55 protein-coding genes and 1 pseudogene (1 of these 56 cut by a window edge) are annotated in these 55,804 nt (G+C 64.1%); 29 read left to right on the forward strand and 27 right to left on the reverse strand.

The genetic code is table 11. The features are described 5' to 3' along the window. A pseudogene (locus FMM79_RS17640) lies at positions 1–163 on the forward strand (IS630 family transposase); the annotation flags it as partial. A 579-nt stretch (positions 164–742) separates the two neighbouring features. Here FMM79_RS17640 and FMM79_RS17645 read toward each other — a convergent pair. Next, the gene (locus FMM79_RS17645) at positions 743–2,212 is read right to left on the reverse strand and encodes a carotenoid oxygenase family protein (protein ID WP_148628761.1); all 1,470 of its coding nucleotides are present in this window, start codon (positions 2,210–2,212) and stop codon (positions 743–745) included. 121 nt (positions 2,213–2,333) lie between these two features. On the opposite strand from FMM79_RS17645, the gene FMM79_RS17650 reads away from it, so the two are divergent. After that, on the forward strand, positions 2,334–2,801 hold the full coding sequence (locus tag FMM79_RS17650; RefSeq protein ID WP_148628762.1) for a MarR family winged helix-turn-helix transcriptional regulator: 468 nt from the start codon (positions 2,334–2,336) through the stop codon (positions 2,799–2,801). A 33-nt stretch (positions 2,802–2,834) separates the two neighbouring features. On the opposite strand, the gene FMM79_RS17655 is transcribed toward FMM79_RS17650, so the two are convergent. The 3 genes from FMM79_RS17655 to FMM79_RS17665 form a co-directional block, all read right to left on the reverse strand. After that, positions 2,835–4,541 (reverse strand): acyl-CoA dehydrogenase, encoded by a 1,707-nt coding sequence (locus tag FMM79_RS17655; protein ID WP_148628763.1) that lies wholly within the window; start codon positions 4,539–4,541, stop codon positions 2,835–2,837. Positions 4,542–4,631: 90 nt separating this feature from the next. Beyond that, complete coding sequence (locus FMM79_RS17660) at positions 4,632–5,897, reverse strand: MFS transporter (RefSeq protein WP_148628991.1); 1,266 nt, start codon at positions 5,895–5,897, stop codon at positions 4,632–4,634. A gap of 177 nt (positions 5,898–6,074) precedes the next feature. Beyond that, on the reverse strand, positions 6,075–6,788 hold the full coding sequence (locus FMM79_RS17665) for a nuclear transport factor 2 family protein (protein ID WP_148628764.1): 714 nt from the start codon (positions 6,786–6,788) through the stop codon (positions 6,075–6,077). Positions 6,789–6,876: 88 nt separating this feature from the next. On the opposite strand from FMM79_RS17665, the gene FMM79_RS17670 reads away from it, so the two are divergent. Then, positions 6,877–7,806, forward strand: coding sequence for an SDR family oxidoreductase (locus tag FMM79_RS17670; RefSeq protein ID WP_148628765.1), 930 nt, complete (start codon positions 6,877–6,879; stop codon positions 7,804–7,806). 90 nt (positions 7,807–7,896) lie between these two features. Here FMM79_RS17670 and FMM79_RS17675 read toward each other — a convergent pair whose 3' ends face one another. The 4 genes from FMM79_RS17675 to FMM79_RS17690 are packed head-to-tail and all read right to left on the reverse strand — an operon-like array spanning position 7,897 to position 11,841. Beyond that, the gene (locus tag FMM79_RS17675) at positions 7,897–9,333 is read right to left on the reverse strand and encodes an aldehyde dehydrogenase family protein (RefSeq protein ID WP_148628766.1); all 1,437 of its coding nucleotides are present in this window, start codon (positions 9,331–9,333) and stop codon (positions 7,897–7,899) included. Positions 9,334–9,383: 50 nt separating this feature from the next. After that, positions 9,384–10,235, reverse strand: coding sequence for a glutathione S-transferase family protein (locus tag FMM79_RS17680; protein WP_240339290.1), 852 nt, complete (start codon positions 10,233–10,235; stop codon positions 9,384–9,386). Between the two features lie 12 nt (positions 10,236–10,247). Next, positions 10,248–11,066 (reverse strand): beta-etherase, encoded by an 819-nt coding sequence (locus FMM79_RS17685; protein ID WP_148628767.1) that lies wholly within the window; start codon positions 11,064–11,066, stop codon positions 10,248–10,250. A 10-nt stretch (positions 11,067–11,076) separates the two neighbouring features. Further along, positions 11,077–11,841 carry a glutathione S-transferase family protein gene (locus FMM79_RS17690; RefSeq protein ID WP_148628768.1) on the reverse strand — a complete coding sequence of 255 codons (765 nt, stop codon included), beginning with the start codon at positions 11,839–11,841 and terminating at the stop codon, positions 11,077–11,079. A 267-nt stretch (positions 11,842–12,108) separates the two neighbouring features. Between FMM79_RS17690 and FMM79_RS17695 the strand changes: the two genes are divergently transcribed. From FMM79_RS17695 to FMM79_RS17715, 5 genes are all read left to right on the forward strand, one after another. Then, a complete protein-coding gene (locus tag FMM79_RS17695; RefSeq protein WP_148628769.1) occupies positions 12,109–12,789 on the forward strand; it encodes a glutathione S-transferase family protein in 681 nt (226 codons plus the stop codon). Positions 12,790–12,792: 3 nt separating this feature from the next. Next, complete coding sequence (locus FMM79_RS17700; protein WP_148628770.1) at positions 12,793–13,230, forward strand: thioesterase family protein; 438 nt, start codon at positions 12,793–12,795, stop codon at positions 13,228–13,230. Between the two features lie 98 nt (positions 13,231–13,328). Further along, the gene (locus FMM79_RS17705; protein WP_148628771.1) at positions 13,329–14,198 is read left to right on the forward strand and encodes a CmcJ/NvfI family oxidoreductase; all 870 of its coding nucleotides are present in this window, start codon (positions 13,329–13,331) and stop codon (positions 14,196–14,198) included. 54 nt (positions 14,199–14,252) lie between these two features. Continuing rightward, positions 14,253–14,462: a multidrug efflux MFS transporter gene (locus FMM79_RS17710; protein ID WP_148628772.1), complete on the forward strand. Its 210-nt coding sequence runs from the start codon at positions 14,253–14,255 to the stop codon at positions 14,460–14,462. Further along, positions 14,462–15,715, forward strand: a complete 1,254-nt coding sequence (locus FMM79_RS17715) for an MFS transporter (protein WP_148628773.1) — start codon at positions 14,462–14,464, stop codon at positions 15,713–15,715. The genes FMM79_RS17710 and FMM79_RS17715 overlap by 1 nt, the downstream gene beginning before the upstream one ends. Here the strand turns inward: FMM79_RS17715 and FMM79_RS17720 are convergent. Beyond that, on the reverse strand, positions 15,690–16,526 hold the full coding sequence (locus tag FMM79_RS17720) for a helix-turn-helix transcriptional regulator (protein WP_148628774.1): 837 nt from the start codon (positions 16,524–16,526) through the stop codon (positions 15,690–15,692). The genes FMM79_RS17715 and FMM79_RS17720 overlap by 26 nt on opposite strands. Before the next feature lie 154 nt (positions 16,527–16,680). On the opposite strand from FMM79_RS17720, the gene FMM79_RS17725 reads away from it, so the two are divergent. Genes FMM79_RS17725 through FMM79_RS17735 form a run of 3 tightly spaced genes read left to right on the forward strand, consistent with a single transcriptional unit; the run spans position 16,681 to position 18,962 of the window. Beyond that, positions 16,681–17,568, forward strand: coding sequence for a 3-keto-5-aminohexanoate cleavage protein (locus FMM79_RS17725; RefSeq protein WP_148628775.1), 888 nt, complete (start codon positions 16,681–16,683; stop codon positions 17,566–17,568). Between the two features lie 48 nt (positions 17,569–17,616). Beyond that, entirely contained in the window at positions 17,617–18,528 is a 912-nt protein-coding gene (locus FMM79_RS17730; protein ID WP_148628776.1) for an SDR family oxidoreductase, read from the forward strand. Further along, a complete protein-coding gene (locus FMM79_RS17735) occupies positions 18,525–18,962 on the forward strand; it encodes a VOC family protein (RefSeq protein WP_148628777.1) in 438 nt (145 codons plus the stop codon). The genes FMM79_RS17730 and FMM79_RS17735 overlap by 4 nt, the downstream gene beginning before the upstream one ends. A 152-nt stretch (positions 18,963–19,114) precedes the next feature. Here FMM79_RS17735 and FMM79_RS17740 read toward each other — a convergent pair whose 3' ends face one another. From FMM79_RS17740 to FMM79_RS17765, 6 genes are all read right to left on the reverse strand, one after another. Beyond that, on the reverse strand, positions 19,115–19,861 hold the full coding sequence (locus FMM79_RS17740) for an SDR family NAD(P)-dependent oxidoreductase (RefSeq protein WP_148628778.1): 747 nt from the start codon (positions 19,859–19,861) through the stop codon (positions 19,115–19,117). 21 nt (positions 19,862–19,882) lie between these two features. After that, positions 19,883–20,758, reverse strand: a complete 876-nt coding sequence (locus tag FMM79_RS17745) for an amidohydrolase family protein (RefSeq protein WP_148628779.1) — start codon at positions 20,756–20,758, stop codon at positions 19,883–19,885. After that, positions 20,755–22,974, reverse strand: coding sequence for a PQQ-dependent dehydrogenase, methanol/ethanol family (locus FMM79_RS17750; RefSeq protein ID WP_148628993.1), 2,220 nt, complete (start codon positions 22,972–22,974; stop codon positions 20,755–20,757). Before FMM79_RS17750 ends, FMM79_RS17745 begins: the two co-directional genes overlap by 4 nt. A 140-nt stretch (positions 22,975–23,114) precedes the next feature. Continuing rightward, the gene (locus FMM79_RS17755) at positions 23,115–23,912 is read right to left on the reverse strand and encodes a glutathione S-transferase family protein (protein WP_148628780.1); all 798 of its coding nucleotides are present in this window, start codon (positions 23,910–23,912) and stop codon (positions 23,115–23,117) included. Then, positions 23,912–24,679 carry a glutathione S-transferase family protein gene (locus tag FMM79_RS17760; protein WP_148628781.1) on the reverse strand — a complete coding sequence of 256 codons (768 nt, stop codon included), beginning with the start codon at positions 24,677–24,679 and terminating at the stop codon, positions 23,912–23,914. Before FMM79_RS17760 ends, FMM79_RS17755 begins: the two co-directional genes overlap by 1 nt. 88 nt (positions 24,680–24,767) lie before the next feature. Continuing rightward, positions 24,768–27,158, reverse strand: a complete 2,391-nt coding sequence (locus FMM79_RS17765) for a TonB-dependent receptor (protein WP_148628782.1) — start codon at positions 27,156–27,158, stop codon at positions 24,768–24,770. A 243-nt stretch (positions 27,159–27,401) separates the two neighbouring features. Here FMM79_RS17765 and FMM79_RS17770 point away from each other — a divergent pair, with 243 nt between their 5' ends. Beyond that, on the forward strand, positions 27,402–28,190 hold the full coding sequence (locus tag FMM79_RS17770; RefSeq protein WP_148628783.1) for a CmcJ/NvfI family oxidoreductase: 789 nt from the start codon (positions 27,402–27,404) through the stop codon (positions 28,188–28,190). 36 nt (positions 28,191–28,226) lie between these two features. Next, positions 28,227–28,715, forward strand: a complete 489-nt coding sequence (locus FMM79_RS17775; RefSeq protein ID WP_148628784.1) for a cation diffusion facilitator family transporter — start codon at positions 28,227–28,229, stop codon at positions 28,713–28,715. 87 nt (positions 28,716–28,802) lie between these two features. Here the strand turns inward: FMM79_RS17775 and FMM79_RS17780 are convergent, their stop codons facing one another. Continuing rightward, entirely contained in the window at positions 28,803–30,209 is a 1,407-nt protein-coding gene (locus tag FMM79_RS17780; protein WP_148628785.1) for an aminomethyltransferase family protein, read from the reverse strand. 189 nt (positions 30,210–30,398) lie between these two features. Here FMM79_RS17780 and FMM79_RS17785 point away from each other — a divergent pair, with 189 nt between their 5' ends. From FMM79_RS17785 to FMM79_RS17800, 4 genes are all read left to right on the forward strand, one after another. Further along, a complete protein-coding gene (locus FMM79_RS17785; protein ID WP_148628786.1) occupies positions 30,399–30,884 on the forward strand; it encodes a MarR family winged helix-turn-helix transcriptional regulator in 486 nt (161 codons plus the stop codon). A gap of 131 nt (positions 30,885–31,015) precedes the next feature. Then, positions 31,016–32,572 carry an FAD-binding oxidoreductase gene (locus FMM79_RS17790; protein ID WP_148628787.1) on the forward strand — a complete coding sequence of 519 codons (1,557 nt, stop codon included), beginning with the start codon at positions 31,016–31,018 and terminating at the stop codon, positions 32,570–32,572. Further along, complete coding sequence (locus FMM79_RS17795) at positions 32,569–33,015, forward strand: cytochrome c (protein ID WP_148628788.1); 447 nt, start codon at positions 32,569–32,571, stop codon at positions 33,013–33,015. The genes FMM79_RS17790 and FMM79_RS17795 overlap by 4 nt, the downstream gene beginning before the upstream one ends. After that, positions 33,012–33,551: a hypothetical protein gene (locus FMM79_RS17800; RefSeq protein WP_148628789.1), complete on the forward strand. Its 540-nt coding sequence runs from the start codon at positions 33,012–33,014 to the stop codon at positions 33,549–33,551. Before FMM79_RS17795 ends, FMM79_RS17800 begins: the two co-directional genes overlap by 4 nt. 113 nt (positions 33,552–33,664) lie before the next feature. On the opposite strand, the gene FMM79_RS17805 is transcribed toward FMM79_RS17800, so the two are convergent. After that, complete coding sequence (locus FMM79_RS17805; protein ID WP_148628790.1) at positions 33,665–34,162, reverse strand: nuclear transport factor 2 family protein; 498 nt, start codon at positions 34,160–34,162, stop codon at positions 33,665–33,667. Positions 34,163–34,308: 146 nt separating this feature from the next. Between FMM79_RS17805 and FMM79_RS17810 the strand changes: the two genes are divergently transcribed. From FMM79_RS17810 to FMM79_RS17835, 6 genes are all read left to right on the forward strand, one after another. After that, on the forward strand, positions 34,309–35,223 hold the full coding sequence (locus tag FMM79_RS17810; protein WP_148628791.1) for an NAD(P)H-binding protein: 915 nt from the start codon (positions 34,309–34,311) through the stop codon (positions 35,221–35,223). Beyond that, complete coding sequence (locus tag FMM79_RS17815; RefSeq protein WP_148628792.1) at positions 35,220–37,418, forward strand: PQQ-dependent dehydrogenase, methanol/ethanol family; 2,199 nt, start codon at positions 35,220–35,222, stop codon at positions 37,416–37,418. Before FMM79_RS17810 ends, FMM79_RS17815 begins: the two co-directional genes overlap by 4 nt. A gap of 17 nt (positions 37,419–37,435) precedes the next feature. Further along, a complete protein-coding gene (locus FMM79_RS17820) occupies positions 37,436–39,046 on the forward strand; it encodes a GMC family oxidoreductase (RefSeq protein WP_148628793.1) in 1,611 nt (536 codons plus the stop codon). Positions 39,047–39,131: 85 nt separating this feature from the next. Next, positions 39,132–40,619, forward strand: a complete 1,488-nt coding sequence (locus tag FMM79_RS17825; protein WP_148628794.1) for a carotenoid oxygenase family protein — start codon at positions 39,132–39,134, stop codon at positions 40,617–40,619. A gap of 330 nt (positions 40,620–40,949) precedes the next feature. Then, positions 40,950–43,334 (forward strand): TonB-dependent receptor, encoded by a 2,385-nt coding sequence (locus tag FMM79_RS17830; protein WP_148628795.1) that lies wholly within the window; start codon positions 40,950–40,952, stop codon positions 43,332–43,334. A 49-nt stretch (positions 43,335–43,383) separates the two neighbouring features. After that, on the forward strand, positions 43,384–43,800 hold the full coding sequence (locus tag FMM79_RS17835) for a hypothetical protein (RefSeq protein ID WP_205466724.1): 417 nt from the start codon (positions 43,384–43,386) through the stop codon (positions 43,798–43,800). Here FMM79_RS17835 and FMM79_RS17840 read toward each other — a convergent pair. From FMM79_RS17840 to FMM79_RS17850, 4 genes are read right to left on the reverse strand one after another with little or no spacing between them, the layout of a single operon-like run. Continuing rightward, on the reverse strand, positions 43,740–45,035 hold the full coding sequence (locus tag FMM79_RS17840; RefSeq protein ID WP_148628796.1) for an MFS transporter: 1,296 nt from the start codon (positions 45,033–45,035) through the stop codon (positions 43,740–43,742). The two genes, FMM79_RS17835 and FMM79_RS17840, sit on opposite strands and share 61 nt — an antisense overlap. Next, positions 45,032–45,700 carry a hypothetical protein gene (locus tag FMM79_RS17845; RefSeq protein WP_240339292.1) on the reverse strand — a complete coding sequence of 223 codons (669 nt, stop codon included), beginning with the start codon at positions 45,698–45,700 and terminating at the stop codon, positions 45,032–45,034. The genes FMM79_RS17840 and FMM79_RS17845 overlap by 4 nt, the downstream gene beginning before the upstream one ends. Further along, positions 45,685–45,939, reverse strand: a complete 255-nt coding sequence (locus FMM79_RS21985) for a hypothetical protein (protein WP_240339293.1) — start codon at positions 45,937–45,939, stop codon at positions 45,685–45,687. Before FMM79_RS21985 ends, FMM79_RS17845 begins: the two co-directional genes overlap by 16 nt. Further along, entirely contained in the window at positions 45,936–46,553 is a 618-nt protein-coding gene (locus FMM79_RS17850) for a nuclear transport factor 2 family protein (protein ID WP_148628797.1), read from the reverse strand. The genes FMM79_RS21985 and FMM79_RS17850 overlap by 4 nt, the downstream gene beginning before the upstream one ends. A 182-nt stretch (positions 46,554–46,735) precedes the next feature. Here FMM79_RS17850 and FMM79_RS17855 point away from each other — a divergent pair, with 182 nt between their 5' ends. The 4 genes from FMM79_RS17855 to FMM79_RS17870 all read left to right on the forward strand — a co-directional run bounded on the left by FMM79_RS17855 (position 46,736) and on the right by FMM79_RS17870 (position 50,690). Next, positions 46,736–48,208, forward strand: coding sequence for an aldehyde dehydrogenase (locus tag FMM79_RS17855; RefSeq protein ID WP_148628798.1), 1,473 nt, complete (start codon positions 46,736–46,738; stop codon positions 48,206–48,208). A 17-nt stretch (positions 48,209–48,225) separates the two neighbouring features. Continuing rightward, entirely contained in the window at positions 48,226–48,642 is a 417-nt protein-coding gene (locus FMM79_RS17860) for a nuclear transport factor 2 family protein (protein ID WP_148628799.1), read from the forward strand. A 155-nt stretch (positions 48,643–48,797) separates the two neighbouring features. Then, on the forward strand, positions 48,798–49,565 hold the full coding sequence (locus tag FMM79_RS17865) for an SDR family NAD(P)-dependent oxidoreductase (protein ID WP_148628800.1): 768 nt from the start codon (positions 48,798–48,800) through the stop codon (positions 49,563–49,565). Between the two features lie 138 nt (positions 49,566–49,703). After that, entirely contained in the window at positions 49,704–50,690 is a 987-nt protein-coding gene (locus FMM79_RS17870; RefSeq protein WP_148628801.1) for a GGDEF domain-containing protein, read from the forward strand. On the opposite strand, the gene FMM79_RS17875 is transcribed toward FMM79_RS17870, so the two are convergent. From FMM79_RS17875 to FMM79_RS17895, 5 genes are read right to left on the reverse strand one after another with little or no spacing between them, the layout of a single operon-like run. Beyond that, on the reverse strand, positions 50,656–51,162 hold the full coding sequence (locus FMM79_RS17875) for a nuclear transport factor 2 family protein (protein WP_148628802.1): 507 nt from the start codon (positions 51,160–51,162) through the stop codon (positions 50,656–50,658). The two genes, FMM79_RS17870 and FMM79_RS17875, sit on opposite strands and share 35 nt — an antisense overlap. Beyond that, a complete protein-coding gene (locus FMM79_RS17880; RefSeq protein ID WP_162528540.1) occupies positions 51,159–51,584 on the reverse strand; it encodes a nuclear transport factor 2 family protein in 426 nt (141 codons plus the stop codon). Before FMM79_RS17880 ends, FMM79_RS17875 begins: the two co-directional genes overlap by 4 nt. Before the next feature lie 8 nt (positions 51,585–51,592). Further along, a complete protein-coding gene (locus tag FMM79_RS17885) occupies positions 51,593–52,120 on the reverse strand; it encodes a DUF3237 domain-containing protein (RefSeq protein WP_148628994.1) in 528 nt (175 codons plus the stop codon). Positions 52,121–52,127: 7 nt separating this feature from the next. Beyond that, positions 52,128–52,889 carry an SDR family oxidoreductase gene (locus FMM79_RS17890; protein ID WP_148628804.1) on the reverse strand — a complete coding sequence of 254 codons (762 nt, stop codon included), beginning with the start codon at positions 52,887–52,889 and terminating at the stop codon, positions 52,128–52,130. Between the two features lies 1 nt (position 52,890). Then, positions 52,891–53,307 (reverse strand): nuclear transport factor 2 family protein, encoded by a 417-nt coding sequence (locus FMM79_RS17895; RefSeq protein WP_240339294.1) that lies wholly within the window; start codon positions 53,305–53,307, stop codon positions 52,891–52,893. 112 nt (positions 53,308–53,419) lie between these two features. On the opposite strand from FMM79_RS17895, the gene FMM79_RS17900 reads away from it, so the two are divergent. Together FMM79_RS17900 and FMM79_RS17905 are read left to right on the forward strand one after the other, a co-directional pair. Then, positions 53,420–53,815: a nuclear transport factor 2 family protein gene (locus FMM79_RS17900; RefSeq protein WP_148628805.1), complete on the forward strand. Its 396-nt coding sequence runs from the start codon at positions 53,420–53,422 to the stop codon at positions 53,813–53,815. A 191-nt stretch (positions 53,816–54,006) separates the two neighbouring features. Beyond that, a complete protein-coding gene (locus tag FMM79_RS17905; protein WP_162528541.1) occupies positions 54,007–55,353 on the forward strand; it encodes a S41 family peptidase in 1,347 nt (448 codons plus the stop codon). Here FMM79_RS17905 and FMM79_RS17910 read toward each other — a convergent pair. Continuing rightward, positions 55,341–55,804, reverse strand: the 3' portion of a protein-coding gene (locus FMM79_RS17910; protein WP_162528542.1) for an FAD-binding oxidoreductase. 1,081 nt of this gene lie beyond the right edge of the window; 464 of the gene's 1,545 nt are visible here — the last part of the coding sequence; its start codon lies beyond the right edge, outside the window — the gene reads right to left on this strand; it ends in the stop codon at positions 55,341–55,343. The two genes, FMM79_RS17905 and FMM79_RS17910, sit on opposite strands and share 13 nt — an antisense overlap.

A 55,804-nucleotide genomic window follows, 5' to 3' on the forward strand; every position in this document is an offset into this window, starting at 1 on the left:
GAAAAACGGCGTATTCCATTCCGTTGTAGACCTGCAGGCAGCCATCAACCGCTTCATCAAAGAGCACAACGAGGATCCGCGTCCCTTCGTCTGGAAAGCCGACCCCCACGACATCATCGCCGCTGTCCGGCGCGGGCACCAAACGTTGGAATCAATCCACTAGGCGCAGCAGATTTTGTACCTTGACACCCCAAGTCGTAAAAGCCTCATGGTCAATATATTCCGCTGAGCCATACGTCGCCGATTTGTCGGTATGCTTTGTCATCTCCAGCTTTGCAGCCTCCTCCAAGAGCTGTGCAAAGCGGCTAGAAATTTTGAATCTGCTTGTCATCTTAGGCCAAATCTCTTCGATTGCTCCAGGCCCTATCTAAACTAAATGTCCGGCCTGAGGCGCGCTAAAAACTCGCTCGAATGGCTTAGATGGGCGCGTAGCCGCCGCAACACCTTCGCAGGAGCGATACGCGGAACCGAGGGCTGCGACATGGAACAGCCATGGCATAGGCGCTGCCCTCGCCGATTCCGGGAGCGCGAGGGCGATGGCCCTCGCATCGGCCTTTTCTTGCCCCCCAACGCCGGGCGTTTCCACTTTCCTACAGGCGCCCGCTCGTGCGAAACCGAGGGAATGCTCGCTATTGCCATCTCCTTGGAACCCGGCGCATTGGGAAGGTGACACGGGGGCCGGGTGACACCTTCTGGACTGTGTCACCTGTGTCAACCTGGGTGTCACCCTGCCCCGGTGCGGCTAGGCGGCGAGGCCGATGTCCTCAGCATCGACCCAGTTGCCGTGGAGGCCGAAGCGCAGGCGGATCGGGATGTGGACGGTCGCGACGGGGCCCTTGGCGATATCGAGCGCGTCGAAGATCAGGAGGTCACTGGTGTGCTCTTCCAGGCGGTTGCAGACCTGGACGATCCAGCCGTCGCCTTCCTCGCCCTCGGCGCTGCGGGGCACGAAGCAGGGTTCCTGCAGGCTGGAGACCGGGCCGCACCACCAGTGCTGCTCCTCGCCGGTTTGGAAATCCTTGAGGAAGAGGCAGTTCATCAGGAGCCCCCCCGCGCTGCCGCCGCGCAGTTCGACGGGGCGCTTCATGTCCATTTCAAGGAACCAGCCGTAGCGGGTCTGCTGGCCGGTAAAGCGATCATCGATGCGCGGGAATTCGCAGGCCGTCTCGCTCAGCTTCGTGACCGCCTCGAAGGCCTCCTCGTTGCTGGCCATGTCGACCGTCCAGTCGGTCGGGTAGCTCATCGCCTCCATGCCGTTGAAGGGCTCGCCGTGGATGTCAGGGAAGAAGGGGAACATGTTGTTCTTCGCCTCGCAGGTCAGGAAGTGGATCTTCGATCCCTCCTGCCAGGCGTTGAGGACGTGGCTGGCAAAGCAGTTGTCTCGCGTGAACCAGCGGATCTCGTCACCCGAGACGCCCTCGCGGCGGGGGAGGACGCCCAGGTGCACCGGCTTGGTCGTGTCGAAACCGAAGTGCGGCAGGCCCTTCTCGAGCCGCTCCCAGCTGCCGATCGAGGGCACGATGTGGATGACGAGGTAGTCCTCGGTAATCGCGAAGTCATGCATCATGCAGTAGTAGGGAACCTTGAACCAGACCTCGCGGACCAGCTCTCCTTGCGGATTGACCTCGTAGTAGGCGACATCGTCGGTGCACAGCCCCGAAGCGGCGTAGCCGATGGCGACCATGTTTCCGGTGACGGGATCAATCTTGGGGTGCGCGGTAAAGGTCTCGCCCTTCATCGTCCCGCCGAAGGTTTCAAAACCCGTAGTCTCCATCGTCACCGGGTCCATCAGGAGCGCGGGGCTATCCTCCTTCATCGCCCAGAGTTTGCCCGCGTAGATCCACGCGTTGGTGTTGGCGGTGGAGCGGTACTCTCCCTTGACGGACGGGTCGTCGGTGAGGGGATTGCGGTACGCGCCAAAGAGGGCCTTGCCCGCTTCGTGTTCCAAGTTCCACTTGTCGGTCTTCGCCCAGCGCTGGCGAAAATCGCACTGCCCGTCGTGGATGTGGAAGCGGGTGACCATGCCATCGCCGTTGAAGGCGATGTCATCACCCAGTCGCGGCGGGAACTGCGGATCGGGCTGGACGCGGTAGAACGCGCCGCGCAAGGCTTCGGGTATCGTTCCTTCGTGGGCAAGGTCGGCAATGTCGGCCTCGATGCGCGACGGCGTGTTGAACCCGGTGAAACTCGGGCTGTCGGGGAAGTGGGACATATCCTCTCCTGGATCGGCGAATCTCGTACCTGGATTCGCCCTTGCGATATTGTATGCCTCACTCACAAATTTATCCAAGTCGCCGCTTGACGCAATGCAGAAATGATCGCAACTAGGGCCTATGAACGCCCCCGTCCCTCTGACTGAAGTGCCCACTGCGGCGAGCATCGATCATGTGCTCGACCTACATCTCCGTCTGGCGCAGGGCGCGGTGCAACGGCGGTTTTCCGACATTTTCAGCGATCTGGGGATCACCCAGACCCAGCTCACCACGATGATCCTGATCCAGGAGAACACGGGAACCTCGCAGAGCGATATTGGCCGCACGCTCCAGATGGACCGCGCCACGGTGATGGGCATCATCAACCGCCTTGAAGGGCGTGGACTTATCCAACGTGGCCAGTCGCCAACCGACAAGCGCCGCCAGACGCTCGCCATCACCGAGGCGGGCACGGCCATGCTCTCGATCGCACGCGAACGCAGCACTGAGCTTGGCAACTGGCTCAAGGAGCGCTTTTCGGATGCCGAGTTCCACATGCTCGCCGCCCTCCTGAAGCGCATTCACGAAGTCGACATCAAGGCTTTCTGAGGCGCACGGCCTGTCCCGCGCACCTGCCCCATCTCAATCTTCAACGAACGCCGCGAAGCCTTTGAGGCGACGTTCGCCCAGCGTTGCAAGTCGGCCCAGCGCCTCTGTGCGCGCCGGAAGTTCGGCAAGGTAGAAACGCGCGGCAGCCTTGAGGCGTGCCCCTGCCGGATCTTCCCCTGCGTCGCGCACCAGACGCCCCGCAATCCAGCCGCCGACACAGGCCCCGCACAGATCGAGGAAGGCCAGCGCCCCGGCATCGCCATCGCGGCCTGATCCTTCCATCTGCGTCATCTGTGCCGCAACAGCTTCGAGCGTATCGAGGCCTGCGCCCAGTTGCGCGGCCACGTCCGTATCGCCCAAGTCGCCCTCGCCGCGTGCGATTGCGAGGAAGTGCCCCAGCCCCTCCCCCTTCTCGCGCCAGAGGCGGCGGTGGACCATGTCGATGGCCTGAATGCCGCTGGTGCCTTCAAAGACGGCAAACACGCGTGCATCGCGCAAGGTCTGCTCGACCGGCCATTCGCGGGTGTAGCCTGCTCCGCCGAAGACCTGCACCGCCTCGCTCGCACAATCGAAGGCGAGCCTGGCCGCCATGTCCTTGGCAATCGGTAAGAGGAACTGGGTGAGCGAAGCCCAACGCACCTTTTCGGCCGGATCCTTCGCCCGCTCGCTCAATTGCAGGATGTTACCGCAAGCTACCGAGACACCGCGTGCGGCTTCAATACGCCCGGCCATGCCCAGCAGCATGCGCTGAACGTCGGCGTGCTCGCGGATGAGAACCGGCTTGTCGGCTGACGCCCCGCCCTGCCGGCGCTCCCCGGCATAGCGCAGCGCACGGTCGAACGCGTTGGCCGCTACGCCGATGCCTTGCGGACTGCATGAGAGGCGCATGCGCAGCATCATGTGAAACAGCGTCTGCAGACCGCGCCCCTCCGGCCCGATCAGGGTCCCTTGCGCATCCTCGTAGCCCATCACGCAGGTCGGCGAGCCGTGCAGCCCCAGCTTTTCCTCAATCCGGCGCACGAAGGCACCGTTGCGCGTGCCGTCCTCAAGGCGGTCAGGGACTAAAAACAGGCTGAGGCCACGCACGCCGGGCTCCTCGTTCGAGCGCGCGAGCATGCAGTGGCCGATGCGCTGGGTCAGGTCATGGTCGCCAAAGGAGATCCAGCATTTCTCACCGGTGATACGCCATCCGTCCGCGCCATCGGAGACCGCCCGCGTCCGGATCCGCCCGACATCGGAGCCTGCATCGGGCTCGGAAATACAGATCGTCGCGCCCCATTCGCCGCTGACGAGACGCGGAACCCATTCGCCCGCGATTTCCGAAGGCGCGCTGGCCACCAGCATCTCGGCCGCCGTGCGCCCAGGAGTTCCCAGCATTGAGAAGGCAGGAGAGGCCCGGTTAAACAGCTCTTCACAGGCGTTCTGCAAGACAAGTGGCAGGGCCATCCCCCCCATTTCCTCAGGAAGCGGCAGGCCGATCCAGCCGCCTTGCGCGAATTGGTCCCAGGCCTCCTTGTGGCCGGGCACGCACTTCACACGACCATCGACAACCTTGGCGCCGATCTCGTCCATTACCCGGTCCACCGGCGCGATGACGCCTTCAGCCAGCTTCGCGGCCTCCAGCAGGATCTGCTGCCATGTATCCTGGTCAACCTCGATTCCCGTGGCCGCCAGTTCCTTCAGAAACGGCGTGATCTCCAGGTGACGGGTAAGGGCTTCGCAATGCGGCTGGTAGTCCAAGTTCGCTCTCCAAACGTATCGTTCTCTGGAAATCGATATAGCTATGTCTGATTGCTATTTCGAGAGCAAAAGTGGAGGCTCCCTTTCCTTTCAGTCACGCGGCTGAAAACGCAGGGCGAGAAGTGCGAAGGCCGCCGTGAGTGAGCCCAGAGCGATGGTGGTCGCGACCAGGGCAAGCGAAAGCCCCCACTCGAACAGCGCACCGGCGAGGATCGGTGAAAGTGCCGCCCCGCCGCGCCCGATACCGATGGCAAAGCCGGTGCCGGTCGCGCGCACATGAGTAGGGAAGACCCGTGCAAAGAGCGTGTAGAGACCCGAGACCGCGCTATTGGTGAAAAGCCCCGAGGCAAAGGCCAGCGCGGAAAGGCCGAAGAGCGTGTTCGCCCCCGCCGCACCGAACAGCGCGACCATGATCGAGGCGCCAAACAGCATGGTGACGGTCGCGCCTTTCAGCGGCAGGCGCTGCACGGCAAAGCCGAAGATCGCGCCGCCCAGCACGCCACCCATGTTGGCCCAGACAAGCACGCTCGCAGCCTCGGGCGGCGGGAAACCGAGATCGACCACGATCTTGGGCGTCCACTTCAGAATGAAGTAGAAACTGACGATGTGGGCGAAGTAGGCAAAGGTGACGAGAAGCGTCGTCGCCATCAACCCCGGACGCAGGATGTCGGCAATGGACGCCTTCTCCTCCTCCTCACGCACCGGCGGCAGAACCGAAACCGATTCGTGCCCGAAGCGGGCAAGCAGGGCGTTGATCCGCACCAGCGTTTCGGAGTTTCGGTGGACAAGAGTGTAGTGGACGCTCTCGGGTACAAAGATCCAGACCAGCGGGATGAAGACAGCGGTGAGGATCGCGCCGAACCAGAAGATCGCGCGCCAATCGAACATTACGAGGAGCTGGGCAGAGATAAGCCCGCCGATAACCGCACCCATCGGGTAGCCGATGACCATGATGCCCATGGCCAGCGTACGGCGCCGGGTGCTGGCAAATTCAGCCGTGACCGCATTGATCGAGGCGAGCATCCCGCCGATGCCGAGCCCTGTGAGGACACGCCAGATCGAGAGCACGGTCACGCTGGTGGTTTGCGTGACCATAGCCATGCCCAGCGCCATGACGACCAGGCAGCCCAGGATCGTGCGGCGCCGACCGATCCGGTCAGCGACGCCGCCCAGCACCACCGATCCCACGGCCATGCCGATGAGCTCCATCGAGAGCACCGCGCCCAGCGCCACCCGGTCGATCCCCCACTCGGTCGCGATGCCTGGCGAGGCAAAACTGATCGAGAGCACATCGAACCCGTCGAGCGCGTTGAGCCCGACCATGATCGCCACGGCAATGATCTGGCCCCGCGACATGGGGGCCTCGGAAATGATATCGCGCGGATCGCGCTGGCTGGCATCGACCGAGTTCACGGCGCCGTCTCTCCCAAGGCTTGCAGACAAACGGGCCGCCTTTTACGGCTCCGCTCCGCCTCTGATTGTTTCGTTAGCATACAATAAGAGGCGGAACCAACGCGAAAATCGCGAGAAGAATCAGGAAGCGTACTGACCCGCCAGCACGGCCCCGAAACGTGGGTGCGCGAAGTGCATCGGCACGTCGCGGCGGAACGGCCAGGTCGGACGATGCTCGCTTTCGGGAAGCAGGCGATCAGGGCCCAGCGGATCCTTGGGGAAGACCTCGCCGGCGGGCTGAAGGTGCGAAGTCGTGTGCGCCCAGCCATCTTCGTAGTTCGACTGCCACTGCATCATGTAATCGAGGCGCTTGATCTTCCACACGCCGTTCTCGCGCACGTAGTCGTTCTCGTAGATGCCCGCCTCCATGAACTGCTGAGGCATCATCTCCTCGCGCGTGTCCTGGAAATCGTCATGCCAACCACCAAACAGCATGCCCCGGAAACGGCCCTTGGCACTCTGGCGGTCGGGCGCGACGGTGATGATGTCCTGCATCTGGAAGTGGTCGAGGAGAAGGCCGTCCACCGGCCCCTGACGCCCGCCGGTGAAGCGGCCCGCGATCCAGTCCCCGTAGAGACGCTTCACACCCGCGTGCCCGACATATTCGCCCGAAAGGAAGACGACCACCCCGTCTTCGGCGAAGAGTTGCGCCACTTCCTCGGGCTGGTTGAAGTCGATGTAATAGCCGTAGGCCCAGTGAAGGCGACGGATGGCGTTGATGTCCTCCAGTTCGCCCACGCGGTGTTCCAGCGCATCGAGGCGCGCGATCGCGGCCTTGTCGAGCACGTCGGTCATGTGAATCTCTCCCGTTGCATGATTTTGCTCGCTATAGTTTGCTACACAAACATTAATCGAAATCAAGGCGAGAGGAGAAGAGTGCGCCATGGGAGAGACGAGCAAACACCACGAAGGACGAGTGGCCTTCATTACAGGCGGCGTGTCGGGGCTTGGCTTCGGGATTGCCCGCGCGCTGTCGAATGCAGGCTTTCGCCTCGCCCTCAGCTACCGCAACGAGGACTACAAGGCGCAGGCCGAAAACTGGTTTAAAAAGGAAAATCGGGAAATTCCGCTCTTCGTGAAGCTCGATGTCACCGACCGCGCGCGCTACGCCGAAGTGGCCGACGAAATTGATGTGAAATTCGGTCGGCTCGATGTGTTGGTCAACAACGCAGGCGTCTCGGTGTTCGGCCCGACCGACACCGCGACGCACGCCGATTACGACTGGATCATGGGGGTCAACTTTGGAGGTGTTGCAAATGGTCTGGTCGCCCTGCTTCCGCTGCTGAAGCGCACCGGCAAGGGCGGCCACGTAGTCAACGTCGCCTCAATGGCCGCCTATCTCTCCGGACCACAGGCCGGGATCTACACCGCCAGCAAGTTCGCCGTGCGCGGGCTCACCGAAAGCCTGCGCTACAACCTTGCCCCCGAAGGCATCGGCGTCTCGCTGCTATGCCCCGGACTTACCCGCACCAACGCCTGGGACAGCGCGTTTCGCCGCCCCGAAGCCTTTTCCCAAAGCGGCTTCGAGGACATCGACCCCGAGGCGCTGACCGAATTTGGCAAGGCCTTCGAGCTTGGCATGGACCCGCTCGAAGTGGGCGAGAAGACCTTGAAGGGTATCGAGGAAAACCGCGGACTGATCTTCTCACACCCCGAGTACGCCGAAGACTTTGAGGAGATTTACCACACCTCGCTCGCCGCGCTCCCCGACGAACAGGCCCCGCCCGAGCGCCTCGAGATCGAACGACTGCGCCGCGAGGCCAACCACGCCTCGGCCGCAGGGCAGGCGATCTCACTTGCGGACCTCACCTGAGCAGGCCCAGAGCCTGCATGAAAAATCCCCCGGATGCGCGAGGCATCCGGGGCGAAGTCACCTTCGGGAGGTGTCGAAGATCAGAAAGGATCAGGCGTTCTCGGACACATAGGTGCCGATCACCGCCTTCACCTCAAGGAATTCCTCAAGCCCGAACTTGCCGAATTCACGGCCATTGCCCGACTGCTTGTAGCCACCGAAGGGCATGTCCATGACGAGGCCACCTGCGTTGACGAAGACCGCACCGGCGCGCAGCTTGCCGACCAGCTTGCTGGCCTTGGCCGGGTCGCCCGCGATGTAGGCGCCAAGACCGTAAGGCGTGTCGTTGGCGATGCGCACCGCATCCTCCTCGTCCTTGTAGGGCATGATCACCAGGACCGGACCGAAGATCTCTTCCTGCGCGATGGCCATGTCGGGCGTTACATTGGAGAACACAGTGGGCTTCACGTAGAAGCCGTGCTCGAAGCCTTCGGGACGGCCGGTGCCGCCTGTGACCAGCGTCGCACCTTCGTCGATGCCCTTCTGGATCAGGCCCTGGATTTTTTCCCACTGCGCCTTGTTGACGACCGGACCGATGTGCGGGCCTTCGCTCATCGGATCGCCCACCGGCTTCTCGGCGAACATCTTGCCGACTTCGGCCGCGGCCTCGTCATGCTGTGAGACATGGACGAGCATGCGCGTCGGCGCCACGCACGACTGGCCCGAGTTCAGGAGCACACCGCCAACGCCGCCGGGCAGCGCCTTGTCGAGCGGGGTGCCCTCAAGGATGATGTTGGGCGACTTTCCGCCCAATTCCTGCGCCACGCGCTTGACCGTGTCGGCCGCGTTCTTGGCCACCATGATGCCCGCGCGGGTGGAGCCGGTGAAGCTGATCATGTCGATGCCCGGATGCGCGGCAAGAGCGGTCCCAACGCCCGGGCCATCGCCCTGAACGAGGTTGAATACACCAGCAGGAACGCCAGCGGCTTCCAGCACCTCTGCGAAGATCGCGGCCGAGCTCGGCGCTTCCTCGGAAGGCTTGAGGATCATCGTGCAGCCCGCGGCAAGGCACGGACCGACCTTGGCGACGATCTGGTTCATCGGCCAGTTCCAAGGGGTGATGAGACCGACTACACCGATCGGCTCACGCACCACGACGTTGTCGCCCACCTGCTCGGAGAACTCGAACTTCTCAAGCGCGGCAAGAGCCTGTGCGAGATGCCCCAGACCCGAGCCTGCCTGCGCGGTCGAGGCGGTCGAGATCGGGCAGCCCATTTCCACCGCTATCGCTTCGGCAATATCGGGAATGCGGGTCTTGTAGGCCTCGATCACCTTGCCGAGCAGTTCGATGCGCTCCTCGCGCGTGGTCTGGCTGAAGGTCTCGAAGGCTGTGCGTGCGGCGGTGACCGCCGCATCGACATCCGCGCTGGTACCCAGCACGATCTCGCTCGCCGGGCCTTCGGTCGCGGGGTTGATGACGGTGTGCTTCACGCCCCCGGTGCTGTCGACCCACTTTCCATCGATGTAGTTCTGGAGATAGCTCTTCATTGTCGGCTTCCTGCTCTCACAAATTGGTGTTCGGTGTCCGGCCAGTGCGCTCAGGCGGACACTGTGTCCGAACGGAGGGTAATGCCCGGGATTAGCCCGAGCGCGGCATCGCTGGCGCCCTGCCCCCACTTGTCACGCGGCGGCATCGGCCGCGCGCGCCAGGGCGGCTCGAGGGTGAAGCTGGAGACGCTGCGCCCTTCGGGCAGACGTCCGTTTCCACCGCCCTGAGTGTAGTCGTAGTAGAGCGTCATCAACTCGCGGTGGCCATGGCGCGCCTGCACGACGGGTTCGGCCAGTGTCGCCTCGCGCCACAGAAGCACCCGCGTCAGGTGCTGCGGCACCTCGTAGTCCTCATAGTATTCGAGGAACCACAGCCGCTTGAACATCGGCGCAAAGGCCACTTCGGCCCAGCCGAAGCGATCAAACAGATAGACCCCATCCGGACTATAGTGCCTCAGGAAATCCTCGAGCCGGGCGTACTGCGCGTCGACTTCGGCCTTCAATTCCTCGCGCTTGGCCTTGTCCCGGTTCAGGATCATGCGATAGCCGGCCCCGGTGTAGGCACCGTCGGTTGCGCACAGCATCGCCTCGACAGCGTGCTCGTAGGGATCCTGGCGCGCGACCGGCAGTTCGGGAAAGCGGTCCTCGATGTAGCGCATGATGACCATGCTCTCTTTCAAGGTCTCCCCGTTCTCCAGCTCCAGCGCGGGAAGCGAGGTCGTCCCCCGCGTCTTCTTCAGGAGCCAGTCCGGGCGCGGCTTGGAAATGTCGATCTCGTGGTCGACGAGGACAGCGCCCAGCCCCTTGAGATCAAGCAGCAGCTCTACCCGTTCCGAGAACGGGCAACCCGGGATCTGGTACATGCGCAAGGCGCCGCCTTCGGGTTCATCGTCCCATGCCATGAGCCCCTCCCCTCAGCTCGCCGTGGCCGGCTCGGCCGAGCCCTGGTTGACCGGCGCTGGCTCGATGCCAAGGCCCGTACGATCGAAGGGTTGGGGATCGCCTTCGCGCAGCTTCAGGCCGAACAGCGTGTGCATGCCCGGATGACGCCCCAGCCCGCCGTAAAGGTCGAAGCCGCGGTCGAGCCAGTCGCGCAAGGGGTCATCCTCGGTGAGCGGCGGCGTGGTGCACACAGAGCCGGTCCACAGGAAGATGGCCAGCGCGGTGTAGTCCGAGTAGTTGGGTGTCTCACCGCCCAGCCAGGGTGTTTCGCGCAGTAGCTGGCGCAGCGGCTCCAGCAACGGCGGCACATGCGGCAGACGATCCTCGCGGCCTGCCTGGACATCCTCCAGCTTCTGCCCGCCCAGGAAAATCGTTTCGCGTGATTCGCGCACGTAGGCATGGTCCTGCGGGAGCGACAGGTCATGGTAGTCGAGGATGTAGCAGCGGAACCACGGCGCAATGATCGTCTTCCAGAGCCAGGCGTCGAGGAACTTGGTGAGCACCTTCATGGAAGGGCCCTCGAACAGCATCGGGCGATCGGGATAGGTCTCGTCGAGGTATTCGGCGATCTTCCAGCTATCGAGTACCCACTTGCCATCATCGACGATCACCGGCGCGCGTTCGGACCGTCCCCCCGTGCGCTCGGCGATGCCGGTAAAGCCGCCCGGCACGATGTCCATATCGAAGCCCTTGTGCGCCAGCGCGTACTTGGTGCGCCACACGAAGGGGCTGATCGTGCAGCCCGAAGCGAGCTGCAGATCGTAAAGCGTAATGCGGTTGTCCTTGGCCATGGTGCGCTCCTCAGGCCTGCGCTTCGCTCTTGGCGAAGGGCTTGCGGTTCGCGAATTCGTTCTGCGACTTGGCGAACATCTCGAGGCAGGCCGGGCGTGCATTGATGCGCTCGATCCAGGCGACGAGGTTAGGCGTGGCGGTCGTGTTGACGATGTCGTCAAAGCCCTTCTCCATGCCGTTAGCGATGGCAAAGTTGCAGATGTCGGCGAGCGTGTAGTCCTCACCGGCCAGCCAGGTGCTTTCGGAAAGACGCGTTTCCAGACGATCGATGGACACGCGGATCTTGCGCATTTCCTCGTCGAGCACTTCCTTGGGGAAGCCCGCACGCGCGCTGCGCCACTTGGCCCGCTGCTCGGGGATCGGAATGCGGCTCACCTTCGCCTCGAACTCCTCGTCCGAAAGCGCACGCGCCATCGGGCCGATTCCGCGCTCCCAGCCGATGGTGGAGACGCACCAGCAGAAGTATTCGTCCACCCACTTGGTCCACACGCGCATCTCGGCGATCTGCACAGGATCGGTCGGGCGCAGCCGGGGCGCATCGGCGAAGACGTCTTCGAGGTATTCGCAGATCACGGTCGATTCAGTGATGACGTTGCCATCGTGATCAAGCGCGGGAACCTGTCCGCGCGGGTTGATCTTCTTGAACCATTCCTCGTGATGCTCGAACTTGGTCGGATCGACGAAGCGCGGCGTAAAATCGAGGCCTTTCTCGTAAAGGGCCAGCAGGGGCTTAAGCGAATTGGCTCCGGGGCCAAAGCTGTACAGCGTCAACATCGAGTGGGCGTATCCTCTCCATTTGTGTCCTTGCGGATCTCTCGAATGGCAGAGTGCGTCGCCGCGCGGTCGGGGGGAAGCCCAGCAGCGATACTATTACAATAGCCAACTGTTTGCAGCTGCGGGCGGATGTGCACGCCCTAACTGTCACTCCCAATACTACTGTTTGGACTCTTCTTGCCCGCGAGGTTCGCCTCTGCTTTCGTCCGTGCCACGAATGGCGCACCCTGAAGGCGAATCACGCATACGGCGCCATGGGAGAGAGACGTGCTGGAACTGTGGACTTCGGAAACACCGAATGGCTGGAAAACCACCATCATGCTCGAGGAGCTGGACGCGAACTACACCTTGCGTCCGATCTCGCTGACCAACCGTGAGCAGAAGGAGGACTGGTACCTGGCCCGCAATCCCAACGGGCGTATCCCCACGCTGATCGACCATGAGGTCGACGCCGAGAACGGTGGTTTCGCGGTGTTCGAATCGGGTGCGATCCTGATCTACCTTGCCGAGAAGTTCGGCCGCTTCCTGCCAGCCGACACGATGGGCCGCAGCCGCGCGATCCAGTGGGTGATGTGGCAAATGTCGGGCCTCGGACCAATGATGGGCCAGGCGACCGTCTTCAACCGTTACTTCGAGCCCAAGCTGCCGGACGTCATCGACCGCTACACGCGCGAGAGCCGCCGCCTCTTCGAGGTCATGGACATACACCTCGCCGACAACGAATTCCTCGCAGGCGACTATTCGATTGCCGACATCGCCTGCTTCCCGTGGGTGCGCGGGCACGACTGGGCCTGCATCGACATGGAGGGGCTGCCCCACCTGCGGCGCTGGTTCGAAAACATAGGTGAGCGCCCCGCGGTCAAGCGCGGCCTGCTCCTGCCCGAACCACCCAAGGCGGAAGAAATGGCCGACAAGACGACCCGCCAGGGCAAGAACATCCTGGCCTGATCGATGAGCACACCAACCATCCCCTTCCTGACCCGCGAATACCGCATCGAGTGGGGCCAGTGCGATCCGGCCGGCATCGTCTTTGCCCCACGCTACATGGACATGTTTGCAGAGAGTTCGGTGCTGCTGTTCGAAGCGGCGGGCCTTCCGAAGAAGCGCGACATGCTGCGCGAGTTGGGCGTTGCAGGTTTCCCGCTGGTGGACCTGTCGGTCCGCTTTCTGAGGCCCGCCAGCTACGGCGATGTAGTGACCATCGAGGCCGATGCCCCCATCTTCGGCAATTCCAGTTTCACCATCGCGCACCGCATCCGCCTTGGCGACGTGCTCTGCGTCGAGGGAACTGAGAAGCGCGTCTGGACGATCTGTGAGAAGGACGGCAGCGCCCCCCTCAAGGCTGCACGCGTGCCCGACGACGTGCGCGCACGCTTCGCGTCCGGGTAGAGCCGCCGACAAGCCCGAGGGCCGCACAGCGGCGCCTGCACAGGACACGACACGAAGATCCGGCAGGCGCCTCATCTAGCATGGAGGAGAGGACGACCATGGACAGTGCCACCCTGTTACGCCCCGGCGCGGCCATCGATACCGAGATCAAGTATCTGGTGCCGACCTCGCGCATCAACCGTCGCTTCTGGGCGCCGGGCGCGGAGTACAACACTGGAGTCTACGACTTCTATCCCGCAACGATCCGCAACGCGCGCCTGCGCGACACGCCTCCCACTCTCGACGAACACGGCTTCTGCCTCGCCAAGCACCCCACCAAGGTGACCGACTTCGCCGATGCCGATACGCTGAAGGCGATCTATCCGGCCGAAGTGGAAGACGTTGCCAAGCGTTTGACGGGCTGCGACTTCATTCACCCCATGGGCGGCCAGCTGCGCTCGCCCGTCGTCGGCGCCGCCGGCGTGCAGCCCCCCGCAGCCGAAGCCCATGTCGATTTCAACACGCCCACCGCCAACGCCATCGCCAAGGTCTTTTACGACCAGATGCGCCCCGATGGTCCGGGCTACGACCGCTTCTTGTGCTTCAGCCTCTGGCGCACCTTCTCGCCGCCGCCGCAGGACTGGCCGCTGGCGCTGTGTGAGGGCCCCTCGATCGGCGAGGAGGACAGCATCTCCAACTACAAGGTCGATGTCGACGAGATCCCGACCGGCGCCGACCTCTTCGCGCCCATCCCGGGCGAGGAAAAGCTGCTTGCCGCGACGATTTTCAAGTACAGCCCCGGACACCGCTGGTGGTACTATCCGGACATGACCCGCGATGAAGTCATCTTCATCAAGTTCCACGATTCCGACCACTCACGCGCCTGGCGCAGCCCGCACACCGCCTTTCACGACACCACCCGTCCTGATGCGAACGTTCGGCGCAGCTACGAATACCGGGCCATCGCCTATTTCGAGAAGAAGGGCTGATCCCCTGACCCGAGCCGACCACATTCCGGGGCTAAACCGCCCTCGGAGCCATATATGAGCGAAGCAGCGGACAGCCCTCGCGCAACCGAGGCACCCGGCAGGGATGCGCCGCACGGCGATCCGCGTGCAGCCGCCATCCTTGTCGCCTTCGTCATGTTTCTCTCGATCCTTGAGGCCACGGTCATCGCGACCGCGCTTCCCGACATGGCGCGCGACTTCGGCGTCGCGGCGAGCGAGCTGGCATCGGCATCTCTGCCTATCTGATGGTCTCGACCGCGTTCCTGCCACTGAGCAGCTGGGTCGCGCTGCGCCTCGGGCCCCGCCGCGTCCTCACGGTTTCAGTGCTTGGCTTCGGGGTTGCCTCGCTCTCGTGCTCGCAGAGCCCGACGCTGGGTTTCTTCGTCGCCGCGCGCGCCTTCCAGGCCCTTTGCTCCAGCCTCATGACCCCGGTCGGGAACCTCGTCCTTCTGCGCATCACGCCCAAGCACCGCCTTGTCGAAATGCTGGCGATCAGCACCACGCCCGCGCTTATCGCGCCGGTCATCGGACCGCCTCTCGGCGGGTTCCTGACAGAAGCCTTCGGGTGGCCCTCGATCTTCCTGATCAACCTTCCGCTCACGCTGGTCGGCGCATTGCTGACCCGGCGACTGCTCCCGCGTCTTGCACCCCAACGGCTGCGTTTCGATGCGGTCGGCTTCGTGCTAATAGCCTCCGCGCTCTCGCTCCTCATCTACGGGCTGGACCGGCTCGGCGCCCACCCGGACGCCCCCACGGTATCCCTCATCCTGATGGGTACTGGCAGCGTGCTCGCCGTCACGGCCTACCGCTGGCTACGTCGAATGCGCCACGGACTGGTCCCTCTCGACGCGCTGCGCCACCAGACCTTCCGCGCGATTTCCTATGGGGCCGGGATGCTCATGCGTATTCCCCACATGGGCCTCGCACTGGTCTTGCCGCTCTACTTCCAGCTGGCTTTCGGCCTCTCTCCAGGAATGGCCGGCCTGCTGCTTCTCGCCAACAACCTGGGCGATCTTGCCGTCAAACCCTTCATCAGCCGGATCTTGCGCCGCGTCGGCTTTCGCAGCGGCCTTGTCGTGGGCACCGCGATGATGATGGCAGCCAGCGCCTCGGTCGCCACGTTTACGGCCGCAATGCCGCTCTGGTTCATGGCGCTGGCCATGTTCCTGATCGGAATGGCCCGTTCGGTGCCCTTCACCGGCATGGTCAGCCTGGCCTTCGCGGATGTCGAGGCCGACGAACTGCCTGGCGCCAATGTCCTCAACGCCATCGGCAACGCGCTTTCAGCCGCCGCGGGCATTTCGCTCGGCGCGCTGTTCCTCAACCTTCCGCTGGGCGACGGGCTTGCCTCTGATCCCTTCCCCTACCGCGTCGCACTGCTTGCGCTTGCGGGAATCGGAACGCTGTCGGTCTTTCTGTTCCTGCGCCTTCCTGCTGATGCCGGAGCCAAGGTAACCGGCAACGCGCCCGGTGTTACAGAGCCACCAGTTCGGGCCTGAGTTCGCGCAGCCTTTCCAGCTTTCGGGCGTCTTCCTCACCCTTGGGAGCAAAGAGGATGAGGCGCTGGCCGGGAGCTTCCTCGATGCCATAGGAGCTGTGCGTGAAAGATATCTTGCCCACTTCGGGCACGCGCGCGTTGTTCTCCCCGCCAAAGTGGGCCTGGATCGCGCTGCACTCCCAGAACTCGCGAAAATGTTCTGACTTCTCAGTCATTTCCGCGATGAGTTCGTCAAATGCCTCAGGCGTGCCAGCCTGACTATAGTCCCACTTCAACCGCGCGACCAGACGCGATGCCATCGCGCGAAAGCTCTCCGGATTGCGCTGGTAGCGCTCGCCCAGCATCAGGATCTTGAACAGATTGCGCTCGCTGCGCGGCATGTTGGCATAGTCACGAAAGGCTGCCGTCACCATCCGGTTCCAGCCGACCACGGTCCAGTCCGCGACAATCACCAGCGCGGGCATGCCCAGCGTATCGAGCAGGTGACGCGTGGCCGGACGAATGTCCTCGTCCAGCCTGGAGGCAAGCGGCGGCGGGCGATGCTGCGCAAGGCCGAACAGGTAGTCGCGCTCGGTATCGGAAAGCCGCAAGGTGCGCCCAAGCCGCTCGATCATGGGCGCGGACAGCTGGATTTCGCGGCCCTGTTCAAACCAAGTGTACCAAGTGACGCTCATGCCCGCCAGCGCGGCGACTTCCTCTCGCCGCAGTCCCTTTGCGCGGCGTCGTTCTCCTTCGGGGAGGCCCACTTCGGACGGTGTCAGCCGTGCCCGGGCCGCTTTCAGGAATCGCGAAAGTTCCTCGCGATGGGACATCTCTCTTCCCCTTCTCTCTCCGACCTGTCACTCCCGGTACCTGTTACAGGGCGTGATAGGATATGTGCTGAACTATTCCGCCAGCCTCGATCTTGTAGTTTCGCCGGAGTGAACCCGAAATCAAACGGGCATGCAAGGTGAGAGGAGATCCAAATTGGCCAAGAAGGTCTATATTACGTGTGCGGTTACCGGCAGTTCGCCCATGCCGGACCACCCCAACTTCCCGTTCCGCCCCGATCATGTCGCCGCCGAAGCCCTTGCCGCCGCCGAGGCAGGCGCCTCGATCATCCACGTCCACGTGCGTGACGGGAAGACCGGCGAGCCCTCGCAGGCGCTCGACGACTACCGCGAGGTCGTGGGCCTGATTCGCGAGAAGAACCGCGAAGTCATCCTCAACGTCACCACGGGACCGGGCTGCACCTGGATGCAGAGCGACGAGGATCCCAAGGTGTGCGGCGAAGGCACGCTGATGTTCACCGCCGAGCGGCGCCTTGAACACATTCTCGATCTCAAGCCCGACATGTGCACCCTCGACATCTGCACCATGCAGTTGTGGGGCGGCGTCGCGATCAACCTCGACCCGATGATCACGCGCATGGGTCACATGATCCAGGATGCCGGCGTCATGCCCGAGATCGAATGCTTCGAGGCCGGTGACTTCGTCTTTGCCGACGACCTCATGGCCAAGGGCGCAATCCCCAAGAATGTACCCTTCTCCTTTGTGCTGGGCACCAAGTACGGCCTGCCCGCCACGCCCGAAGCGATGATGTACGCGGTCAACCAGATCCCGCGCGGCGCGGCCTTCACCGGCTTTGGCGTCAGCCGCCATTCCTACCCGATGGCCGCGCAGTCGGTGCTTCTTGGCGGGCACGTGCGCGTAGGCTTCGAGGACACGATCTGGCTGCGCAAGGGCCAGCTTGCCCCCGACAACGCCGCCCACGTGCGCTGGGCCGTCGACCTCATCGATCGCATGGGCGCCGAAGTATCGAGCGCGGGTGAGACTCGCGACCTGCTGGGCCTGGCCAACCACGCCTACGCCTGAGCGCGTCCGTCACCATCTAAGAGAGCATAAAGAGGGAGTGGAGAGGACATGACACAGGTAAAGGGACGGACCGCGTTCATCACCGGCGGCGGTTCGGGCGTGGCACTCGGTCAGGCCAAGGTTTTCGCCAAGGCCGGCTGCAAGGTCGCCATTGCCGACATCCGTCAGGATCACCTCGACGAGGCCATGGCCTGGTTCGAGGCCGAGAACGCCAAGGGCGCGAACTACGAGGTGATGGCGGTCAAGCTCGACATCACCGACCGCGAGGCCTACGCCACGGTCGCCGACGAGGTGGAAGCCAGGCTGGGCCCCGTCGAACTGCTGTTCAACACCGCCGGGGTCTCGCACTTCGGCGCGATCCAGGATGCCACCTACGACGACTGGGACTGGCAGATCGACGTCAACCTGCGCGGTGTGATTAACGGCGTGCGCACCTTCGTGCCGCGCATGATCGAGCGCGGCAACGGCGGCCACGTGGTCAACACCGCCTCGATGTCGGCCTTCGTAGCCCTCAAGGGCACGGGAATCTACTGCACCACCAAAATGGCGGTGCGGGGGCTGACCGAAACGCTGGCCCTCGATCTTGAAGAGCATGGCATCGGCGTGTCGCTGCTGTGCCCTGGCGCGGTCAACACCAACATCCACGAAGCGCTGCTCACCCGTCCCAAGCACTTGGCTGACACCGGCTACTATCAGGCAGGTCCGGAGATGTTCGCGCATCTCAAGAACGTGATCGAGTGCGGTATGGAGCCCGAGACGCTCGCGAACCACGTCCTGAAGGCCGTGGAGGAGAACCAGCTCTACGTCCTCGCCTACCCGGAATTCCGAAAGGCCCTGGAAGACATCCACGCGCGTGTCATGGCGGCTCTGGCCAAGCCCGAGGATGATCCCGACTACGACCGGCGCGTGGCGCACGGCGTGCCGGGGGGCGAGGCCAAGGAGGAGGAAAAGACAGCATGAACAGTACCTTCCTCCAGTTCGAGACGCGGGTGAGAGCCCGCGTCGTCGCCCTCGACCACTTCTGCGTGGTCGCCTCGGACCTTGACCGGTCGGAAGCCTTCTACCGCGATGTGCTTTCGCTGGAATCGTGCCCTGCGCCCGCCCCGCTCACTCGCGAGACCGCGCGCTGGATCTACGATCACGAGGAACGCCCGATCATCCATCTCAACGCGAAGTCGGCGCCGCGCGCAATGGACCGCGATATGACAAAGGGCCCGACCGGGGCGCTGCACCACATCGCGCTGCGCTGCGAAGGCTTCGACGACATCCGTGATCGCCTGGAGGACCGGGGGCTCACCTATGAAAGTAACGCGATCCAGTCGATTGGCCTGCGGCAGATCTTCGTCCACGATCCCGACGGGGTGCTGCTGGAGCTCAACTTCTTCGAGGATTGAAGAAAGAAGAGGGACTGATTCAAGGGGCCATCGCCCCTTGATCCGAGAATGGGTGACCTCGCCATTCTCGGCCACGGTTGCTCGTCAGAGGTGAGGTTGAAAGTTTTGGAAGCCCGAGGGCGATGGCTCTCGGTTTCCTGCTTCTGTATTCCTCAAACAGAAAGCGTACCCAGCACCCCGCCATCGACCGCAAGGCTCTGCCCGGTCACGTGCGAGGCCGCATCCGAGAGCAGGAACGCGGCCACCGCGGCCAGTTCGTCCGCGCTTCCAGTGCGCCCCTGCGGCACGCGCGCCGCAATCTGCTCGAGCGCATCGGGCGGCAGCGCGGCAAACATCTCGGTATCGATGAAGCCGGGCACGACGCAGTTGCAACGCACGCCGTGGGGCGCCGCTTCCAGCGCGACCGCGCGCGCCAGCCCCAGAACCGCGTGCTTGGAGGCGACATAGGCGACGTTGTTCGCCATGCCGCGCTCGCTCGCAAGACTGCCTGTGACCAGGATGGCGCCGCGCCCGCGTGCTTTCATCGCCGGCAGCACCTGCGCAATGGCGCGATAGGGGGCCGTCAGGTTGACGTTGAGAACCTGCGCGAAGGCATCGTCGCCATAATCCTCGACGGCGGCGAAAGAGCCACCTGTTCCTGCGTTGAGGAAAAGGCCGTCCATCGGCCCGCCCGCCTTCACGGCTGCGTCGAGGGCTGCGGCTTGCGCCGCGCCATCACTGACGTCGACCGCGAACCAGCCCGCGCCCTCGCCCAGTTCACCGGCAAGCGCTTCAAGCCGTTCGGCACGGCGCGCCATCAAGGTGACCGCACCGCCGCGCGCGGCGATAGCCCGGGCCGTGGCCGCGCCGATCCCGCTCGATGCGCCGGTAATGACGATGTGCTTGCCGGTGAAATCCATGAGCCCTGCCTTTTTTCCGTCTCAGCCCGCCAGCCCCAGAACCCGCGCGGCGTTGTCCTTCATGATGCCCGGCATGACTTCGTCCTCGAAGCCGATGCCCTTTGCCGCCTCGATCCACTTGTCCGGGCGGATCAGCGGAAAGTCGGAGCCGAACATCACCTTGTGTTTGAGCTGCCCGTTTGCGTAGCGCACGATCTGTGGCGGGAAATATTTCGGGCTCCAGCCCGACAGGTCGATGAAGACGTTCTCCTTGTGGAGCGCCATCGAGAGGCTCTCATCCACCCAGGGCCAACTGGGATGCGCGAGGATGATCTTCATATCCGGGAAGTCCACAGCGACATCGTCGACGAGCATCGGCCGTCCGTATTTGAGGCGCAGCCCCCCGCCCCCGCGCAGGCCCGTTCCCATGCCCGAATGGCCGGTGTGGAAGATGGCGGGCAGGCCGTACTCGGCGATGACTTCGTAGATGGGGTAGCCGACCCGGTCGGCCGGGTGGCAGCCCTGCATGATGGCGTGGAATTTGAAGCCACGCACGCCATGGTTCTCAATGAGGTCGCGGGCCTCGCGCGCGCCCATCTTTCCTTTGCGCGGGTCAATCGAGGCAAAGGGAATGCACACATCGGCATTCGCTGCGGCAAACTCGGCCACCTCGTAGTTCGAGACACGCTTGGCCCCCACCCCGCTCTCGCAATCGACCGTAAAGAGGCAGAAGGCGATATTCTGTTCGCGGTAGATCTGCGCGATCTCAGGCATCTTGGGGCGTTCGCGCGGCGCCTTGAAATAGGCCGAAGTCGCATCGAAGAACTGCGCCATCACCGGATCTTCCGGATCGTGGCAGGAGACTTCGGCGTGAACGTGGACATCGATCGCAGCAAGCCGTACGAGATCGAGGGTCACGGACGGCGTCCCGTCGCCTGCTGGTCCTTCACGATCTGCGCCGCAGCCTTAGTTGCCTCGCTGGCCGGGACGTTGGGGGCTGCCTTGGGCGCCTTGCCCGACTTGGCCTCAAGTGCCTTGTCCTCGTTGGCGCGCTGGATGATATACTGGCGCACGTCCTCCACTTCTTCGGGCGTCAGGGTGTCGGCAAAGCTGACCATGCCCAGGTCCTCAAGCGCCCCGTCATGGACGACCAGCTGGAAAGCATCGTGGTCCTGAATGAAGCCGGAGCGGCGAAGGTCAGGCAGCACGCCGCCACCGATGGCCGCATCGCCGTGGCAGGTTGAACAGAAACGCCCGAAACGATAAGCGCCGCGCGCGACCTGCTCCTTGGTACCGGCAAACGCCGGCGGATCGAGCGGCAGTTGATCGAGCGTCAGGGGATCGGAGAGCTGCGCCTTGCCGCCCAGCTTGAAAACGAGGAGACGGCTGACGTTGCGCACAGGGCCGCCGTCCTGCGAGAGAATACCCGGTGCCAGCGCCCAGATCCCACCCCAGCCCGCGACCAGCGCGACATACTGCGTGCCATCGATCTCATAGGTAATCGGCGGCGCGACAACGCCGGTCTGGACCGGGAAAGACCACAGCTTCTTGCCGCTGTCGGAGGCATAGGCAACCAGGTTGCTAGTGACATTGCCCTGGAAGACAAGCCCGCCCCCCGTCGCGAGCACACCGCCGTTGTTGACACTGGGCAGCTTGACCTTCCAGCGCGCCTTTTGCGCAACCGGGTCCCAGGCGATCAGTTCCCCCGACGTCGCATCGGCCGCCGCTTTGCGCACCGCCGGGTCCGCCGGCATCGCGCCCGCCGACATGTCGACACCAGTGTTGAAGCCCTTGGGCTTGGCCTTCCAGTCGTTGTCGGCGAAGTAGGGCAGCGAGGCCAGCTGGGCGGGAATGAAGACCAGGTTGTCCTTGGGACTGTAAGCCATCGGGTGCCACGAGTGCGCACCGCCCGCACCGGGCGAGCCAATGAACATCTTGCCCGTCTTGTAGTAGCGCGCCTCCGGGTTCTCGATCGGGCGGCCCGTCCGCGGATCGAGCCCCTTGGCCCAGTTCACCGGCACGAAGTTCTTGCCCGAGATGAACTGGCCCGTCTCACGGTCGATCACGTAGAAAAAGCCGTTCTTGGGCGCCTGCATCAGCACCTTGCGCGGCGTGCCCTCGATTTCGAGGTCGGCCAGGATGATACTCTGCGTCGCGGTGAAGTCCCAGGTTTCGCCCGGGGTGGTCTGAAAGTGCCAGACGTATTCGCCAGTTTCGGGGCGGACCGCGACAATCGAGGAAAGGTAGAGGTTGTCCCCCTTGCCTTCCGAACGGATGCCCTGGTTCCAGGGGGAGCCGTTACCCACGCCGATGTAGAGCAGGTCAAGCTCGGGATCGTAGGCCATCGAATCCCAGGCCGTGCCGCCACCACCCTCGACCCAATATTCACCGTGCCAGGTCTTTTCCGCGTCCTTGAGGTACTTGGCCTCGTTCTTCCCCGGCGCGTCGGGCACCGTGTAGAAGCGCCAGGCCTGCTCGCCGGTCTCGGCATCATAAGCCGTCACGTAGCCGCGCACGCCCATCTCCGCGCCGCCATTGCCAATCACCACCTTGCCCTTCACCACGCGTGGCGCGCCGGTGATCGTGTAGGGCTTGGTGGGATCGACCGTCTCCTTGATCCAGAGCGCCTTGCCGGTCTTGCGGTCAAGCGCGACGAGCCGCCCGTCGAACGTCCCCAGATAGAGCTTGTTGCCCCAGGCCGCGAGGCCACGATTGACGACATCGCAACACCCCTTCACGCCCGCCGAGCCAGGGACTTCGGGATCATAGCCCCACAGCTCCTTTCCGGTCACGGCATCGTAGGCACGCACTTTGGACCAGGCAGTGGTGATGTAGATCACCCCGTCAATCACGAGCGGCGTCGACTCCTGCCCGCGCGAGGTGTCGAGATCCTGCGACCAGGCCAGGCCCAGATCGCCCACGGTTTCACGATTGATCTGGTCGAGCGGGGAGTAGCGCTGCTCATCATAGGTGCGGCCATAGCTCAGCCATTCGCTGTTGCCGCCTGTGGTGATGAGCTGGGCGGTGACGCCGTCCTCGCCGCTGCCGTCTGCGCTCGCCGTGCAGCCTGTCAGGATGAGAGCACCCGAGACGGCGAGACTGGTCAGCCAGCCCCGCCGGACTTGCACGCGCATCTGCTTTGCTTGCGAATTTCCCTGCGCGCCCGTCAGCCTGATCATGTAAAAACCCAATCCTCTCGTCTGGCCATAAGCCCCCCGCCTTGTTCCGGCAGGTGGGGCCCAGGGCCTCTCTCATCTGTCGTCGTCGCGGAGGCTCAACCCCAGCGGTTGATTTCCGGCCCGGGCGCCCAGCTCCGTTCAGGCGCCTCTCCGGTTGCCCGCGCCAGCGCCGCCTGCACGCTTGGGCGTGCCTTCACGCGCTTCATCCAGGCCACGGTCTCGCTCTTGCCCTTGAAGGCCTCAGGCACGATCGGCTCCATTCCGACCAGCCAGGCGAACGTCTCGAAATCGGCAATAGTGAGCGCGCCCATCAGCCATTCCCGGCCATCGGCAAGCTGCCTCTCGCAACGCTCGACGGCCTGCATGACCTTGGCTTCGCAATCCTTGAGCTGCGCATCGTCGGCCTCGCCGTCGCGCACCAGATCCCAGCGCACCTTGAGGTCTGCGCTCGTGATCGGCTCGACTTGCGCGGCGAAGGCGTCTTCGCTCAGCGCCTCGAGACGCTGGTGCGAGCTGGCAAGATTACCCAGCAGGGAGGCTGCGGGGGACAGACGCTCGGTGATCTGGCGGCACCACATCATCATTTCCCAGTGCGCGTAGGCATCTTCGGGCTGGAGCGAGGTGCCGTCCCCGACCTCGTCGAAGAACTGGGCGAGAAAGACGGATTCGGTCATCGCCTCTCCCTGGATCACCAGGACAGGCCCCTCACCTTCCACCCCCATGTCGCGCGCAAGCGGTTCGGTGATGTCCGGAAGCGTGTGCCGCTTGCCGCCAAGCAGATCGACCGGACGGCATTCAATACCCAGCGCCGCGTCTGCGCCGGTCTCTGCCATGGCGGCGAGCACCGCCAGCGAAGGCCCGTTGGGCTCACCGTGATAGAGGATCGTCGCCATCAGATGCGCTCCTGTTCGAGAATGGTCACGCGCTTCACCATGTCGGTGCGGCCCAGCGCCCAGCAGTCCTTCACAGCCTTGCGGGCGTAGATCGCGCGCAGCCAGCGCAGGAGATTGGGGGTAAGTTCGTCGTTGGAAAGCTCGGGCTGGCTCAGCGGAATGGCATAAGCCAGGTTGAAACCGTTGATGTCGGCGAGCGAATAGCTGTCACTGCCGAGCCATTCACGCTTGCCCAGTTCCTTTTCCAGCATCGCGATACCCATCGCCACGCGGCGCTGGCTCTCGGCGATCTCGGCTTCGGAAAAAGTGCCGTAGATGGCCTTGCGCCAGGACACCCGGCGTTCGGGCATGGGAATACGCTCGATCGCCGCTTCGAGTTCGGCCGGGTCACGCTGGCGTACGACGGGACCGATGAATACTGACCAGCCGATCATCGAGAAACTAGGGGCCAGCCACTGGTCCATGAACTTCATCCACCAGCGCACGCGCCAGCGATCACGCGCATCGCCGGGCATCAGATCGGGCCCCTCGAAGCACTCGTTCACGTACTCCATGATCGCAGTGCTCTCGACGAGGACCTTGTCGCCATGGGTCATCGCCGGGATCGTGCCTTGCGGGTTGATCGCCAGGTATTCCGGGCGATGCTGATCGAAGTTCAGCATGTCGATGTAATGGCTGTCGAAAGCAACGCCCTTTTCCATAAGCGCCAGCATCGGCTTGCCCGAATTGGCGTTGGGCTCCCAGTGGTAAAGCGTGACCTCGGCCATCGCGTCTCTCCCCCGTGTGTCTATCGTATCGAAATGGATGCGGCGGGACAGGCCCGGGGACCTGCCCCGCCGCGAGGGGTTCGGATCGTCAGAACTTCTTCTGCACGGTGAAGGCCCACTCACGCGGACGGCCCACGTTGGAGTAGGTCGTTCCCGCGCTGGCGTAGAGCGCGGCAAAGCGGATCGGCAGGTAGTAGTATTTGTCGAAGAGGTTCTGGACCTCAAAGGAGATCGCCAGATCCTCGTCCGCGTTGCGCCAGGTTACACGCGCATTGGCGATGGCCCGCGCCGGATTGAAGTCCAGCTCGCTGCTGCCCGGAAGACGGCCCATGCCCTGCTTGCCGGTGTAGGCAATATCAAAGCGGGGCGTGATCGTGCCTGCATTGTCGCCCAGTTCGCCGCGGTACTGGATGCCGAAGCTGCCGCGCCAGTTGGGCGTGGTGAGCGGATCCTCGAGGCGGATGTTGTTGCCGACCATGGGGCCGATGCGCTTCCAATTGCCCTCGATCCAGCTGACGGTGGCGTCGATGTCCAGGCCGTAGATCGGGCTCGCCTGGAGCTCGAACTCGATTCCGTACATCTCGCCGTCGCCCGCGTTGCTGATCGCGGCGCAGGGGAACGGATCCTCACCCGGCGGGAAACCGTCGAGGATGGCACAGTCCGCGATGGGAAGCTGCATGTTCTTGTAGTCGTTGTAGAAGCCTGACAGGTTCATGCGCAGCGTGCGGCCCAGCAGGTCGGTCTTTACACCCACTTCATAGGCGGTCAGCGTTTCGGGATCGAAGGTGCCGTTTACGGCCTGGGACTGGGTGAAGGGACGTGCTGTCACGCCGCCGCCCTTGAAGCCCGTGCTGATCGTGGCGTAGGCCAGAACTTCATCGCTGAAGCGGTAGTCGACCGAGATGCGGTAGTCGACGCGGTCGCCGTCGTATTCCGCCACACTGCCATCGAGCGCGCCGACACCAAAGATGTCGACCAACGGGCCGCCGTCCCAGGCCTTGCGCACAAAGGTGTAGTCCTTGTGCTCCTTGGTATAGCGAAGGCCGCCTGTGACGTTGAGGTTGGGCGTGGGATGCAGGATGACCGTGCCGAACACAGCCTTGCTGTCGGCGCGGACCGGATCATCGCCCTGAAACTGTAGGAACAGCGCCGGGTTGCCCATGCCGATGTAGCGGATGTCCTGGCGGGTGAAGTAGACCGACTTCTGGTCGCTGTAGTAGCCACCCACGGTCAGGTCGGCGAAGTCACCCAGTTCCGCGTTGACGCGCAGTTCCTGGCTGAAGAAGCGGAAGGTAAGGTCGTTGAAACCGCCGCCGCCGATGTTCGGGTTGGGCGTGTAATCGTCGTCCGTGCCATAGGTTTGCTGGTATTCGCGGTAGGCGGTGATCGACTTGACGTTGATTGAATCCGAAAGGTTGACTGACATGTCGCTTGACACGCCCCAGCCCCAGAACTTGACCGAGTTGGGCATGTAGTAGGCCTGGCCCGCCTGGCCGCCGGCGGGCAGGTACCAGCTGGCGTAGGTGCAGAACTTCCCGCAGCGGAAGTCTGCGCCAGTCAGGTCTGTGTTGTTCTCGGTGATGACACCGGCGGCCGCCGTACGGTTCTCCCAGGTGTAGTCGCCGGTCACGATCCAGTCGAAGCTGTCGGTCGGGTTGAAGCGCAGCGACCCGCGCACGCCTGCGTAGTTGCGCTCGCCCAGCTTATCGACGACGCAGTTGGCCGGGGTCGAAGGATTGCCGGTGATGCCCAGTTCGTTGTCCGGGTTCACGCAGCCATAGTCGAGCTGGTCAACATAGCCGTTCTGATGCTTGTAGACCCCTGCAACACGCGCATAGAGATTGTCAGTCAGTGCGAAGTTCATGCTGGCGCGAAGATCGATGCGTTCACGCGCCCCATAGACCACGTCAACCTTGCCGCTGCTTCCGGGCTCGGGCTTGACCGAGAACATCTTGATCGCGCCGCCGATCGAATTGCGGCCGGTCAGGGTGCCCTGCGGTCCGCGCAGAATCTCGACACGCTCCAGGTCGAGCAGGTCCATGATGTTGCCGGTCAGCGTCGCGTAGTAGACATCGTCGATGTACATGCCAACGCCGGGCTCGTAGGCGGGGTTGAAGTCGTACTGGCCGATACCGCGGATGTAGACGGCCATCGAGGAGCCGAAAGCGCCGCCCATTTCGGTCAGCTGCACGTTCGGGGCCTGGCCTGCGACCTGCGAAAGATCGGTCTGGTTGCGCGCTTCAAGGAGCGCGGCGTCGACTGCGGTGATCGAAAGCGGCGTGTCCTGCAGTTTCTGCGAACGGAACTGCGCAGTCACGATGATCTCGCGCATGGCGGCATCGTTGGTGGTCTGCTGCTGCGGCTCCGATGCCGTCTCCGCGGTGTCCTGCGCCCGCGCGCCGGAAGCTGTGAAAAGCGTTGCCGCCGAAGCGGTTGCGAGCAGCGCACAGCGCAGCCCTGATCTGGAAGTGATCTGCATATTGGCCCTCTCCTGAACCAGCGCCGGGGATTATGCGTCTCCGTGCGCCTTTCATGCTGTCGCGTTGTGCGACATGTTGTTTGTATGACATACAATATCAGGAAGGCAAGCCCGGTGAGGGCTTCAGCCGACTTTTTTGGAAGAAATACAATTGCCGGGATCACCTATAGGGAAACCCAGCGAGGGCCATTTGACCACGAAAGAATCGAAGTGAAACAGCAATTAAATAAGGACTTGAGAGGAATGGACAGACTTGTAGGCACCATCAACTATGCCGCACGAAATGCAGAGCGGATGCTCTATCGGGCTAACGACCACACCCGTGACACCGTTCGTATCGCCCCCGAATCCATGCCAATCCACGATGGCCGCACGCGCGAATCCACGCTGGATTGCAATGGGTACCAAATTGTCTCGGTTGTTATGTCACCCGGCACCAGTGGCCATCTCGAGCCTGCAACCGATGACGCCTGCGCGCTGATCTGCGATCTGTGCGGCGCCGACCGCGTGGTGGCGACCGCCCCTCCGGTCCACCGCTTCGGCGAGCGCTCGGACCTTTCGGGCCAGCTCGACAATTCCCGCCCCGCGCGCTTTGCCCACATCGACGTCTCGGACACCACCGCCCTCGCTTTCTCCGAGCGCTCCTTCCCGGACGACCTGGGCCACTACCGCCGCAGTGCGCACTACAATTTGTGGTGTGTCACCTCGCCGCCGCCGCAGGACGTGCCGCTGGCGCTGTGCGATGCCCGCTCGTTCGGGCGCGAGGACCTGATTCTGGCCGACGCCATCTTCGACCGGGACGGCGAGGACTTGTGGACCATGGAAAGCTTCGTCCTGGCCCACGCGACCCGGCACGAATGGGTCTGGTTTCCCGACATGCAGCCGGGTGAAGCGCTACTCTTCAAGACCTTTGACAGCGATGCAGACGCGGCGACCGGCGTGCCCCACGTCGCCTTCGACAACCCGCTCGCCCCACCCGGAACCGCGCCGCGCAGTTCGGTGGAGCTGCGCTTCATCGCCTACTGGGCCTGAGCTTGGCCGCACGCAGCTCCCGCGCTAACCGCTGGCATGAGCGAATGCGGATGGCGCCCGGCGGGGCTGAAAACCACTTTCCAGCCCCGCGCACTGTGCGTGGCGCTGGGGCTCAACGCGGTCATGTTCGTGGTCGACACAGCCGCAGGCCTCCACGCCGATTCGGCGAGCCTGCTCGCTGACGGCCTCGACATGGCGACCGATGCTTCGGTCTATGCTGTCGCGCTACTCGCCCTCGCCTTTCTGGTCGGCGTGGGCGTGGTGCTCGAACCCGTGCTCCGGGCCTTTGCCGGCGCCGAGCCAGACGGCCTGTGGATCATGGCGATCGGCCTCCTCGCACTGGCGGTGAACGCCTATGTCCTGCGCCTGCTCGCGCGCCAGCGCAGCGCCGAAGTCCACATGCGCGCTGCCTGGATCTTTACCCGCGCCGACGTCATCGCCTTCGATCTTGCCATTGGCCTTGCCATCGGCCTCAACGTCATCAAGGACGCCTTCGAGATCGTGCGCGAAACACGGGGCGTATAGTCCGAACGGCACTTCTGCTGCGCACAAAAGAAAAGGCCACCCGGATGGAAATCCGGGCGGCCCTTCTTCATCGGGAGAGCGAAAGGATCACGCGTCGGCCTTCACGGTTCGCCAGCCTTCCTGATAGCTCTCGCGTGCAACGCGCGAGTAGGGAACCGGCGAGACGATGGCCCGCACGGCAAGCTGCTTGTGCGGCTCGACGGTCGACTTCTTGGTGCCGCCGTTCTCTTCGCCCCACAGCACGGTGACTTCGTCGCCGATCTGTGTTTCAGGATCGACGGTCGCCAGGCTCAGAGCCTGCTTCTCGTTGTAGGAGAAACCGGTGAACATCGAGTAGCCGATGGTCTTACCCGAAGCGTCGCGCACCGCGTCGTAGTTGGACGAGGCGTAGTTCGCGAGCGGCACGTCGAAGAACTTGTAGGCTTCGCCGTCCGGATCAAACATCGAGGCCATGATCTTGGCCATGTCTTCCGGATGCCAGGCAAGCGTCACCTTCTTGCGCTGCTTGGCCGGGTCGAGCGCTTCGAGCGCTTCACGGCCGATGAAGTTGTGGTCGAACTTTACGAAGTTGCCGTAGCCCAGTTCCCACGGGTTCAGGTAGTAGTCCTCGATGTCGTCCGAGACGAACGAACCGCCGATCGAACCGGTGGCCTCGTAGCTGTTCGCACCGAGCCACTCGCGGAAGCCCTTAAGCTTCTCGCCGGTATAGATGGCTGGCAGAGGCGAAGGAATCCAGCCCGATTCCAGCGTGTTCGAGGGGTACGCCCGGCTGCCGCAGGGGATCAGGCCGAATTCCTCGCCCGCTTCCAGAATGGCTGCGCGGATTTCTTCCTGATCTTCATAGGGGCCCCAGATTTCGAGACCCGGCGCGCCGGACATACCGTGACGCAGCGTGCGCACGGTCTTACCGGCAATGTTCATGGTGCTCATATTGAAGAACTTGAGCTTCTCGAGCGGGCCGCCGTGCAGTTTCTCGATCACGTCCCAGGCCTTAGGGCCTTGGATCTGGAAACGCCATTCCTTGCGACTGACGGGCTTGCCCATCGGGCGCATCGGCGAGCGGTCGTCGAGCTCGATCTCGCAATCGTAACCGCCGGTCTCGGCCTGGTAGCGCAGCCAGTTCGAGGCGGGCGCGCGACCGACGTAGGTGAAGCTTTCCTCTTCTTCCCAGAAGATGATGCCGTCGCCAATCACGTGGCCGTAGGGCGTGGTCGGGACGTACTGCTTGGCCTTGTTCACGGTCCAGCCCTTGGGGCTGTTGATCATCGTGTCCGTCAGAAGCTTGAGCGCGTCCTTGCCGCGGATGTAGAGATTGACCATATGGTGCGACTGGTCGAACAGGACGGCGCTGTGCTGCCAGGCCCACTGCTCCGAACGCCAGTTGGAAAATTCGGGCGCCACAACGGGGTATACGTAGGCACCAAGCTGCGAATTGCGCAGCATCTCAAAGATATTGCCGGTCCCCTGCAGGACCTGCTCGAGATTGTCAGCCATCTCACCTCTCCAAAAAATTCAGCCGCAGCCTCGCTGCGTGCTTCCTGAGACTATCGCGCGCCCGAAATCCGCACAACAAAAAATGTTCGTGGAACGAACCAATATCCCATATAGCACTGATAAATAGTGTATTTATTTGTTTTTGTGCGGTGACTTGCACGATTTACGCGACGGGCTAAGCATGAGCGCGTGGGCACGAACAAACCAAAATCCGAGACACCCGACGCCACTGCACTGACCGCAGGACACGGCGATCTCGACTCGATCCTGGGCTTCCATATCCGGTTGGCCCATGGAGCGGTCTATCGCCATTTTACCGAAACCTTCACCGATCTTGATCTGACCCAAAAGCAGGTCTCGGTACTCTGGACGGTGGCCGAACAACCCGGGCTGTTCCAGGCAGACCTGGGACAGCAACTTCAGATGGATCGGGCGACCACAACCGAGATCATCAACCGGCTGGCCGCGCGCGATCTTCTGCGCCGCGAGCCCTCCCCGCTCGACCGCCGCAAGAGCTCGCTCCACCTCCAGCCCGAGGGCGAGCGCGTGCTCGAAGAGGCGCGCAATTCGATTCTTGCGCACGAAACCTGGCTCAAGGAGCGCTTCACAGACGCCGAAGTCGCCACGCTAATCGGTCTGCTCACCCGCATCCACAGCCTGTCGCCAAGCGACTGAGCCTCCTTGGTCCTGCGCCGCGTTGACAGGCGCACGCGCGTCCTGCAAAGTAACGAACGTTACTAATAAGGTGGCAACCACCCCATGCGCCTCGCAGGCGCATGGGGTGGCTTGCGACAAGGTGGAGAGCGATGGTTTCGAAACGTGCGCAGGGGCCCGACCCGGCCCGCATCCGGCAGGCGCGGGCCGCCTTTCAGGCGGCACTTGGCGCCGAAAACGTCTTTTTCGGTGAAGAGGATGCGGCCGCCTACAACGACAAGTTCGCGGTGGACGACACGCTCCACCACCCTTCGGGCGCCATCGCGCCGGGCAGCGCGGATGAAGTGCAGGCCGCCCTGCGCATCGCAGCGGAGGTCGGCATCCCGCTCTGGCCGATCAGCCGCGGCAAGAACCTGGGCTACGGCGGCAGTGCGCCGGTCCTCGCTGGCTCGGTCATCCTCGATCTCTCCCGCATGAAAAATATCGAGTATGACGAGGAGAACGGCACCGTCCTTCTCGAACCCGGCGTCGGCTTCTACGACCTCTACGACTTCCTCAAGGCCCGGGGCATGAAGCACTGGCTCTCGACGCCCGGAAATTCATGGGGCTCGGTCGTCGGCAACGCGCTCGACCGCGGCGTGGGCTATACCCCCTACGGCGAGAACACGAGCAAGATCTGCGGGATGGAAGTCGCGCTGGCGGATGGCTCGCTGGTGCGCACCGGGATGGGCGCGCTCGAGGGCTCGCCCACCTGGCAACTCTACCGCTACGGCTTCGGCCCGGCCTGGGACCAACTGTTCGTGCAGTCCAACTTCGGGGTCGTCACCAAGATGGGCCTCTGGCTTATGCCCGAGCCCGAATCGCTGATGGGCATGGATGTCGAGTTCGACAATCCCGAGGACCTCGGGCCTCTCATCGACACGTTGGCCCCGCTGCGCCGTGAGGGCCTGCTCCAACAGTCTCCCACAATCGGCAACTGGCTGCGCGCAGCAGCCGTCCTCACCACGCGTTCGGAATGGACCGACCAACCCGGAGCGCTGAGCGACGAGGTGATCTCGGCCATTCGCAAGAAGTACCGCGTAGGCTGGTGGGGCGTAAGCCTGCGCCTCTATGGCCGCGAGGAGGTGAACAAAGCCGCCTATCCGATTCTGGAAAAGGCGATGAACGACCTGAAACCACTCTCCATTCGCCCCGCGCAGTGGAAACGCGGCGAGCCACTGGAGAACTCGGGCTGGACCGGTACACCGATTAGCTTCCCGATGCAGAACGCCAACTGGCACGGCGGGCGCGGCGGACACATCGGCTTCTCGCCCGTGCTACCCCAATCAGGCACCGCGGCCATGGCGCAGTTCAAGCGGACCTATGACCGCTATCGCGAATACGGCATGGACTATCAGGCCAGCTTCGCCTTCGGCGAGCGCCATCTCATCAACGTCAACGCGGTCCTCCTCGACAAGGACGACCCGGCGATGATGGGCCGCGTCGATCCCTTCCTGCGCCAGCTCGTCGCCGACGCAAAGGCGCAAGGCTATGGCGAGTACCGCACCCATCTCGACTACATGGACCTCGTCGCCTCTACGTACGACTTCAACGACAACGCCCTGCTAAAGCTCAACGAGCGCGTGAAAAACGCTCTTGATCCGGCTGGCGTCATCGCGCCCGGCAAGAGCGGTATCTGGCCCGGCGCCAAGGGAGGAACCTCTGCATGAGTACGCTTTCCAAGTCGGCGCTGACAGGTGCCTGCACGGCCGTCCTCATCGCCGCTGCCGCATGCGGCAGCGGCGCCCCGGCCCAGGATGCCAAGGAAGCGCCACAAGGAGGCCCGCCGCCCATGCCAGCGCCGATCACCCTCTCCTCACGCCCCGACGCAGGGCCCGGCGAGAAGCGCTTCATCGAGAAGTGCGTGATGTGCCACGGCCCCAACGGTATGGGCACGGGCCTCCTCGCGCGCCGCATGGACGTGGCTTTGCTGGAAGAGCGCGAGGACCTTCCGGCCGACTACGTGATCCAGGCCGCACGCATGGGCATCGGCAACATGCCCGCGATCCCGCGCGGGGAAGTGAGCGATGCCGATATGCAGCAGATCGCCGACTACCTTGCGCGCAAGCCCCCCAGGGACATGGGCGGCACGCTGGAAGGAGAGGCACGATGACGATGCTGGCCCGGCGCGAACTGCTCGCCCTCACCGCCGCAGGCATACCGCTCGCGGCGCTGGGCTCCACGCTCCTCGCCTCCGATGCGAATGCCGCCACCACACCCACCGCCCTCCTGCATGACGCCACACTTCCCGACGCGCGCCGCTTTGCCACCCGCGCCGCCGAGCTTGGCCAGACCTCGCAGGCCTTCGCCGGAGACCCCGTGCGCCAGGCTCAGGCGCTATTTGCCCGCCGTCCGCAGATCGTGTTCGGGGTTAGCCGGGCAAGCGACCGCCTGCTCTTTACCGAGGTCGCGCGCGAGGCAGGTTACGAGGAACTTGTCCAGATTGCCCAGCGCGCCGGATGTATCCACGAGAGCCGCTGCCGAAGCGACGCCGAGGCCTTCGCCGCCCTCGCCCACGCAAGTGGCTCCAACTGGCCGCGCGCCTTCGCTGAACTGGCCCTCGGCGCAGCGCCGCTAACGGACGCTCTGGAAAAGCAGGGAGCGGATGCGCCGACCAGCTTCAGCTGGGTACTGCGCCTCAAGGGGTGATCTTGCCCACAAAAAAAGCCCCTTCCGGAACAGCCGTTCCGGAAGGGGCTTTTTTTGTGGGCAAGAACAAGAGGAATTCCTAGGGGCATCGCCCTGGAACCACTGTTTCTAATTCACTTGCGAATGATCAGCGATTCCGGCCGCTTGCGCGGCACCCACTTGCCGCGTCCGGGAAACTTGCTGAGAACTTCGCCGTCCCAGAGGCGTACGGTGCGGCGGTGGAAGCGCCAGTTCCCATCCTCGCAGCGCACCGCGTGATCGTCGTACCAGCCAGTAAAGCGCAGTAGGTAGGGCGGTTCGTCCTCGCACTCGGTCACGAAGGCGAAGCTGCGCATCTTGACGCTGCCGTCGGCCTGCGGGCGGAACTGTGTCTGCGTCACGTGGTGCTGGCGTCCCGGAAAACCCGGCGCGTTGCGGTAGTGTTCGGCAATTCCGCGGATACCCTCGTGCCCTTCCCAGATATCCGGGTCCTCGAACACTTCCTCGACCATGCGCGCGTCTGGCGTGAAGCAGGCGACAAGCGCCTCTACATCGCCCGTGTCCAGCGCCCAGCTGTAGTCCGCAATCAGATCCTGCAGCGCAAGACGGTCTTCGATCGGCAATTTCGGCAAGGTATGTCTCTCCCATGTTCGCCCTCTCCGTCCGCCTCGCGTTTGCGGGCCGGTACGAGGTGCCTTGACGCAACCGTAACACTCGTTACTTTCTTCCACAAGAACTCCGGGCTGACTCGGAGCGAAATCGGGAAGAGAGAGGACTCTTGGGCAAGATCATTGTCACCGGCGCATCGGGCGCCTTCGGCCACAGCGCAGCGCAGCTTCTCCTGGAGAAATGCGCCGCAGACGACCTCGTGTTCCTGACACGGACCCCGGGCAAGTTGAAGCACTTTTCCGAGGCTGGCGCGCACGTACGCGCAGCCGACTTCGACGATCCCGCAAGCCTGCCCGCCGCGATGGAAGGCGGGGAGCGCATGCTGCTTATCAGCACCGCGCGCGTGGGCACCCGCGTCGGCCAGCACCGAAATGCCGTCGAGGCGGCCGTAGCCGCAGGTGTGAACCATATCGTCTACACCTCACTCATCGCCGCCGATGCACCCGACAACCCGGCCATCGTCAAGCTCGACCACCGTGCCACCGAGGAGATCATCGAAGCCTCGGGCGCGGCCTGGACGCACCTGCGCGACAGCCAGTATTCCGAAGCCATCGCGACAGCCATGGTGATCCCGGCCTTGATGAGCGGGCACAAGCCCGACAACTGCGCGGACGGCAAGGTCGCCTTCGTCAGCCGCGACGACTGCGTGGCCTCGGCGGTCGGTGTGCTCACTCAGGACGGGCACGCGAATACCGCCTACACCCTCACTGGCCCCGAGCTCATCTCGATCCCCGAAGCGCTTGCCATGGCAAGCGAGATCGCGGGCAAGCCGATCGAGGTCGAGCATGTCGATGACGAGGCCATGTTCGCGTATTTCGATTCGCTGGGCGTGCCGCGTCACGCCTCGGACATCGTACCCGACGGGCCGATCCCCTGGTCGAGCGACGACATGGTGACTTTCGGGCAGTCAATCCGCGAGGGCTTCTTCGACCTCGCCACGGACCACGTCGAGAAGCTGACCGGAAAGCCCCCGCGATCACTGCGCGAGGTCATGCTGCGGCATTGCGAAAGCTGGCCGAAATGAAGGGTTTTTGCGCGACACTGACCGCCGCCGCGCTGATGCTGAGCGCCTGCTCCGGGTCGACCGGTTCATCCGACAGCGCCGCAATGGGCGATGACTGGACCACGCCCAAGGGCGGCGCGAACGCTGCGCATTTTTCGGGCCTCACCGACATCACCCCTGGCAATGTAGGGCGCCTGGGGCTTGCCTGGAGCTATGACCTGGGTTCATCGCGCGTGCAGGAGGCGACCCCGGTCGTCCTCGACGGAGTGATGTACACCTCGGGTAACCTTGGGCGGACCTATGCGCTCAACGCCGCGACGGGCGAGAAACTGTGGACCTTCGAGCCCGAGGTTGACATGCAGGCCAACCGCGGCGCCTGCTGCGACCAGGGCAACCGCGGCGTCGCCGTCGCGAACGGCAAAGTCATGGTCGCCGCGCTTGACGGCTGGCTCTACGCGCTCGACGCCAAGACCGGCCAAGTTGTCTGGAAAGCCGACACGATAACCGACCATTCGCGCGGCTACACCATCACCGGCGCGCCCGAAGTGGCCGGGAATCTCGTTCTCATCGGCAACGCGGGCGCAGAATACGACGCGCGCGGCTATGTGACCGCCTATGACGTTGCGAGCGGTGAACAGGCCTGGCGCTTCTACACCGTGCCGCACGATCCCGCTGAGGGTCCCCAGGAAAATCCCGAGCTGGAAGAGGCGGTCAAGACCTGGTCGCCCGACAGCCGCTGGGACATTGGCGGGGGCGGCACCGTGTGGGACGCAATCAATTACGACGAACGCTTCGGCACCGTCATCATTGGTGTCGGCAATGCCGGTCCTTACAATCTGGAACGCCGCTCACCCGGCGGGGGTGACAACCTCTATGTCGCCTCGCTCGTCGCTCTCGACGCCAAGACCGGCCGCGTGAAGTGGCACTACCAGGAAACGCCGGGCGATGCCTGGGACTTCACCTCGACCCAGCCGATCGTCTTTGCCGACATGGAGGTCGAGGGCGAGATGCGCCCCGTGCTCATCCACGCGCCCAAGAACGGCTACATGTTCGTGCTTGACCGCGAGACCGGAAAGCCCATCGCGATCAACGCCATCGTGCGCACGAGTTGGGCCGATGGTTATGACATGAAGACCGGGCGCCCCGAGGAAAAGCCCGAAAGCGCCTACTACTGGAAGGGGCCGAAGATCATCTTCCCTGCCTCGCCCGGCGCGCGCAACTGGTACCCGCCCGCTTATGACCCGGACCGCGAACTCTACTTCGCCTCGGCGCTCGACATGGGCAATCTCATGTTCACGACACCCCCGCTCGACCCGGCCGATCCACACCGCAAGAAGGCGCTCAACATCCAGACCGCGCTGCTCTTCACGGCCGATCTCGACAAGTCGATCGCCACTCTTCCCCCGCCGCTGCAGGACATGGTGAAGGCCCTGCCCGAATGGCAGTGGGTCAAGGACAAGCCCTACTCTTCGCAGATCCGTGCCATCGACCCGCTGACCGGCAAGGCGAAATGGGCCGTCGACACAGAAGGCTGGCAGGACCGCCCCGGCGTCATGGCAACGAAGACCGGCATCGTCTTTCACGGCAGCATCGACGGGCGCTTCATCGCGCGTGACGCCGATACAGGCAGCATCCTGACCGAGATCGACACCGGCACCGCAATCATGGCCGCGCCCATGACCTACCGCGTCGATGGCGTACAGTACGTCGCGGTCCAGGCGGGCTTTGGCGGCGGTGGCTGGGGCTTCGTCCCGCGCTATTCCGCGCCCTATAAATACGGCAACGCCAACCGCCTGCTCGTATTCAAGATCGACGGCGAGGAGGTTCCCAAGCCCGATCCTCTGCCCGCCCCGCAAGTTGCGCCCGAGCCGCCCGCGCAGCTGCCCGGCGTCACGCCCGCGACCATCGCGCGCGGCCAGGCGGTGTTCTTCGGCAACTGCGCGATCTGCCACTCGAACCAAATCATTTCGGGCGTGCCGGACCTGCGCCGCATGCAGCCCGAGATCCACGAAGCCTTCGACCAGATCGTGCTGGAAGGTGCGTTCCTGCCGATGGGCATGCCACGCTGGGACGATCTCATCAGCAAGGAAGACGCCCACGCGATCCACGCCTGGCTGATCGACGAGCAGGCCAAGGTGCGCGAACGCGAGCTAAAGCTGAAGGCCGCAGGCAAGCCGCTCGACGCGCCCAGCCTCACCATCCTGTCCAGCTACTGACGAAGGAGAGACAGGCCATGGATACCCCTGACATCATTGTCATCGGCGGCGGTTCGGCCGGCGCGGCGATGGCCGGACGCCTTGCCGAAGGGGGCACCCGCGTGCGCCTCATCGAGGCTGGACGTTCCGACAAGACGCTGAAATCGCGCGTCCCAGCCCTCACCAGCTCGGTTGTTCAGAACCCGGACTACGACTGGTGCTACAAGGTCGAGCCTGACCCCTCGCTCGGGGGCCGCACCGATGTGTGGCCGGCAGGCAAGCTCCTGGGCGGGGGCAGTTCGCTCAACGGGATGATGTTCATCCGCGGGCACAAGTGGGACTACGACCACTGGTCCGAGCTTGGCGCGGCAGGCTGGGACTACCAGAGCGTGCTCCCCTACTTCCGCCGCATGGAGGACAACGAGCGCGGCCCCGACGCCTGGCGCGGGACGGGTGGGCCCATCGGTGTTTCCGAAGTCCGCTCGCGCTACGCCATCACCGACGACTGGATCGCAGCGGCCGAAGCTGCCGGGATCCCGCGCTCGGAGGATCTCAACGGCAAGAGCGCCGAAGGCGTCGACTACGTCCAGGTATCCCAGCGCGGCGGCCTGCGCTGCTCGACCGCGCGCGGCTACCTGGAGGGGCGCGATTACGACGGACGGCTCAAGGTGGAGCTGGAGTGCCAGGTCCTGCGCATCCTCGTCGAGGACGGGCGCGCCTGTGGCGTGGTCGTGCGGCAAGATGGCGAGGAACGCACCTGGCGCAGCACGCGCGGTGTGGTCCTGAGCGCCGGTTCGATGAACACGCCCCGCTTGCTCATGCTCTCGGGCATTGGCCCGGCCGAGCATCTGCAGGACATGGGCATCCCCCTCGTGCGCGACCTGCCCGGCGTCGGGCGCAACCTGCAGGACCATGTCGGGACGCACCTCGTCAACACGGTCTCGGGCACCACGCTCAACGCCGATGCGCAAGGGCTTCGCGGCGCGCTGCAATTGCTCAAGTTCGCCGCCTTTCGCACAGGCGCCCTGACCACCGGGATCGGCCACGCCCAGGCCTTCGTTCATGGGCGTCCGGGCCTGCCTGCGCCCAACCTGCAGATCTCTTTTGCCGCCTTCGCCTTCGATTTCGACGAGCAGGGCCGTCTCATGCTGCGCAAGGACGCGGCGGTCTCCACGCTGATCGGCCTCATGCGCCCCTCGGCGCGCGGGCGCATTACCCTGCGCTCGGCCGATCCGCTGGCGCCCCCGGTGATCACGCACCAGCAACTGGGCAGCGAGGACGACATCGAGCAGATCGTCGAGGGCATCGCGATTGCGCGCAAGATCATGGAAGCTGCGCCCATGGCCGCGCAGATCACCGGCGAGGTCCGCCCCGGCGCCGCGCTCGATGCGCCCGAGGCCCTGCGCGAATACGTCAAGCTCGCCTCGATCCCGCTCTACCATCCGGTCGGCACCGCGAAGATGGGCGCGGCCGAGGACCTCATGGCAGTGGTCGATTCCGACCTGGCCGTCCACGGCGTCGAAGGCCTGTGGGTCGCCGACGCTTCGATCTTCCCGAGCCTGCCTGCCGGCAACACCAACGCGACCGCGATCATGGTCGGCGACAAGGGCTCGGACCACGTACTCAAGGCCCTGCGCGCGAACCGCTGATGGAACGCGTGATACAACAAACCGGGGTCCCCGGGGAGACACCACCCAAAACAGGTTCTGGATACATTCTGGAGAGGACGTCACTGTGACACAGTTCCCGCAAACCATTCATTTCACCGGCACCAACACCCCCATCGGGGTTGAGTGGTCGGCCCGTAATCTCGATGTCATCGGCACCATTCCCGAAGAGATCGACGGCGCCTTCTTCCGCGCCGTGCCCGACCCGGCCATGGCTCCCATGTTCGAGGACGAGGTCGCGCTCTCGGCCGATGGCATGGTCGCCAAGTTCGACATTCGCGGCGGCACCGTCGATTACGCGATCAAGTATGTCGAGACCGAGCGCTACCTGCTCGAGAAGGAGGCGCGCACGGCGCTCTTCGGGCGCTACCGTAACCCCTACACCGACGATCCCAGCGTCGCGGGCAAGGACCGCACCGTCGCCAATACGACGCCTGTCTGGCACGGTGGACGCCTGCTCATGACCAAAGAGGACGGCTTGGGCTACGAGGTCGATCCCGAAACGCTCGAGACCATCGGCCGCTTCGATTACTATGGTGCGCTCAAGTCCGAGACCTTCACCGCCCACCCGCGCATCGATCCCGAGACGGGCGAGATGTTCTTCTTCGGTTACGAGGCTGGCGGCCTTGCCAGCCTCGATGTGGCCTATGGCATTGCCGACAAGGACGGCAACCTGATCTCGGAGCAGTGGTTCAAGCAGCCCTACTGCTCGACCATCCACGACTTCACGATCACCGAGAAGTACGCCGTCTTCCCGATCTTTCCGACCACCGCCGATCTCAACCGCCTGAAGGCCGGCGGTGCGCACTGGGCGCACCAGCAGGACCTGGAATCCTGGGTCGGGATCATGCCGCGCTACGGCAAGGTCGAAGACATGCGCTGGTTCAAGGGGCCCAAGGGTGTCTCGGCCTTCCACTTCCTCAACGCCTACGACGATGGCGACCTGGTCCATCTCGACGTGTGCCTGTCCGACACCTGCGCCTTTGGCTTCATGCGCGAGGCGGGCGGCGTCGAACGCGCCCAGCAGAGCATCCAGGGCGGCATGACCCGCTGGACCTTCGACATGTCCAAACCCGGCGAGGACTTTGAATCGCGCGTCATCGGCCCTCCGGGCGACATGCCGCGCATTCCCGATGCCAGCCAGGGCCGCATGTACCGCAAGGGCTGGTACCTCACCATCAACCCCGAAGGCGGCCCACCCGTCCCCGGCGGCCCGGTCGGGGTCTCGTTCAACATGCTGGTGCAGATCGAGCCGGGCAACGGCCGCATCGAGGCCATGCCGCTCGAACCGGGCATGGCCATCAACGAGCCGGTTCATGTTCCCTCGTCCGATCCGGACAAGGACGGCTGGCTGCTCATGGTGGTCGACCGCCAGACCGGGGAGAACAGCTTCGATTCCGAGCTCTGGGTAGTCGAGGCCGACGCCGTGGCCAAGGGACCCATCGCCCGCGTGCCAATGCCCCTGCCCATGCGCGCACAGGTCCACGGATGGTGGGTTTCGCGCGAACAGCTCGACAAGGCCAAGGCCCGCAAGGCGCAAGGCCTCGCCGCCTGATACGCACGCGCTGAGGCGCGATGTCGGGACGTCGTCCGGAAGGAGAGAGGAGGCATCTTTCGGACGACGAAATCGATTGACACCTTAATAACGATCGTTACTAATTTATCCAAGCTGGTAGTCCGGCTGACAGGGGCATTGCTGCCCGGGTCGGGCCTCCTTTTTGCGCAACAACGAAGTCACCAACGAAAGACCGTTGGGGCAGGGAGACAGGTGACCGCAAGGAACGCCCGGCAGGGCTTTTTGCGCCGTCACGAGGGGTGAGAAAGGACAGTTACAGTCCTCCATTCCGCCTGCCCGGCCACCCGCGGTCGAGGGAGAGGAAATTTCATGGCACGAGCCCCATTCACCTGTCGTCGCACGGCCAGCGCCGTGATTGCCCTTGCCACTGGCCTGACCTTGGGCCTTGGCAACGCCCATGCGCAAAACGGCGCGCAGGAGACAGGCGAAGTTCACGCCCCCGAGATCATCGTGACCGCACAATTTCGCGAGCAGCGCCTGCAGGACACCCCTATCGCGATCACCGCGACGAGCGGCGACGAACTGGCCGCCAAGAGCGTCGACAGCGTCACCGACCTCACGGCCATCGCCCCCAACGTGAACCTGTCCGAGGCGACCGGCCTCAATGGCAGCGCGGTCCAGGCCTACATCCGCGGCATCGGCCAGAACGATTCCAGCTTCGCGCTCGAACCGGGCGTGGGCATCTACATCGACGATGTCTACTACGGCACCACTTTCGGCGCGATCCTCGACCTCAACGACCTTGACCGCGTTGAAGTCCTGCGCGGGCCGCAGGGGACGCTATCGGGCAAGAACTCGATCGGCGGCTCGATCAAGCTGTTCAGCCGCAAGCCCGACGAGGTCAGCGACGGCTTCGTTGAGGCGACGACCGGCAGCTACGGCCGCATCGACTTGCGCGCCAGCGCCGGCTTCACCATCACCGAAGGCCTCTACGCCCGTATTTCAGGCGTTTCGAAACACACCGACGGCTTCTTCAAACTCTACGATTACGGCTGTCTCAACCCCGATTCCGGCATTGCCCCAACGGTTGGCGGCGGCGATTGCCAGACCGGCACCGAGGGCGGCGTCGATGTTCAGGGCGGACGCCTCGCGCTGCGCTATGCCCCTGCCGGATCGAGCCTCGAGATCAACCTCATCGGCGACTACGCGATGAACAAGTCCGAGCAGGTCGCGACCAAGCTGCTTTACGCCAATTCGGGCGACATCCGCTCCTACGACGCCGCCGACCCGATGGGCGGCGTGCCCTTCGACAGCCGCTTCCTGACAGGGCCCAAGTCCTACTCGAGCTACGCCAATTACGCCTCGGGCGGCAACTACACGACGATCTTCGGCACGCCCCTGCAGATCGCGCCCGGCACCTTCGACACCAGCCCGCAGAGCACGGCGAAGAGCTGGGGTGTGGCCGGCACGGTGGACTTCGAGCTGACCGACTTCCTCGCCGTCAAGTCGATCACCGCCTACCGTGAGGCAAGCGGCACGTCGGGCATCGATCTTGACGGCTCGCCGCTCTCGGTTCTCGTCCAGGAGTTCGACTACAAGCACGCCCAGTTTACGCAGGAACTGCGCCTGTCCGGGCAGGTCGGCACGTTCGCCGATTTCACCGTGGGTGGGTACTACTACGACGCGGACGACAACATCGCCGGACGCTCGATGATCCCGACCGCGATGTTCGACTTCCTTCAGGACGATCCGATCTCGAACCGCAGCGTCTCGGCCTTCGCGCACTCCGAATTCCACCTCACGCCCGATCTCAACGTGATTGCGGGGATCCGCTACACCGACGACAAGAAGACCTACCAGTTCACCCGCCGCAATCCGGACGGTTCGCTGCCCTCGGGTATTCCGCTGACGACCAACTTCCTGATTGCCGGGCTCGACGGCCAGGTCGGCACCTTCGAAGGATCGCGCACCGACTACCGCCTCGGTGTCAACTACCGCTTTGCCCCCGAGCTCATGGTCTATGCCCAGATCGCAACCGGCTATAAGGGCGGCGGCATCAACCCGCGTCCCTATACGCCCGACCAGATCGTGCCCTTCGATCCCGAAACGCTCACCACCTACGAAGCGGGCTTCAAGTCGGACCTGTTGAACAACCGCGTGCGCTTCAACGGCACGTTCTTCTTCAACCGCTACAAGGATCTCCAGATCAACCGCTACTTCTGCCCGGAAAGCGTGAGCCCGACCTGCTCGCAGCCGGCCAATGCGGGCGATGCGGATGTCTGGGGCCTGGAGGCCGAGCTCTTCGCCGAGCCCATCGACCACCTCACCATCGATGGCGCGATGGGTTATCTCAACTTTGACTACACCCGCGTCGATCCCACGACCTTCGTCGAAGAGGACATGGACGCCCCCTTCAACCCGAGCTGGCAGCTGAGCGCTGGCATGCAGTACAAGGCGGAGCTGGGCGACGGCATCGGCACGCTCACACCGCGCATCGACTGGACCTACCAGTCCTCGTTCTACTTCAACTCGGTCAACAACCCGGACAACCTGATCGGTTCGCGCAGCCTCTTCAACCTGCGCCTGACCTATGTTTCGGACGACGAGGACTGGCAGGTCAGCACCGGCATCACCAACCTGTTCGACAAGTTCTATTACACCGGCGTCAGCGAGAACGTGCAAAACTACGGCGTGAACACCGGTTCGGTCGGGCGTCCGCGCGAATGGTTCCTTTCGGTCCGCCGCTCTTTCTGAGCGCGGCCCCGACCGTTCAAGACGCGCCGAAAAAGGAGAGGATAAAGCGATGCGCGCGCTCTACCACGCCAGCCGCTGGATATTCGGATTATGGTACCTGTTCTCGGGGGTGGAGTACTTCACCCCCTTCGAACTCCAGCCGCTCGGCAATACGCCGCTCGGCCAGGAATTCACGCTGGCGCTTATCCACTCCGGGCTGTTCGCCTGGATCAAGGTGGCCGAGATCGCGATTGCCGTCCTCGTCCTCGCCAACCGCATGATGCCGCTCGTTGCGGCCGCAGCGGTGCCACTGACAGTGGTCATCGCCTACTGGAACTTCGCGCTGGAATGGGGCGTCGTCGAAGTCATCTTCGGCGCGCTGACGATCTTCTTCAATGCGGTCCTGCTCTGGCCCTACCGAGCCTATTACCGACCGATGCTCACCGCCTGGCGCGGGGACGGAGACTTCTCGCTCTCACTCGACTGAGCGGGAGGACGCGCTGCCCGTCGGACGACGGGCAGCAGTATCGTGAGGCCCAGACACAAGGCCACGGGCAGCGCGGCGAAAGCAAAGAATAACGCAACCCCTACATTGCCCTCGACGACCGCAGCGCCCAGCAAGGGGCCACCAATGGCGCCGATCCGGGCCACCGCAACGGCAAGACCAATCAAGCTGGAGAGCAGGCGCGCCGGGACGAGGCCCGAGGCCACCGCCAGGATCGCGACGTGCACGCCGGAGATGCCGCCTCCCGCAATCAGCAGAAGGATACCCCAGCCCAAGCGCGTGGGCGGTACGATACCGAAGGCAAGGAGCGCCAGAGCAATCGCGCCGTAACTTGTCGCCAACACCACCGTCACCCGCCCACCGTCGAGCATGCGGGCGAGCAGGAGCCCGATGACCATTCCTCCGAATTGGAGGAGCGAGACCGCATGGGCCGCCGTCTCCAGCGTGAAGCCGGCTTCCGGCAGGATCGTGGGCACCCAGGAATTGATGTAGTAGAGCGCCGCGGCGTTGACTCCATAAAGCACGCAGATGAGCGCGGTGGTGTAGAAGATGGGCCGTCGGAGCAGCTGCACAAGTGGCGCTCCTGAACCTGCCCTCTCCTCGACATCACCTGCGACCGCCGGGCATTCGGACAAGGCCATCCAGAGGAGGCCCAGCAGTAGCAAAGTCACCAGTCCCGGAAGGATGAAGATCGCCTGCCAGCCGAACGCGGCAACGAGCGGTGATACCACCAGTCCCGATCCGGCCGCGCCAAGTGGAATGGCCATCGAGACGATCGTCATCGTGCTCGCCCGCCGCCCGGGTAGCGCCAGTTCGGCGCTGAGCGCGGTGACGTTGGGCAGGCACGCGCCGAGGGCAAGACCGGTGAGGAGGCGCCAGGCGGTAAAGGCCTCGACACTCTGACCCGTGGCCGTGCCGAAGGTCGCCAAGGCCAGCACCGGCATCGCGATGAGGATCACACGGCGACGCCCGAAACGATCTCCCAGCGGCGCAAGCCCCACCGCGCCAAGGCCCAGGCCCAACAAAACGGCGGAGAGCGCGAGACCGAAGGTTTCGGGCGCATGGCCATAGGCCTGGACCAGATGCGGGACGGCGAGCGGCATCGCGGTCAGGTCATAGCCGTCAAGCAGCATGACCGCCCCGCACAGGATCAGTGATGTCCAGCGCGCGCGGCGGGAAAGCGCGGGCGCGTCATCCGGCAAGACAGCCGCGCTCATCGCCCCTGCCCCTGCCCCTGCGTGTCCCAAGGCGAGGGCATGTAGTAGGGCACGGTGATGAAATTCGCCTCGACCTGCCGGATCGCGCCCGCCTCGATCTTGAATACTTCGGAGAGATAGAACGTGGGTGGGCGGCGGATATGCGATTCCACTTCGGTCCCGTCGGTCAGGGTATAGCGCTCCAGCACGCCGCGATGGTCGATGAAGCCATGCGCCATGACCAGCCCGCGCTCCACATCGACAAGCGGGAAACGGCGCGCGCGCAGGCGATCATCGTAACGGTACCAGCCAAGGCGAAACTGCGCTTCGCAGCCAAGTTTCGCGATAGGCAGCATGAAGGCGGGATTGTTGGTCGTCTGCGTCCCGTTCTCTACCCGCTGGCAATCGGGGTGAAAGGCGGTGAAGAGCTGTCCGTCGTTCTGCTCAAGCGTCGCAAAATAGCCGTTGGCCAGGGTGAGTAGCCGTTCGCGGCTCACCCGCTCGGCCTCGGGCACGAATGCCTCCATGACCGGCTTGGCCTCGAACTTGGGATCTGGGAAATGCAAGGCTTCGTCGCGCTGGCGCACGACGATCAGTTCGGCCTCGCAGACCTCGCCCGCTGTGGTCACGCCAAGGCGCAGCGCGGCAGCCGATTCATCGCCGCTCTCGATCACCGTCGTGAACAAACCGATCTGCCCCGTCTCAGGATCGCAAAAACGAAAATCGTACGCCCCCGACCGGTTATCGTCGCCCACAGCCCATCGCCCGGAACCAGCGCGACGTTGTTCTCGGTGTGGAAGACATCGCGCGCGCCATCACCCGCCCATGCCACCTGCGCCGGATCATGCGCGTCTAGGGCAGACAGATACCGGTCGAGCACGGCGTAGAGCGCGGCACGATCAAGCCGTGGCGAAAGGCCGCTCACGCCCCCTTCTCCACCAGCGCATCGCCGTAATGAAAGGGTGGCACGAAAACCTCGGGAAACGCCTCGTATTCGACCGTAGGGGGAAGGTCCGGCTCGAGCCCGTCGATCTTGCGCAGAAGCGGGATGCCCCCCTCGTTCAGGCCCTTGTCGTACTCGCAATAGAAGGTGATGAAGCCATGGAGCGAGGCGATGTGCCAGGCTCCGTCCTCGCGCACGTACCTGTTTTCGTACGTCGCCTCCCCCCAGCGTGCGACCCCGCCCAGCCAGGCGATCTGGATGAAGGTGCGCCAGCGCGCCTTTGCCATATCTCCCTCGACATGGATCACGGGCTGGAGCTGCATGTGGTTGAACAATGCGCCGCGCTCGTAAGGCGGCAGGGCATGAAGATAGGCCCGCACCCGCTCACGCCCGACATAGACGCCGCGCCCTGCGATCTCGAGCGTACCCTCGCCAGCGAACAGGTCCGCGGCCTTGTCCCACAGCCCCTTGTCGACATAGTATCCATACATCGCCTGGAGATTGGCGATCTCGGTCCAGTCGCGCGCGGCACGTGCTTCTTCGCGCAGCTGCGCCACCTCGGCCCGCAACTGGGCAATTGCCGGATCCTGATCCATGCGGCCTCTCTCCTCTCCCGAGCCCTCCTCCCACGCCTGAAGATGCCAGATCGGCTTCCTCGAAACGCGTTTTGGGCGTTGCGCCCCATCGTAACGTTCGTTATTATTTTAGCAAGAGACGCGCACTCTCCGGCATCATCGCCGGATCGCAAGCCTTGCGCAAATGGAAGAGGACACCTGCAATGACTCCTGAAGGCGTGGATATCCGCAACCCCGAGAAACTCTACATCGGTGGCAGCTGGATCGAATCAACCGGTACCCAACGCTTCGAACTCGTCTCGCCCAACAGCGAGGAGGTGATCGGCGTGGTTGCCGACGCGACAAGTGCAGACATGGACAAGGCCGTTGCCGCCGCGCGCGAAGCTTTCGACACCGGCCCCTGGCCGCAGATGAGCCCGGCCGAACGCGGCGCCGCCGTCCTGCGCTGGGCCGAGGAACTGGAAAAGCGCGAAGCCGAACTGTGCGCCTGCTGGACCGCGCAGGTCGGCGGCCTTTCCAGCTTTGCCCCGCAGATGCACGGCGGCGCGACCGCGACAATCAAGTTTATCGCTTCGCTCGGCACGGACTTCGAGTTCGTCGTGCGCCGCCCCAGCCAGATGGTCGACACCGCGCTTGTCGCCTACGAGCCGGTCGGGGTTGCGGCCTGCATCGCGCCCTGGAATGCGCCTTACGGCATTCTCTCCAGCAAGGTCGCTTATGCGCTGGTTGCAGGCTGCACGGTCATCATGAAGCCCTCGCCCGAAACCCCGCTCGAAGCCTATATCATGGCCGAGGCGGCGGAAGCTGCGGGTATCCCGGCGGGCGTCGTCAACCTGGTGTGCGGCGGGCGCGACGCCTCCGACCACCTCGTCAACAACCCCGGCATCGACAAGGTCAGCTTCACCGGTTCCACCATCGCGGGCAAACGCATCGGCGAGGTCTGCGCGGGCCGCGTCGCGCGCTGCACGCTGGAACTGGGCGGCAAGTCGGCCGCTATCGTGCGCGACGATTTCCCGATCGAGGCTGCCGCCGCCATCCTGGGCAATACGATCACCGTGATGAGCGGGCAGGTCTGCGCCATGCTGAGCCGCGCAATCGTGACCAAATCGCGCCACGACGAACTGGCCGACGCCATCGCCAAGGTCATGCAGGGCGTGAAGATCGGGGCCAGCACGGCGCCCGACACGCAGCTTGGTCCTCTGGCCATGAAGCGCCAGCTCGAACGCGTCGAGGACTACATCGCCATCGGCAAGCAGGAAGGCGCAGACCTCGTTACGGGTGGTAACCGGCCCACCACGATGAACAAGGGCTACTTCCTCGAGCCCACCCTCTTTGCCAATGTCGACAACACCAGCCGTATAGCACAGGAAGAGATCTTCGGCCCGGTCCTGAGTCTCATCCCGGCCGAGGACGAAGAGGACGCGATCCGCATTGCCAACGAAAGCGCCTTCGGCCTCAACGGCTCTGTCCTGACCAATGACCACGAAGCGGCCTACCGCATCGGGCGCAAGGTGCGCGCGGGCGGGTTCGGCCAGAACGGCATGCGCCTCGAATTCGGCCTGCCCTTCGGTGGCTTCAAGCAGTCGGGCATCGGCCGCGAGGGCGGCTCGGAAGGTCTCTACTCCTTCCTCGAGAGCAAGACGATGCTGCTCGACGGCATGCCCTCGCAGCTGTGAGCGCTTTGGCCGCGCCGATGCCGTTGTGCGAAGCGGACTACCTTCGTTACGTGGAGGCCTTCAACGCGCGCGATTACGCCGCGTTGGAGACCTTCTTCACCAACGACTTCGTGCTGGAAAACGCAGGTTTTGCGGTGCGCGGCAAGCCCGCGTTCCGCGAATTCTACGGCTTCTTCCACGAATACTGCCGCGAAACCGTGGACTTTCGCGGATTCTATCCCGGCGCCGAAGGCTTCGTCGGCCATGTCCTCATCACCTTCGAGGGGCTGAAGGACCTCACCAAGGAGGTACTGGACGCGCGTGGATTGTCCGGCATGGCGCGCGTACCGAAAGGGGCGCAGGTCGAGGTCGAATTCCTCATCCTCTACAAGGTGAACGCCGCTGGCCTCATCCACCGCATCAAGGGCGCTGTCTGGGAGCCGGAACGCCCCTGAACCGATACGGGCGCCCCTCGCCGGCGCCTTGCAGGGCTGGCGCTCCATGACCACATCACGCCGCGACAGGCTCGATCCAAGAGCTTGGCGCGGCTTTGTTTTCCCGCATAATAGGGCCGTCACGACCACCCTCAAGAGCGGGAAAGGAGCGGGACATGGCCCGCATTTTCGTCACCGGATCAACGCAAGGCGTCGGCCGCAATGCCATCCAGACCCTGATCGGCAACGGACACGATGTCATCCTCCACGCCCGCTCCAGGGAGCGCATCAACGCTTTCGGCGCGCTAGCCAACGCCCATACGGTCCTGACCGGCGATCTTGCCAGCCTTGAGGAGGTTCGTGCACTTGCCCGGGCGCTCAACGAAACGGGCCCTGTGGACGCGATCATTCACAACGGCGGGATCATCGACACGACCCGCGAGGGCATCTTGCGTGTCCTGATGGTGAACGCGATTGCCCCTTACATGCTCAGCCTCCTGGCCGAGGGCCCTGCGCGCCTGATCTTCACCGGCAGCTCGATGCACTATGGCCACGAGGAAGCGCCCGAAGGCATAGACTGGCGCGAACGCCGCTGGTCGGGCGCGCGCGCCTATGATGAGAGCAAGATGCTGCTGACCGCCATGGCCAATGGCCTTGCGCGCTACCTTCCCGACACCCTGTGCCACACTGTCGATCCGGGATGGGTGCCGACCCGCATGGGCGGCGAATCGGCCAGCGATCCCCTCGACGAGGCACACCTCACGCAGTGCTGGCTCGCGACCTGTTCGAAAGACGAGGCTGGAGCGGGCGGGGGCTATTGGCACCATATGGAGCGCCGCGAACCCGATCCCAAAACACAGGACACGAAGGTCCAGGACGCCGTTCTCATGCGCTTTGCCGCACTATCGGGCGTCCCCATGCCCGCCGCTGCGTCGCGCCTTTGACAGCCCCCTTTTCTAGTTAACGCGAGACGCTTATAGTGCTGACCTAGATACTTCGCAAAGCTCCGATCTTAGTCCGTTCTTAAGTATTCTAGGATACTTAACACCTCTCCACCACTCCCACGGGTATCCGACCTCCCATTGGCCCAGTCTGTCCCTCCCTTTTCCATCTCGCGGGCCGCCTTCGAGGCGATCACCCGCAGGGTTTCATGCACGTCCGAGGCCGACGCGCAGAGTGACGGCACGCCAGTGGCGATCGGAGCCTTTTCGTGCGATCTGGGCGATCAGAGCCTGCGCTGGAACGAGGCGACTTTCGAGCTTTTCGGGTTCGCCCCCGGCGAGAAAGTCGACCGGCACGTGGTGCTCGACATGTATGCCCCCGAATCGCGCCGCCTCCTCGAGGCCCGGCGCGCGCAGGCCATCGAAGTTCTCGGGGCCTTCTCACTGGAGGCGCAGATACATACCGCCGAGGGCGAGGAGCGCTGGCTGCGCATCCATGCCCATGTCGAGTCGCGCAATGGCCAGGCCTTGCGGCTGCACGGCACCAAGCAGGACATCACCCAGGAGCGCATCCATCTGCGCAAGCTGGAAGAACTCGCCTTCACCGATCCGGTCTCTGGGCTGGGTAACCGCGCGCTGTTCCACGCCGCCTTTCTTCATGCGCCCCACACGCCCTCCTCGCCGGCCTCAGGCGAGATGGCCTCGGCCGGTGCAGTGGTACTGTTCGACTTCGACCACTTCAAGGCCGTCAACGACGCCTTCGGCCACATCGCAGGTGATGCCTGCCTCGCCCGCTTTGGCGCACAGCTGCGCGCCTCCTTTCCCGAGGCCCTACTGCTCACCCGCATAGGGGGCGATGAGTTCGCCATGGTGCTTGCGCAGGACCAGGACGAGGACCAATTGCGGCAGCGCCTGAACGCTGCCCTGCACACGCTCGCCACACCGTTCGACTGGGAAGGAACGTCCCTCTCGATCCGTGCCACGTTCGGTCTCGCCATGCCCCGGGCCTGCGAGCCGTGCTCTCCGATCGAACTCTTCCGCCGGGCCGATGCCGACCTTTACCGCTCGAAGGAGCTGCGCGCGCCGCGCGCGGCTAGTCCAGACGCTGCGTATTGGGATCGGTCCTGAGCATCGCCGCGCTCTTTATTGCCGGATCCCAGTGCTCGGCTATCCGGCCATCCTCGATACGAAACAAGTCGAACCAGCTGGTGTGGTAGGTCTCTCCGTCCTCGCCCGTTTCGGTGCGCACGAAAGCCATCGCCACCATTTCCCGCTCCGCCACGATGGAAACCAGCGGGAGTTCGATGGTGGGCCGGACCTCGCGCGCAGGGCGGGAGCTGCGGATGAAGCTTTCCAGCGCCTCGCGCCCGCTGACAACGTTGGGATTGTGTTGGATATAGCCCTCGGCAATGAAATCGTGCGCGCGGTCGGCATGGCCGCCCTGCAGGACGATGCGGTACATGTCGTAGCAGAGCCGCTTGTTCGCCGCGAGAACGGGATCCGCGCTGGCAAGCAGCTGTGCATGGTCGGCTGCCACCATCGGCGGGGTCTGCCCCTCGGGGACGGTCGCGCCGGGAACAAGCTGCGTGGGCATGTTCATGGGCGCTCTCCCGGCTGTTCCTCGGACCAGGAGCGCGCCCACTTGCGGGTGTCGTCCCAGTGTTCGACGATCAGACCATCTTCCAGCCGGTACATGTCGAAAGCATGCCCGGGATAGGTCTCCCCTGGCCGTGCGGGATCGGGCTGGTCCTGCCGCCAGATCACCACGACCGTGTCGTCCTGCGCCACCGTGCGCACCAGGTGCTTGCTTGCCGGCGGCACGAAGCCCCGAGGGGGATTACGGATAAGGTCGGTAAGATGCAGCAATTGCTCGCGCCCCGATGGCAGGTTCACGGCATGCTGCACGTAGTCGGGATGGATATAGCGCAGCACGGCCTCGCGGCTTCCCTCGCAAATCACCCCCTGCCACATGTCGAGGACAATGCGCGCATTGCGCTGCTGGAGCGTCCCAGGGTCGGCCATAATGTGCCTCAGATCAGCGCGTAGTAGCGTAGCAGATTGCCGTCCGACCGGCGCTCGCCCACGCCGATGAAGACATGCTTGGTCAGCCAGTCGTGCTTGCCCACGGGACATTCGAAACTGGGGTTGCCACGCAGGTAATATTCCTGCTGCTCGACCGGTTTGCCCCCCTTGAAGGCCCAGTCGCGCAGACGCTCCATCGTGCCGGGCTTGCGCCCCCACAAGAACCCCCGGTTGTTGAGCAGGATCAGCGTGCCATCGTCCTCCTCCAGCATATAGCGCGCGTCGAACACGGCCACGTCGTCCGGCCGGAAGGTCGCGTAGTCGCCGCCTGACCCCGGCACCGCCTGGCCTTTCAGGTGCGGACCCTCGAACGTCCCACCATCGACGTAGACCGCGCTGCGGTTGCCGCCCATCGGGGTGTTGGCGATCATCTGCACGCGCGGGAAAGTCAGACGCACTTCCATCGCAAATTCGAGGCGCGGGTTGTCGAGCGTCGAGAAAGGCCCGGCAAAGGGCGTGGTGTCGTTGTGGGTCATGCCATCCTCATCCGATTTCCAACGCGCCGCCATCGACCATAAGATTGGCCGCGGTCACGAAACTTGCCTCGTGCGAGGCGAGGAAGAGCACCGCATCGGCCACTTCCTTTGCGGCGCCCATGCGCTTCATCGGCACGGCCGCGATCATCTGCTCGCGCATCGCCTCGACCGCCGCCTCGTCCATGCCGGGATTGCGGTAAAGGAGAGGCGTCTCGATGGGGCCCGGGCTCACCATGTTGACCCGGATCCCACGCGCGACATACTCGCCCGCGAACTGGCGCATGGCGAGCGCGAGGCCCGCCTTGGCCGCGCCATAGGCCGCGTTCCCGGGCACGAAGGCGTGACCGCCGATCGAGCCGGTGACGACAATCGCGCCTCCTTCGCCCATCAGCCGCATCGCCTTCTGCATGGCAAAGACACAGCCCCTGAGGTTGATCGCGTGGACCTGGTCCCAGTATTCGCTCGTCATGTCCTCGATCAGCGAAAAGCCGCCCATCCCCGCGTTGACCATGAGAACGTCGATCTCGCCCTCCTCGGCCGCCACGGTCTCGTAGAAGGCGTCCATCGCAGCGAGGTCGGAGATATCGACCGAGTTGCCTTTCGCCCCGGGGATCGAGGCGACCGCGCTGGCGATAGTCTGCGGGTCCCGGCCGGTCAGGCGCACGCCCGCACCTTCCTCAGCAAACCCTTGTGCGCAGGCCAGCCCGATGCCACTGTTGCCGCCCAGGACAACCACCCGCTTGCCGGTGAAGCGATCCGCGCGCGCCATCTCAGAACGGTCCGATCGGGTTGGGGCTCTCCGTGGGGACTTCCATCATCACGTCCCAGTGCTCGACCACCATCGTGTTCTCGAGCCGGAAGATATCCATGATCGCGTAGCCCGTATCGCCTGGCCAACGGCGCAGGTGATAGTGCGCGATGACGTGGTTCCCATCGGCGAAGATACGCTTGATATCGTGGCACGGCTCGGGCGAATGGACCTTGGCCTCGCGCAGGAACTGCTTGAGCGGTTCGGTGCCCTGCCCCACCATCTGGTTGTGCTGGATATAGTCGGGCACGATGAACCGATCGACTGCATCGGGATCGAGGGCGTCGAGCAATTCGCGGATCATCGTGCGTATGTGGTCGATGTTTGCCTGTTCCTGCGCGGTATAGGCGCGCGTATCGGGCTCTGTCGTCTGGTTCAAGCTCTCTCTCCCTTTGCTGCATCGGGGCAGTCATTGCGCATAAACGTAACGCTCGTTATCAATATGCGCAAGGCGGAGTGACACGCCACTTCGACGAGAGAGGAGCTGTCCCATGACTCGGGAGGACTACGACCGCTACGCTGCGGCCTTCAACGCGCGGGACTACGATGCCGTCTACGACTTCTACGCGCCCGGCGCGCATCTAACCTTCTTCGGTGTGGACCTTGCCACCCGCGAGGCATTCCGGAACTTCTATGGCTTCCTGCACGACCACGTGGAGGAAACGCTGACCATCGAACGCTTTGCTGCAAGCGACGAACTCGTCGCCCTCGAAGGGGTCATCCGCATCAAGGCGCGCAAGGACCTGACCGCAGACGCACTTGCCGCGCAGGGGCTCGACCAGTTCTTCCCGATTCGCAAGGGCGAGGTGCAGGAACTTCGCCAGTACATCCACTACCACGTGACAGATGGCCAGTTCACGGGCGTCTCCTGCGCGCTGATGGATTGAGCCCCATCGATCCCGGTCAGTCTTCCATCGAGCGCGCGCTTGAGCGCGTGGCGCCTCGCCATATCCTGCGCCATATGATTCGTATTCCTGCTGCGGCACTCCTGGCCGCCACCTGCCTTAGCGCGCCCCTGTCCGCCCAAGCCCACGCGGCGCGATCCGAAGCGGCGCGCCCGTGGGAGGAGGCAGGTCCCGTGCAAAGCATCGTGCGCAGCGATGGCTCCACTGATCCGGCCGTGCGCGGCATCTGGCGTTCGCGCGGGTATGGCTGGGTTCTCGAGATCGACGAGGCTGGCGTCACCCGCACCCAGGAGGGTACGACCTGCTATCGCCCGCCGGCGGCCCGCGATGCGCAAAGTGAGATGGACAGCGCGCGCTACCGCTATTTTCGCCCGCTTCCCGGCGGCAAGGCGGCGATCTTCCAGTTGCTGGAAGGAGACACCAACGTCGTCTTCGACCGCCTCCCCGCCTTGCCCGCAGCCTGCAGCGCGCCGACAGATCGCACGCCCGGCGCCGTAGCCACGGCCTTTCTCGACCATTTCGAACGCCACTACGCCTTTTTCGATAGGCGCCCTCCCGGGTTTGCGGCGCGGCGCGCGGCGCTGCGTGCGAAAATGCAGCCCGGCATGGACGACGCCCAGCTGTGGGACGCGCTTGCCGCTTTCATGGAAGGGCTCTCCGACAGCCACACCAAGCTATTGGACGAAGTCGACGGACAGCGCCGCCGCGTGCAGGACGGTCAGGGCGAAACCCTCCCGCGCATAGGTGCCCTTGATGGTGGCGAGCCCGCCTGGCTCGGCGCGCTCATCGAGCAAACCACTGCGAAGCTGGGTGAGAGCGCGCGCACGGCCGGAGGCGGCCGCATCGTATGGGGCGTGATCGACGGGCGCGTAGGCTATCTGCAAGTCTTTGTCATGGGCGGATTCACCGAGCGCAGCGACTTTGCCACGCCCCAATGGGCCGAGGCGGAAATGGCGGCATTCCATGATGCGCTCGACCGAGCCATGGCCGACTTTGCCGGGCTCGACGGGGTGATCGTCGATCTCTCCAACAACCGGGGCGGATGGGACCAGATCGCCAAGGCCCTGCCCGCCCGCTTCCTCGACACTGCGCAGACAGGCTTTACCACGCGCGTCCGCGGAACCGGCCTAGCCCCATTCCCCCATACCATCATGCCCTCCTCCGGTTTGCGTTTCTCAGGTCCTGTCTACGTGATGACGAGCGATGTTACGGTCAGTGGCGGCGAACTCGCCACGCTTGCCTTTCGCCAGAATCCGCGCGTCACGCAGGTAGGAACGCGCACGCGTGGCGCCTTCTCTACGCCTCTTGCCAAGCCGCTCCCCAACGGCTGGCTCCTCGAACTCGCGAACGAGACCTTCGCCGCGCCCGATGGCGCGGTCTATGAAGAGACCGGCCTTACCCCGCAGATCGAATTGGAGATCTACCCTGAAGAGGCGCCCGTTGCCGGCCACTGGGACGCGGTCGAGAAGGTCGCCGCGATGGTACCGCGCGCCAGGGCTGGCAGCGCTCAGCCCCGGTAGCGCGCGGGCCAGATCCCCTGCTTACCCGGTGCCAGGATGCCATTGGGATCGAGCGCATCCTTGAGTACGCCGTTGAGGCGCCCCATCGCGCCCATCCCGGAGGCGTCCGCGCCGTAGTTCTGGGTCGCGGCGACCGTGTCCATGGCATCGATATGGGTGCGGTACTCGCCATACCCCTGCTTCGCCGCGTCCGCGATCAGCGTGTCCATCAACTGCGGCACCGCGCGCGCCATCCGCGCGTTGTCGCGGTCGTAGAGGATCTCGTTGATATTGATGATCGCCCGCGCGCCCACCGAAAAGGCTCCGTAATAGTCAATCCCTGCGGCGTCGAAGCGGGCCCGCGTGCTTTCGAACTGGGCCTGCGCGCGCGCGCCGTCGGCGGGCAGGATCGGTGAAAAACCAAGGTGCCCCCCGCGCCCGCCGTACCAGTCGATCATTGCCATGTCGCGGG

It is taken from the genome of Novosphingobium sp. BW1 (assembly GCF_008107685.1).
Classification (GTDB): Bacteria; Pseudomonadota; Alphaproteobacteria; order Sphingomonadales; family Sphingomonadaceae; genus Novosphingobium.

Excerpts from the sequence above, each read along its gene's own strand:
- FMM79_RS17645 (WP_148628761.1), bottom strand. The coding sequence starts at position 2,212 with ATGTCCCACTTCCCCGACAGCCCGAGTTTCACCGGGTTCAACACGCCG.
- FMM79_RS17650 (WP_148628762.1), top strand. The coding sequence starts at position 2,334 with ATGAACGCCCCCGTCCCTCTGACTGAAGTGCCCACTGCGGCGAGCATC.
- FMM79_RS17660 (WP_148628991.1), bottom strand. The coding sequence starts at position 5,897 with ATGTCGCGGGGCCAGATCATTGCCGTGGCGATCATGGTCGGGCTCAAC.
- FMM79_RS17665 (WP_148628764.1), bottom strand. The coding sequence starts at position 6,788 with ATGACCGACGTGCTCGACAAGGCCGCGATCGCGCGCCTCGATGCGCTG.
- FMM79_RS17670 (WP_148628765.1), top strand. The coding sequence starts at position 6,877 with ATGGGAGAGACGAGCAAACACCACGAAGGACGAGTGGCCTTCATTACA.
- FMM79_RS17675 (WP_148628766.1), bottom strand. The coding sequence starts at position 9,333 with ATGAAGAGCTATCTCCAGAACTACATCGATGGAAAGTGGGTCGACAGC.
- FMM79_RS17680 (WP_240339290.1), bottom strand. The coding sequence starts at position 10,235 with ATGGCATGGGACGATGAACCCGAAGGCGGCGCCTTGCGCATGTACCAG.
- FMM79_RS17685 (WP_148628767.1), bottom strand. The coding sequence starts at position 11,066 with ATGGCCAAGGACAACCGCATTACGCTTTACGATCTGCAGCTCGCTTCG.
- FMM79_RS17690 (WP_148628768.1), bottom strand. The coding sequence starts at position 11,841 with ATGTTGACGCTGTACAGCTTTGGCCCCGGAGCCAATTCGCTTAAGCCC.
- FMM79_RS17700 (WP_148628770.1), top strand. The coding sequence starts at position 12,793 with ATGAGCACACCAACCATCCCCTTCCTGACCCGCGAATACCGCATCGAG.
- FMM79_RS17705 (WP_148628771.1), top strand. The coding sequence starts at position 13,329 with ATGGACAGTGCCACCCTGTTACGCCCCGGCGCGGCCATCGATACCGAG.
- FMM79_RS17710 (WP_148628772.1), top strand. The coding sequence starts at position 14,253 with ATGAGCGAAGCAGCGGACAGCCCTCGCGCAACCGAGGCACCCGGCAGG.
- FMM79_RS17715 (WP_148628773.1), top strand. The coding sequence starts at position 14,462 with ATGGTCTCGACCGCGTTCCTGCCACTGAGCAGCTGGGTCGCGCTGCGC.
- FMM79_RS17720 (WP_148628774.1), bottom strand. The coding sequence starts at position 16,526 with ATGTCCCATCGCGAGGAACTTTCGCGATTCCTGAAAGCGGCCCGGGCA.
- FMM79_RS17730 (WP_148628776.1), top strand. The coding sequence starts at position 17,617 with ATGACACAGGTAAAGGGACGGACCGCGTTCATCACCGGCGGCGGTTCG.
- FMM79_RS17735 (WP_148628777.1), top strand. The coding sequence starts at position 18,525 with ATGAACAGTACCTTCCTCCAGTTCGAGACGCGGGTGAGAGCCCGCGTC.
- FMM79_RS17740 (WP_148628778.1), bottom strand. The coding sequence starts at position 19,861 with ATGGATTTCACCGGCAAGCACATCGTCATTACCGGCGCATCGAGCGGG.
- FMM79_RS17750 (WP_148628993.1), bottom strand. The coding sequence starts at position 22,974 with ATGCGCGTGCAAGTCCGGCGGGGCTGGCTGACCAGTCTCGCCGTCTCG.
- FMM79_RS17755 (WP_148628780.1), bottom strand. The coding sequence starts at position 23,912 with ATGGCGACGATCCTCTATCACGGTGAGCCCAACGGGCCTTCGCTGGCG.
- FMM79_RS17760 (WP_148628781.1), bottom strand. The coding sequence starts at position 24,679 with ATGGCCGAGGTCACGCTTTACCACTGGGAGCCCAACGCCAATTCGGGC.
- FMM79_RS17765 (WP_148628782.1), bottom strand. The coding sequence starts at position 27,158 with ATGCAGATCACTTCCAGATCAGGGCTGCGCTGTGCGCTGCTCGCAACC.
- FMM79_RS17770 (WP_148628783.1), top strand. The coding sequence starts at position 27,402 with ATGGACAGACTTGTAGGCACCATCAACTATGCCGCACGAAATGCAGAG.
- FMM79_RS17775 (WP_148628784.1), top strand. The coding sequence starts at position 28,227 with ATGAGCGAATGCGGATGGCGCCCGGCGGGGCTGAAAACCACTTTCCAG.
- FMM79_RS17780 (WP_148628785.1), bottom strand. The coding sequence starts at position 30,209 with ATGGCTGACAATCTCGAGCAGGTCCTGCAGGGGACCGGCAATATCTTT.
- FMM79_RS17790 (WP_148628787.1), top strand. The coding sequence starts at position 31,016 with ATGGTTTCGAAACGTGCGCAGGGGCCCGACCCGGCCCGCATCCGGCAG.
- FMM79_RS17795 (WP_148628788.1), top strand. The coding sequence starts at position 32,569 with ATGAGTACGCTTTCCAAGTCGGCGCTGACAGGTGCCTGCACGGCCGTC.
- FMM79_RS17800 (WP_148628789.1), top strand. The coding sequence starts at position 33,012 with ATGACGATGCTGGCCCGGCGCGAACTGCTCGCCCTCACCGCCGCAGGC.
- FMM79_RS17815 (WP_148628792.1), top strand. The coding sequence starts at position 35,220 with ATGAAGGGTTTTTGCGCGACACTGACCGCCGCCGCGCTGATGCTGAGC.
- FMM79_RS17820 (WP_148628793.1), top strand. The coding sequence starts at position 37,436 with ATGGATACCCCTGACATCATTGTCATCGGCGGCGGTTCGGCCGGCGCG.
- FMM79_RS17830 (WP_148628795.1), top strand. The coding sequence starts at position 40,950 with ATGGCACGAGCCCCATTCACCTGTCGTCGCACGGCCAGCGCCGTGATT.
- FMM79_RS17835 (WP_205466724.1), top strand. The coding sequence starts at position 43,384 with ATGCGCGCGCTCTACCACGCCAGCCGCTGGATATTCGGATTATGGTAC.
- FMM79_RS17840 (WP_148628796.1), bottom strand. The coding sequence starts at position 45,035 with ATGAGCGCGGCTGTCTTGCCGGATGACGCGCCCGCGCTTTCCCGCCGC.
- FMM79_RS17850 (WP_148628797.1), bottom strand. The coding sequence starts at position 46,553 with ATGGATCAGGATCCGGCAATTGCCCAGTTGCGGGCCGAGGTGGCGCAG.
- FMM79_RS17855 (WP_148628798.1), top strand. The coding sequence starts at position 46,736 with ATGACTCCTGAAGGCGTGGATATCCGCAACCCCGAGAAACTCTACATC.
- FMM79_RS17860 (WP_148628799.1), top strand. The coding sequence starts at position 48,226 with ATGCCGTTGTGCGAAGCGGACTACCTTCGTTACGTGGAGGCCTTCAAC.
- FMM79_RS17865 (WP_148628800.1), top strand. The coding sequence starts at position 48,798 with ATGGCCCGCATTTTCGTCACCGGATCAACGCAAGGCGTCGGCCGCAAT.
- FMM79_RS17875 (WP_148628802.1), bottom strand. The coding sequence starts at position 51,162 with ATGAACATGCCCACGCAGCTTGTTCCCGGCGCGACCGTCCCCGAGGGG.
- FMM79_RS17880 (WP_162528540.1), bottom strand. The coding sequence starts at position 51,584 with ATGGCCGACCCTGGGACGCTCCAGCAGCGCAATGCGCGCATTGTCCTC.
- FMM79_RS17885 (WP_148628994.1), bottom strand. The coding sequence starts at position 52,120 with ATGACCCACAACGACACCACGCCCTTTGCCGGGCCTTTCTCGACGCTC.
- FMM79_RS17890 (WP_148628804.1), bottom strand. The coding sequence starts at position 52,889 with ATGGCGCGCGCGGATCGCTTCACCGGCAAGCGGGTGGTTGTCCTGGGC.
- FMM79_RS17900 (WP_148628805.1), top strand. The coding sequence starts at position 53,420 with ATGACTCGGGAGGACTACGACCGCTACGCTGCGGCCTTCAACGCGCGG.